The 56219-nt window shown below is 69.9% G+C and carries 51 protein-coding genes and 1 tRNA gene (1 of these 52 cut by a window edge); 14 read left to right on the top strand and 38 right to left on the bottom strand.

Translation table 11 applies throughout. The annotated features are described in order from the left end of the window. On the top strand, window positions 1–21 hold the end of the coding sequence (locus I596_RS08825; protein WP_067646590.1) for a C13 family peptidase. Its footprint begins 1404 nt before the window's first position; only the last 21 of its 1425 coding nucleotides appear in the window; its start codon lies off the left edge, out of view; the stop codon is at window positions 19–21. Window positions 22–54: 33 nt separating this feature from the next. On the opposite strand, the gene I596_RS18755 is transcribed toward I596_RS08825, so the two are convergent. Then, window positions 55–486 (bottom strand): carbohydrate porin, encoded by a 432-nt coding sequence (locus I596_RS18755; protein WP_190279021.1) that lies wholly within the window; start codon window positions 484–486, stop codon window positions 55–57. Between the two features lie 154 nt (window positions 487–640). On the opposite strand from I596_RS18755, the gene I596_RS08815 reads away from it, so the two are divergent. After that, on the top strand, window positions 641–2353 hold the full coding sequence (locus tag I596_RS08815; RefSeq protein ID WP_190279020.1) for a M14 family zinc carboxypeptidase: 1713 nt from the start codon (window positions 641–643) through the stop codon (window positions 2351–2353). Window positions 2354–2637: 284 nt separating this feature from the next. On the opposite strand, the gene I596_RS08810 is transcribed toward I596_RS08815, so the two are convergent. Together I596_RS08810 and hisS are read right to left on the bottom strand one after the other, a co-directional pair. Then, window positions 2638–4539 (bottom strand): HAL/PAL/TAL family ammonia-lyase, encoded by a 1902-nt coding sequence (locus tag I596_RS08810; RefSeq protein WP_223303940.1) that lies wholly within the window; start codon window positions 4537–4539, stop codon window positions 2638–2640. Between the two features lie 161 nt (window positions 4540–4700). Then, a complete protein-coding gene (gene hisS, locus I596_RS08805; RefSeq protein ID WP_190279028.1) occupies window positions 4701–6068 on the bottom strand; it encodes a histidine--tRNA ligase in 1368 nt (455 codons plus the stop codon). Window positions 6069–6271: 203 nt separating this feature from the next. Here hisS and I596_RS08800 point away from each other — a divergent pair. From I596_RS08800 to I596_RS08785, 4 genes are all read left to right on the top strand, one after another. Continuing rightward, window positions 6272–6348, top strand: a tRNA-Pro gene (locus I596_RS08800). Between the two features lie 536 nt (window positions 6349–6884). Beyond that, on the top strand, window positions 6885–8252 hold the full coding sequence (locus tag I596_RS08795; RefSeq protein WP_067646573.1) for a sensor histidine kinase: 1368 nt from the start codon (window positions 6885–6887) through the stop codon (window positions 8250–8252). A gap of 386 nt (window positions 8253–8638) precedes the next feature. Beyond that, complete coding sequence (locus tag I596_RS08790) at window positions 8639–9565, top strand: class I SAM-dependent methyltransferase (RefSeq protein ID WP_083965470.1); 927 nt, start codon at window positions 8639–8641, stop codon at window positions 9563–9565. A gap of 204 nt (window positions 9566–9769) precedes the next feature. Next, window positions 9770–10087: a hypothetical protein gene (locus I596_RS08785; protein WP_150132085.1), complete on the top strand. Its 318-nt coding sequence runs from the start codon at window positions 9770–9772 to the stop codon at window positions 10085–10087. A gap of 120 nt (window positions 10088–10207) precedes the next feature. On the opposite strand, the gene I596_RS08780 is transcribed toward I596_RS08785, so the two are convergent. Then, on the bottom strand, window positions 10208–10522 hold the full coding sequence (locus I596_RS08780) for an EF-hand domain-containing protein (RefSeq protein WP_067646564.1): 315 nt from the start codon (window positions 10520–10522) through the stop codon (window positions 10208–10210). Between the two features lie 463 nt (window positions 10523–10985). Here I596_RS08780 and I596_RS08775 point away from each other — a divergent pair, with 463 nt between their 5' ends. Beyond that, on the top strand, window positions 10986–11543 hold the full coding sequence (locus I596_RS08775; RefSeq protein WP_067646561.1) for a superoxide dismutase family protein: 558 nt from the start codon (window positions 10986–10988) through the stop codon (window positions 11541–11543). Window positions 11544–11573: 30 nt separating this feature from the next. On the opposite strand, the gene I596_RS08770 is transcribed toward I596_RS08775, so the two are convergent. The 6 genes from I596_RS08770 to I596_RS08745 are packed head-to-tail and all read right to left on the bottom strand — an operon-like array spanning window position 11574 to window position 15295. Continuing rightward, window positions 11574–12020, bottom strand: a complete 447-nt coding sequence (locus I596_RS08770) for a molybdenum cofactor biosynthesis protein MoaE (RefSeq protein ID WP_067646558.1) — start codon at window positions 12018–12020, stop codon at window positions 11574–11576. Beyond that, window positions 12017–12256 carry a MoaD/ThiS family protein gene (locus tag I596_RS08765; RefSeq protein ID WP_067646554.1) on the bottom strand — a complete coding sequence of 80 codons (240 nt, stop codon included), beginning with the start codon at window positions 12254–12256 and terminating at the stop codon, window positions 12017–12019. Before I596_RS08765 ends, I596_RS08770 begins: the two co-directional genes overlap by 4 nt. Continuing rightward, complete coding sequence (moaC, locus tag I596_RS08760) at window positions 12253–12741, bottom strand: cyclic pyranopterin monophosphate synthase MoaC (RefSeq protein ID WP_067646551.1); 489 nt, start codon at window positions 12739–12741, stop codon at window positions 12253–12255. Before moaC ends, I596_RS08765 begins: the two co-directional genes overlap by 4 nt. A 3-nt stretch (window positions 12742–12744) precedes the next feature. Continuing rightward, window positions 12745–13788, bottom strand: a complete 1044-nt coding sequence (gene moaA / locus I596_RS08755) for a GTP 3',8-cyclase MoaA (RefSeq protein WP_067646548.1) — start codon at window positions 13786–13788, stop codon at window positions 12745–12747. Further along, window positions 13788–14549: an MBL fold metallo-hydrolase gene (locus I596_RS08750; protein ID WP_067646545.1), complete on the bottom strand. Its 762-nt coding sequence runs from the start codon at window positions 14547–14549 to the stop codon at window positions 13788–13790. Before I596_RS08750 ends, moaA begins: the two co-directional genes overlap by 1 nt. Continuing rightward, complete coding sequence (locus I596_RS08745; protein ID WP_067646542.1) at window positions 14549–15295, bottom strand: 3-deoxy-D-manno-octulosonic acid kinase; 747 nt, start codon at window positions 15293–15295, stop codon at window positions 14549–14551. Before I596_RS08745 ends, I596_RS08750 begins: the two co-directional genes overlap by 1 nt. A 63-nt stretch (window positions 15296–15358) precedes the next feature. Here I596_RS08745 and I596_RS08740 point away from each other — a divergent pair, with 63 nt between their 5' ends. Next, on the top strand, window positions 15359–16429 hold the full coding sequence (locus I596_RS08740) for a glycosyltransferase family 9 protein (protein ID WP_067646539.1): 1071 nt from the start codon (window positions 15359–15361) through the stop codon (window positions 16427–16429). Window positions 16430–16436: 7 nt separating this feature from the next. Here I596_RS08740 and I596_RS08735 read toward each other — a convergent pair whose 3' ends face one another. From I596_RS08735 to I596_RS08715, 5 genes are all read right to left on the bottom strand, one after another. Next, window positions 16437–16907: a DUF1249 domain-containing protein gene (locus tag I596_RS08735; protein WP_067646537.1), complete on the bottom strand. Its 471-nt coding sequence runs from the start codon at window positions 16905–16907 to the stop codon at window positions 16437–16439. 100 nt (window positions 16908–17007) lie between these two features. Beyond that, window positions 17008–17823, bottom strand: a complete 816-nt coding sequence (gene ppsR, locus I596_RS08730; protein WP_067646534.1) for a posphoenolpyruvate synthetase regulatory kinase/phosphorylase PpsR — start codon at window positions 17821–17823, stop codon at window positions 17008–17010. Between the two features lie 130 nt (window positions 17824–17953). Beyond that, on the bottom strand, window positions 17954–18919 hold the full coding sequence (locus I596_RS08725) for a hypothetical protein (RefSeq protein WP_150132084.1): 966 nt from the start codon (window positions 18917–18919) through the stop codon (window positions 17954–17956). A 119-nt stretch (window positions 18920–19038) separates the two neighbouring features. Then, window positions 19039–21636, bottom strand: coding sequence for an LVIVD repeat-containing protein (locus I596_RS08720; protein WP_083965469.1), 2598 nt, complete (start codon window positions 21634–21636; stop codon window positions 19039–19041). Between the two features lie 220 nt (window positions 21637–21856). Beyond that, window positions 21857–24250, bottom strand: a complete 2394-nt coding sequence (locus I596_RS08715; RefSeq protein ID WP_190279019.1) for a winged helix-turn-helix domain-containing protein — start codon at window positions 24248–24250, stop codon at window positions 21857–21859. Between the two features lie 206 nt (window positions 24251–24456). Here I596_RS08715 and ppsA point away from each other — a divergent pair, with 206 nt between their 5' ends. After that, complete coding sequence (gene ppsA / locus I596_RS08710) at window positions 24457–26829, top strand: phosphoenolpyruvate synthase (protein ID WP_067646522.1); 2373 nt, start codon at window positions 24457–24459, stop codon at window positions 26827–26829. Between the two features lie 169 nt (window positions 26830–26998). Then, window positions 26999–28210 carry a hypothetical protein gene (locus I596_RS08705; RefSeq protein ID WP_067646519.1) on the top strand — a complete coding sequence of 404 codons (1212 nt, stop codon included), beginning with the start codon at window positions 26999–27001 and terminating at the stop codon, window positions 28208–28210. Between the two features lie 12 nt (window positions 28211–28222). On the opposite strand, the gene I596_RS08700 is transcribed toward I596_RS08705, so the two are convergent. The 17 genes from I596_RS08700 to I596_RS08620 form a co-directional block, all read right to left on the bottom strand. Next, window positions 28223–28537, bottom strand: a complete 315-nt coding sequence (locus tag I596_RS08700) for a Rieske (2Fe-2S) protein (protein WP_067651654.1) — start codon at window positions 28535–28537, stop codon at window positions 28223–28225. A 45-nt stretch (window positions 28538–28582) separates the two neighbouring features. Beyond that, window positions 28583–29284: a tetratricopeptide repeat protein gene (locus I596_RS08695; protein WP_067646516.1), complete on the bottom strand. Its 702-nt coding sequence runs from the start codon at window positions 29282–29284 to the stop codon at window positions 28583–28585. After that, window positions 29277–29963 carry a Fe2+-dependent dioxygenase gene (locus I596_RS08690; RefSeq protein WP_067646512.1) on the bottom strand — a complete coding sequence of 229 codons (687 nt, stop codon included), beginning with the start codon at window positions 29961–29963 and terminating at the stop codon, window positions 29277–29279. Before I596_RS08690 ends, I596_RS08695 begins: the two co-directional genes overlap by 8 nt. An 80-nt stretch (window positions 29964–30043) precedes the next feature. After that, window positions 30044–32422 carry a TonB-dependent receptor gene (locus I596_RS08685; protein ID WP_067646509.1) on the bottom strand — a complete coding sequence of 793 codons (2379 nt, stop codon included), beginning with the start codon at window positions 32420–32422 and terminating at the stop codon, window positions 30044–30046. Window positions 32423–32576: 154 nt separating this feature from the next. Further along, entirely contained in the window at window positions 32577–34217 is a 1641-nt protein-coding gene (locus tag I596_RS08680) for a flavodoxin domain-containing protein (protein ID WP_083965467.1), read from the bottom strand. 8 nt (window positions 34218–34225) lie between these two features. Continuing rightward, entirely contained in the window at window positions 34226–35257 is a 1032-nt protein-coding gene (locus tag I596_RS08675; RefSeq protein ID WP_067646508.1) for an FAD:protein FMN transferase, read from the bottom strand. 71 nt (window positions 35258–35328) lie between these two features. Beyond that, window positions 35329–36138 (bottom strand): DUF4198 domain-containing protein, encoded by an 810-nt coding sequence (locus I596_RS08670; protein WP_067646506.1) that lies wholly within the window; start codon window positions 36136–36138, stop codon window positions 35329–35331. Window positions 36139–36196: 58 nt separating this feature from the next. Next, window positions 36197–36712, bottom strand: coding sequence for a DUF2271 domain-containing protein (locus I596_RS08665; RefSeq protein ID WP_067646504.1), 516 nt, complete (start codon window positions 36710–36712; stop codon window positions 36197–36199). A 13-nt stretch (window positions 36713–36725) separates the two neighbouring features. Continuing rightward, window positions 36726–37367, bottom strand: coding sequence for a PepSY-associated TM helix domain-containing protein (locus tag I596_RS08660; protein ID WP_067646501.1), 642 nt, complete (start codon window positions 37365–37367; stop codon window positions 36726–36728). Between the two features lie 177 nt (window positions 37368–37544). Continuing rightward, window positions 37545–37979, bottom strand: a complete 435-nt coding sequence (locus I596_RS08655; RefSeq protein ID WP_067646498.1) for a transcriptional repressor — start codon at window positions 37977–37979, stop codon at window positions 37545–37547. A gap of 29 nt (window positions 37980–38008) precedes the next feature. Then, on the bottom strand, window positions 38009–38566 hold the full coding sequence (locus I596_RS08650) for a GNAT family N-acetyltransferase (RefSeq protein WP_067646496.1): 558 nt from the start codon (window positions 38564–38566) through the stop codon (window positions 38009–38011). Continuing rightward, window positions 38563–39798: a cysteine desulfurase gene (locus I596_RS08645; protein ID WP_067646493.1), complete on the bottom strand. Its 1236-nt coding sequence runs from the start codon at window positions 39796–39798 to the stop codon at window positions 38563–38565. The genes I596_RS08650 and I596_RS08645 overlap by 4 nt, the downstream gene beginning before the upstream one ends. Beyond that, entirely contained in the window at window positions 39795–41093 is a 1299-nt protein-coding gene (gene sufD / locus I596_RS08640) for a Fe-S cluster assembly protein SufD (RefSeq protein WP_067646491.1), read from the bottom strand. Before sufD ends, I596_RS08645 begins: the two co-directional genes overlap by 4 nt. Next, complete coding sequence (gene sufC / locus I596_RS08635) at window positions 41093–41854, bottom strand: Fe-S cluster assembly ATPase SufC (RefSeq protein WP_067646488.1); 762 nt, start codon at window positions 41852–41854, stop codon at window positions 41093–41095. The genes sufD and sufC overlap by 1 nt, the downstream gene beginning before the upstream one ends. 53 nt (window positions 41855–41907) lie before the next feature. Beyond that, window positions 41908–42357 carry a lysozyme inhibitor LprI family protein gene (locus tag I596_RS08630; protein ID WP_150132083.1) on the bottom strand — a complete coding sequence of 150 codons (450 nt, stop codon included), beginning with the start codon at window positions 42355–42357 and terminating at the stop codon, window positions 41908–41910. Continuing rightward, window positions 42354–43832, bottom strand: a complete 1479-nt coding sequence (gene sufB, locus I596_RS08625; protein WP_067646485.1) for a Fe-S cluster assembly protein SufB — start codon at window positions 43830–43832, stop codon at window positions 42354–42356. The genes I596_RS08630 and sufB overlap by 4 nt, the downstream gene beginning before the upstream one ends. 20 nt (window positions 43833–43852) lie before the next feature. Then, a complete protein-coding gene (locus tag I596_RS08620) occupies window positions 43853–44302 on the bottom strand; it encodes an SUF system Fe-S cluster assembly regulator (RefSeq protein ID WP_067646482.1) in 450 nt (149 codons plus the stop codon). Between the two features lie 114 nt (window positions 44303–44416). On the opposite strand from I596_RS08620, the gene I596_RS08615 reads away from it, so the two are divergent. Both I596_RS08615 and murU read left to right on the top strand, forming a co-directional pair. Continuing rightward, the gene (locus tag I596_RS08615; RefSeq protein ID WP_067646479.1) at window positions 44417–45418 is read left to right on the top strand and encodes an aminoglycoside phosphotransferase family protein; all 1002 of its coding nucleotides are present in this window, start codon (window positions 44417–44419) and stop codon (window positions 45416–45418) included. A 14-nt stretch (window positions 45419–45432) separates the two neighbouring features. Next, window positions 45433–46122 carry an N-acetylmuramate alpha-1-phosphate uridylyltransferase MurU gene (gene murU / locus I596_RS08610; RefSeq protein ID WP_067651646.1) on the top strand — a complete coding sequence of 230 codons (690 nt, stop codon included), beginning with the start codon at window positions 45433–45435 and terminating at the stop codon, window positions 46120–46122. Between the two features lie 3 nt (window positions 46123–46125). On the opposite strand, the gene hda is transcribed toward murU, so the two are convergent. From hda to I596_RS08590, 4 genes are all read right to left on the bottom strand, one after another. After that, entirely contained in the window at window positions 46126–46827 is a 702-nt protein-coding gene (hda, locus tag I596_RS08605; RefSeq protein ID WP_067646477.1) for a DnaA regulatory inactivator Hda, read from the bottom strand. Further along, entirely contained in the window at window positions 46824–48008 is a 1185-nt protein-coding gene (locus I596_RS08600) for an AI-2E family transporter (RefSeq protein ID WP_067646474.1), read from the bottom strand. The genes hda and I596_RS08600 overlap by 4 nt, the downstream gene beginning before the upstream one ends. A gap of 109 nt (window positions 48009–48117) precedes the next feature. Next, a complete protein-coding gene (locus I596_RS08595) occupies window positions 48118–48675 on the bottom strand; it encodes a CDP-alcohol phosphatidyltransferase family protein (RefSeq protein WP_067646471.1) in 558 nt (185 codons plus the stop codon). 9 nt (window positions 48676–48684) lie between these two features. Next, window positions 48685–49314, bottom strand: a complete 630-nt coding sequence (locus tag I596_RS08590; RefSeq protein WP_067646468.1) for a DUF2066 domain-containing protein — start codon at window positions 49312–49314, stop codon at window positions 48685–48687. Between the two features lie 204 nt (window positions 49315–49518). Here I596_RS08590 and purM point away from each other — a divergent pair, with 204 nt between their 5' ends. Continuing rightward, window positions 49519–50586, top strand: coding sequence for a phosphoribosylformylglycinamidine cyclo-ligase (gene purM / locus I596_RS08585; protein WP_223303939.1), 1068 nt, complete (start codon window positions 49519–49521; stop codon window positions 50584–50586). Beyond that, complete coding sequence (purN, locus tag I596_RS08580) at window positions 50570–51244, top strand: phosphoribosylglycinamide formyltransferase (RefSeq protein ID WP_067646462.1); 675 nt, start codon at window positions 50570–50572, stop codon at window positions 51242–51244. Before purM ends, purN begins: the two co-directional genes overlap by 17 nt. Before the next feature lie 159 nt (window positions 51245–51403). On the opposite strand, the gene I596_RS08575 is transcribed toward purN, so the two are convergent. Continuing rightward, window positions 51404–55297, bottom strand: a complete 3894-nt coding sequence (locus tag I596_RS08575; protein ID WP_067646459.1) for a beta strand repeat-containing protein — start codon at window positions 55295–55297, stop codon at window positions 51404–51406. 11 nt (window positions 55298–55308) lie between these two features. After that, on the bottom strand, window positions 55309–55965 hold the full coding sequence (locus tag I596_RS08570; protein WP_150132081.1) for a hypothetical protein: 657 nt from the start codon (window positions 55963–55965) through the stop codon (window positions 55309–55311). Window positions 55966–56219: the final 254 nt, after the last annotated feature.

Genomic DNA, 56219 nt, shown 5'->3' with positions numbered 1-56219 from the left:
GCCGTCCGCGACCACGACTAGGCGCTGCGGGCGGCGGCCTGCCGCCCGCAGCGCCTAGCGTCCCGGCGCGTTCCAGCCCGAGACGCGGCCGTCGCGATCGAATTCGACGCTGCCGCCATCGGCATCCGGATAGAACCAGATCTCGGACATCACGCCGATCCGCTTCTTGCCGGGCTTGCCGAGCACCGCCGACACCTGGCTCCAGGTCATGCCCTTGCGCAGGGCCTGCCAATCGGCCGGCGCCGGTGGCGCGACCGGCGCGGCGGCCGGTGGCCGGGATGCGGCCGCCGCCGGCGGAGCCGTGGGGGCCGGCGCCGCCACCGGGGCTGCCGGAGCTGCCGGAGCCGCGTCGAGCCGGCGCTCCAGCTCGATCACCCGTTGCTCGAGCGCCTTGAGCCGCTGCTCGACCGTCGGCTCGCCATCGGCCACGGCAAGCCCGCCGATACCCAACATCACGATCGCCACCAAGCCCATACGAAACCGCATGTCGCGCCCTCCCGCACCGTGCTGGTGGCGGCAGCCTATCAGGTTGCCGGGCCGGATCGCCGCGCGCCCCTGCACGCGGTCCCCCCGGCTGTCCAGTTGACCGGGCCCCAAGGCCGTACGATGCTGTGGAATGCAACGGCCACCGGGTACCACGATGATCAGATACTGGGCAGCGGCCTGCGTGCTGCTGGGTTTGCACGGCAATCCTGCCGCCGCCGAAGACTGGTTCGTCGAAGCGTACTTCAGTGACCGTGCAGCGATCGACCGCCTCGGCGCGTCGTTCCAGCACCTGCAGATCGACGAGGCGCGCGGCGTCGTCCGCGTCGACACCGACGAGAACGGCATCCGCCTGCTCGAGCAGGCCGGGCTGGACGTGCGGATCGACATGGTCTCCTCCGCGAAGCTGCGCGCGTTCTACGCGCCGGCCGACGTGCCGCAGAGCATTCCCGGCTTCGCCTGCTACCGGACAGTCGAGGAGGCTCGCGATTCGCTCGACGCGCTGGTCGCCGCGCATCCGGACCTGGCCAGCCTCCAGGACATCGGGCCGACCTGGGAGAAGGAGAAGAACCCGGCCGCCGGCTACGAGATGCGCGCGCTGCGCATCACCAATCTGGCGACGGTCGCGCAGGATCCGGACCGGCCCCGCATGGTCATGTACGGCTCGATCCACGCACGCGAGTACACGCCGGCGGAACTGCTCAATCGCATGGCCGAAGGCCTGGTCGCCGGCTACGGCGTCGATCCGCTGAGCACCTGGCTCGTGGACCATGTCGATTTCCGCTTCATCGTCCACGCCAACCCGGATGGGCGCAAGCGCGCCGAGACCGGCATCGGCTGGCGCAAGAACACCAACGTCGACGATGCCTTCTGCCCGGGAACACCGACCAGCTTCAGCCAGCCGGGCGTGGACCTCAACCGCAACTTCCCGTTCCACTGGAGCGGCAGCGGCGGCTCCAGCACGCAGGCCTGCGAGCAGACCTTCCGCGGGCCGGCGGCCGGCTCCGAGCCGGAAACCCGCAACCTGCTGGCCTATACGGTCGGCACCTGCGACGGCAGCGGCAACTGCAGCGGCGGTGCCCTGCCCGACCGCCGTGCCGAGAGTCTCTCGTCACCGGCCCCGGAGGACTATTCGGGGTTGTTCTTCGATGTCCACAGCTATTCGCAACTGGTGCTGTGGCCGTGGGGCGACGTGTCCACCGAAGCGCCGAACGGCCCGTCGCTGCGCCGGCTCGGCCGCCGCCTGGCCTGGTTCAACGACTACTGGCCGATGCCCTCGATTGGTCTCTATCCGACCCGTGGCTCGACCGTCGACACGATCTACGGCTACGTCGGCGCCGCCGCCTACACGATCGAGCTCGGCGTCGATTTCTTCGAGGACTGCAGCGAGTTCGAGACCGCCACGCTGCCGCACAACCTGTCCGCCCTGCTCTATGCCGCGCGTGCCGCCCGGCGGCCGTACCAGTGGCCTCAGGGGCCCGACGCCCGCGGCATCACGGCCGACACGGCACGCGTCCCGGCCGGGAGCGCGGTGACGCTGCGTGCCACGATCGACGACACGCGCTACAACCACGACAACGGCAACGAGACCACGTATGCGATCACCGGCGCGCTGGCCTATGTCGACCTGCCGCCCTGGCATCCCGACGCGGCCGGCCTGCCGATGACGGCCAGCGATGGCAGCTTCAATGCGATGACCGAAGCCGTCGAGGTGACGATTCCGACTGCGGGCCTCGCGCCAGGCAAGCACCTGGTCTGGGTGCAGGGCAAGAACGCGCGCAACGGCGGCACGATCGGCACGCCCGATGCGGTCTTCGTCGAGATCCTCGCCGACGACACGCTGTTCGCCGACGACTTCGAGACGCAATGACCCACAGGGCGGCAGCCGCCGCCCTGCTCCAGCGGTGATCGCAGGGCGGCGATTCGACGCTTCGCCCTCCGCTGGTGGCGCTACCGCGGCCATTCTTTTCCGCCCTGCCCGTGGCAAGCGCGGGGGCTACGGCGAAGCCGGATCGAGCATCGGCTGCCACCCGAGGCCGGACGTGCGGACGGCGCCGATCGGCGGGTGCTCATCGCGCACTCACCGTGGCGGCACGGTCCTGCAGCGGGCATGCCGCGTCGCGCCGTCCCGTGACGCCCGGACGCCGCGGCCGTTCATACGAGCCGGCCGCGGTCGACCAGGCCACCTTCGGCCACCAGTTCGCAGATCCGGCTCACGTCGCCGTCCATCGCACGGTCGCGCTGCATGAAGTCGATCCGCTCGCGGATCTTCGCGAGCGCGGCGCGAACCTGCGTTCCGGCATGGAAGTCGCTGCTGGCGGCCAGCGCATCGCGGAGCGCCTTCACTTCTGCCTCGAACATGGCACGCCCCGCCTCGCCCTCGCGGGGGGCGTTGGCCACCTTGGCGGCCAATGCCTCCCAGCCGCCGCGTTGCGCCAGGCCGCGTGCGGCATTGAGCATGTCCTGCCGGTACTCCAGCGCCTGCGCCGCCGTATAGAGCTCCAGCGCGAGCACGTGGCCCAGGTCCTCGGTCATCTCCAGCACGTGGCGCGCCTCGTTGGTGCCCATCGACACGTGGTCTTCGGCGTTGGCGCTGGTCGGCACCGAATAGACGCTGGCCGGATGCGCACGGGTCGCCAGGTCGTTGACCAGGGCCGCGGCCGTGTACTGGACGATCATGAAACCCGAGTCGGTCGCATCCTCGTTGCCGATCAGGAACGCCGGCAGGCCGTCGTTGGTGGCCGGATCGACCAGCTTGGCCAGGCGCCGCTCGGAAATCGAGGCGAGCACCGGCAGCGCCGCCTTGACGTAGCTCATCGCCAACGCCAGCGGCATGCCGTGGAAGTGGCCGGCCGATACCACCTGGTCCTCGATGTGCTGCGGGCGCCCCGCCGCCTTGCCCTCGGCGAACACCGGGTCGTCGGCATCCGGGAAGATCAGCGGATTGTCGGTGACGGCATTGAGTTCGATGTCGATGATGCGGCTGGCCTGCATCCAGGCGTCGCGCACCGCGCCGTGCACCTGCGGCATGCAGCGCAGGCAGTAGGCGTCCTGTGGCTGGTGCTTCTTGCCGCCGCGGAAGGGCATGAAGCGCGTGTAGAACGCCTCGCGTCCGTGCCGCTGGCTGCTCGGCACCCAGTCCCAGGCGATGTCGAAGCGCCGGGCCTGGTCCTCGGGCTCGCGCCAGGCGTCGGCGGCCCAGGTGCGGAAGCGCGGGACCAGGTGATAGGGGATGTCGACCAGCGTCGAGCCTTCGATCAGCGTGCGCAGGCGGCGGGCCGTTTCGACCTGGCCCGGGTGCGGACGCAGCGCATGCACTTCCGGCCGCAGCGCGCCGCTGCGGCCGGCGAACGCGTCCAGCGTCATCGCCGCCGCCAGGTCCGCGGTCGCCAGCAAAGTCTCGATGCGATCGAGCGCCAGCACCGCCGTGGCCAGCATCTGCGCGGTGCCGTTGTTGAGCGCCAGCCCTTCCTTGAACGAGAGGCGCTGCGGTACCAGCCCGACGCGCGCCAGCGCCTGTGCACCCGGCATGCGCTCGCCGTCGACGAAGGCCTCGCCGCCGCCGAGCAGGACGATTGCCAGGTGCGACAGCGGCGCCAGGTCGCCACTGGCGCCGACGGAGCCCTTCTGCGGAACCACCGGTACCACACCGCGATTGAGCAGCTCCGCCAGCGCCTGCAAGGTGTCCACGCGGATGCCCGAATGGCCGCGCATCAGCGTATTGACGCGGATCGCCAGCATGGCGCGGACGACCTCCACGGCCAGCGGCTTGCCGACGCAGACCGCGTGCGTGACGATGAGGTTGTGCTGGAGCTCTTCCAGCAGCGTACCTTTCTGCCGCTCCGGGTTGCCGCCGGGCAGCTCGTCGCGCAGCCGGTGCGCGCCCAGCAGCTTGTCGGCATTGCTGCCGAAGCCGGTGGTGACGCCGTAGACCGGCTCGCCGCAATGGACCTTGTCGGCCAGGAACTCCGCCGCACGCCGGACCCGCGTGAGCTGCACCTCGTCGAGGACGACACAACGGCCGCGCGCGATGGCGACCAGGTCCGCACGCGTCATGCAAGTGCCATCGAGACGAATCGGGGAAGCTGGCATCGGATCGGGGCTCTGGAGGAAACCGGCATTCTCGCCGATCGCGCCGCCTGCGGACAGGCGTCGCACGCCGACGCGACCGGCCCCGCCGGTCGCTGTGGATGCCCGATCAGGCGGTCAAGCGACGCTCAGCGCACCGCCGCAGCCTGCGCCAGCTCGACCTGCAGCGTCGCCGCCAGGTCGGCACGTGCCACCTCGAACTGGTCCTCGCGGCGCAGGTCCTTCACGGTCACGACACCCTTGGCGATCTCGTCCTCGCCGAGCACGAGCACGAAACGGATGCCGGCGCGGTCGGCGTACTTGAACTGCTTGCCGAGCTTGGACGGGTCCATCACGACCTCGGTGGCGACCCCGGCGTCGCGCAGCTCGCCGGCCAGCGCGAGATAGTCGGCCAGGCGGGCCGGGTCCATCTGCGTGACCAGCGCCTGCACCGAACTGGTCGCCGTGCCGACCAGGCCGGCCTCGCGCAGCTGCCAGTACAGGCGCGTCAGGCCGATCGAGATGCCGACGCCCGGCAGGTGCGACTTGGTGTAGTTGCCGGCCAGGTTCTCGTAGCGGCCGCCGGAGCAGATGGAGCCGATCTGGGGATGGTCGTTGAGCGTGGTCTCGTAGACCGTGCCGGTGTAGTAGTCCAGGCCCCGCGCAATCGACAGGTTCAGCGCGAAATGCGTCTGCGGCACGCCGAATGCCGCGATCAGGTCCAGCACCTCGCGCAGCTCGCGGCGGCCCTGCTCGAAGGTCTCGCTGCCGCTGCCGAGCGCATCGAGCTGCGCATGGGCATCGGCGAGCGAAGTCGAGCGCACCTGGACGAAATCCAGGATGCGCCCGGCCGTCTCGGCGGACAGGCCGAACCCGTCGCCGGTCAGGGTCTGGCGCACGTAGTCCGGGCCGCGCTTGTCGAGCTTGTCGACCTCGCGCAGCACCAGCATCTGGCGCTCGCCGTCGGCGATGCCCAGGCCCTCGAACCAGCCGCGCATCAGCCGCCGGTTGTTGAGCTGGATCGTGAACGGCCCGATCGCCAGATCGCGGAAGACGCTGTAGATCACCGCCGGGATCTCCGCGTCGTAGCGCACCGACAGCGCGTCCTTGCCGATGACGTCGACGTCGCACTGGTAGAACTCGCGGAAACGCCCGCGCTGCGCGCGCTCGCCGCGGTAGACACGCTGCATCTGATAGCGGCGGAACGGGAAGTTCAGGTCGTGCTCGTGCTCGGCCACGTAGCGCGCCAGCGGGACGGTCAGGTCGAAGCGCAGGGCCAGGTCCGGCCGCTCGGCCTTCTCCAGCGCGCCGGTGGACTGCACGAAGTAGACCTGGCGCTCGGTCTCGCCGCCCGACTTGGTCAGGAGCACATCGGCATACTCCATGACCGGCGTCTCCACCGGCAGGAAGCCGAACAGTTCGTAGTTGCGCCGGATCGTGTCGAGCATGCCCTGGAAGGCGATCTGGTCGAGCGGCAGCAGTTCGAGCACGCCGGGCGGCGTGCGGGCTTGGGTCAAGGCCATCGGATTCCTCGGGGTCTGGCGGACGCAGGCCGGGCCGCACCGCCGTATGCAGCCGGAAAGACTACCAGATGCACCGCCGCCGGCGTTCGGTACCTCCCGGCGGCACCCTTCCACCCGATCCGGATCGGCCGGGAAGGCTTGCACGCCCCTGCGACAGTCGTTAACATTCGCGCCCCTGCTCAACGGGCAGGTGTCCTCGGGGTGTAGCTCAGCCTGGTAGAGCGCTACGTTCGGGACGTAGAAGTCGCAGGTTCAAATCCTGTCTCCCCGACCAAACAGGCAAAACGACGAAGCCGGCCTAGCGCCGGCTTTTTCGTGTTTGCTCCCTGTCTGCAAAATGCGGCGCATCTGCTGCGCACGCAGCGTCCGCCGGTCAGCGCAAGAGCGCCCGCAGCTTGCAGGTTCCAGCGTGGATTTCGCTGCATCCGTACCGGGCAACTATCGCATCTGCCGGCGGGCCAGCGGCTGCGCGTACTCGTCCGGCTCGGTGCCGGCGCAGAAGCGGCCGTTCGATCACGCAAGACCCGTTCGGACGCACCTGCGTGATCGGATCTCCGAGACGAGGATTCCAGCGACAAGACGGCACGGTGTCCAACGCAGTCGACAAGGAGGATGGCGAAACGCCGCCCTGGTGATGCGCCGATCGCAGCGGTCATCGCAGGCATCGGCTCCGTTCGCGTCGCATACAATCACTCACTCTTCAAACAAGAGCAGACAGATGCAGGAATCGCCGCGAGCATCGTCCATCAGTGAACGCATGACCTGGGTTGCGCCCGCCGAAGGCCCCGCAAGCGCAACGGACGACTCGCCGTGAATCCTTTGACGCGCTGGCTGAGAAGCGTTCCGGCAGCGAACCCGGTCGATCGGCGCAACGCGCCGTTCCTCCAGGTGCTCCTGCTGTTCTTCGGCATCTTCGTTCCGATCAACAAGTCCATCTTCCTTTACGCGATCCGTTCGGGGCAGGTCCCGCACCCGGGAATCCTGCAGCTATCCGCGGACCTCGCCACCGATGCCCTGCTCGTCGCCTCGGCGTGGATCGCCCTGTGGCTCATCCGTACAGACCGCTTTCGTCTGGGCGTGGCGCTGTTCCTCTCCGTTGCGTGCGTTTGCGTCGGCATCGCCTATGCCAGCGTCGGACTGTCACGTATTGGTCTGGATCCGATTCCGTTGGTGCTGCTGTCGCTTGCCGGCCTGGTGATGGGCCGGCGCACCCTGTGGATCATGCTGGGATCGCTGGCGATGATGCTGCTTGCCTGCGTGGCACTGGACATGGTCCGCACCGGGCCCGCCGCGCCATCCGCCACGATCGGCAAGGCCGTCTCCATCGCCGGGGTCTGGCTGATCATCGCGCTGGTTCTGGATCGCACCGTGGCTGCGCTGCGCAACAGCCTGGAGGAGTCCGAGCAGCGGGGGCAGGCGCTGGAGCAAACCTATGCGCACCTGCAGAAGGAAACCGCCGAGCGCGAGCGCACGCGTGAGCAACTGATCCATTCGCAGAAAATGGACCTGGCCGGAAGGCTGGCCAGCGGCCTCGCACACGACTTCAACAACGTTCTCGCGGTCATCCTGGGATACGCCCAGCAACGAAACCGGCTCGCCGCCAGCGGCGGCGAACCGGCGCTCGTATCGGCTCTGGAAGGCGTGGAACTGGCAGCGCGCCGCGCCATGGCCGTCAGCAGAAAGCTGCTGAACTTCAGCCGCCTGGATATCTCCCATCCGGAGACATTCGATGCCGGCGCCGCCCTGCAAGAGCTGCGGCCGATGCTCCGCCAACTGCTCGGCCCAGGGATCCACTTGCAGCTGGAACGGCCGGAGGTTCCTCTCCCCGTCCATATGGACAGGGGCAACTTCGAGCTGACGATTCTCAACATCGCCGGAAATTCCAGGGATGCGCTCCCTGAAAACGGAACGTTCCGACTCGCCGCTTCGCGGGAAGACACGACCGGCTCGCTCATGCTGACCCTCAGCGACGACGGCCCGGGGATTCCCGAGCCGGTGAGGACACGCATATTCACGCCTTTCTTTACGACGAAATCCAGCGGAGAAGGCACCGGGCTGGGGCTTTCCGTGGTGCGCGACATCGTGATGGGAGCGGGCGGCGAGATCGGCATCGAATGCCCGCCCGCGGGCGGAACCTCGGTCCGGATCAGGCTTCCCTTGGCGTCGCCCGCCGGGTGACGGCCAGGTATCCGATCGACATCGACTTGGGCTTCCGCTGCGTGACTGGACCGGGGCCTGCGCCACGAGTGCTGCCCGGCATGCCGGCGCCCCATCGGGTCGCCTGTCCGCCGGAGACGGCGATCACCGAGACGTTCGAGCCCATGGCCGAGTCCGGCCTGGATCAGCGCGCATGCCGGAGGCCTGCGGCGCGCCGGAACGCGACTGCCCCCGGACCGCATGCGTGACCTGCGGCCCAGGAGGGCACCGCTCAACGTGGACCCGGCTCGGCAGACGAGGCGAGCCGCAGATCCACGATCCTCGGTTCATCGCCGCGCAATACCGCCTTAATTATCCGATACCGGAATCGATGCTAGTATCCAGCCGACTTCGCTGAAGGTGCCCCCATGGTGCGTCTCAGAGGATTGCTTTGGGAGCTTTCCAGGCGCCGCCCGCTCGATTTCAGGTTTCGTGGCCTCGAAATCCCGACCGGCGAGACACGGGCCGCGATACTCGCCGAACTGGCGACCATTTCGATCGACGACGTTCCACCTTCGACAGAGCTCGAAGGCTATCTCAACGCCGATCTCGATCGTTTTCTCTATACGCTGGCGCTGGTGCCAGCGGACATCCACGGTACGGCACTGGAAATCGGCGCGAATCCCTATTTCATGTCGGTGCTGTTGAACCAGCATCGACCGAATCTGAAGTTCGACTACGTCAACTATTTCCACCCCCTCGGCGCACGGGGTCTCCAACGCGTCCGGTGGAACGGCAGCAACGGCGGCACCCATGGAATCGACGTCGACTTCATGAACGTCAATCTCGAGGAAACGCCGCTACCGGTGGAGGACGAGCGCTATGCGGTGATCCTCTTCTGTGAGGTGCTCGAGCACTTCATCCTGCACCCGTACCACGCGGTGACCGAGCTGTGGCGCAAGCTCAAGCCGGGCGGGACGATGGTGCTGACCACACCGAATGTCGCTCGCTACGAGTCGGCCGTTGCGCTGCTCGAAGGCCGCAACGTCTACGACCAGTATTCCGGCTACGGGCCACACGGGCGTCACAACCGCGAGTACGCCCGCCACGAGCTGCACATGCTGATGCGGCACTGCGGTTTCACGTGCGATGCCGATTTCACCTCGGACGTGCATCCGCATTACATTCCGCAGACGATCGCCCATCGGCACGCCATGTGGGCGCTGAATCTGACGAAGCATCGGGAGCATGACCTCGGCCAGTACCTGTTCTCCCGCTGGCGCAAGACCCATGCACCCAATCCGCGTTATCCGCACTGGCTTTATCGAAGCTACCCCGAAGGCACGATCGAGTAGTCCGCCGCATGGCCCCGCAGGCAATTGCGTGAACGGCGCCGCAGATCAGAAGAGCGGCGCAAAAAGCGTAACGGAAATTTACGCAGGGCCAGCGCAAGCTATTCGGACGTGATCGCGTAATTCTGCCGGCACTGACGCACTGGCTCTTTCCGGTCGTCGGCAGCTGCACTACTCCTTCGACAACCCGTGCTGCGGAAGACCGACATGACAACTTCCGATGCCACGCCACACTGGCGTTTCATGGCCATCGTCGAGGTCGACGAGGCGCACGACAACCTGGCCGAACTCGCTCCCCGGGAGGGGCCCCGCTTCCGGCTGGCGCCCTGCGAACGCTCGCCGAAGGGCTACGTCTGGTACGAGCTGGCGGTGGACGGCTCGCACGGCGAATCGACCGCCGTCCGCGACGCCCACATCGTGCTGCGAGCCCTGGAACGACTGGCGCTCGACATGCTGCGGACCGAAATGCGGATCGTGTCGGGCAGCGAATGGCTCGCCCTGGCGAGAAACCTCAGGCGAGCCTAGCCGCGAAAGCGCCTGTCACCTGGTCGGTTCCTCGGCGAGCCGAGGCACCGTCCTGCGGCTGGCCGGCTGCGTGTGCCACTTCGATCAAGTAACCCGCGCGCCAGCCGCCGACGGCCCGATTCAAGGCCTGGGCTGGCAGGCGTCGTATTCCTTCTCGGTCAGCCGGCCGTCCTTGTCCTGATCGCACTTGGCGAAACTGCCGGCGAGCCAGCTGTTGGCTTCCACGTCTTTCAGCGTCAGGTAGCCTTTTTCGTGACCCTTGAGCTGGTCGAACTTGTGCGGGCCGGAACCCTGCACGGCATAGGGGTCCTGCTTGGCTTTTTCCTTCTCCTGCTGTGCCGCGGCTGCCGCCGAGCGCTCCACCGGTGTCGCCGCCACGGCGGCGAACGATGAGCAGGCGAGCAGCGCACAGGTGATGAGCATGGAAGTCTTCATGGGAGGTTCCTCTCGAAAGCGGGTGCCCAGCTGAGCACCCGGGCATGGCACCGGCCCTGAATGCCGGATGCTGCGACGCTTCCATACCGATGGGCATTGCACGGGCATCCAGCAAGGTGAATGCCGGCGCGCGATTAGTGGTGCATTCGCGTGTCACGGCCGCGGCCCGGGCGGGGTTTCTCGACTTCGGAGCCTGGCTCCGCAGCTGGCCGTCAAACGCTTCGGCCGGCTGTACTTGCCCGACGCCTGAACGAGAACCGTCGGCGCGCAAAGAGAAAGAGCGTGCCGTGCCATTCAAGGGCGCGCTGCAGGCCTGCTGGACTGTGGACCTTCGCGCGGAAGCCATGCGAAGCAGCAGGCGGCCGCCCTACCCGCCCCGTGCCTGCCCGCCGCCAAGTTCAGCGCCGGTATCGACGTTGCGTGGACACTGAAAAACCGTTTCCGCAGCGATCGAGGTGACGCCATGCGCACGACCATCAGCCTGGGTTCCCTGGCCCTGGGAACCGCCCTCGCAATGACCGCCTGCTCGCCACAGGGCCAGGCCCCTGGCGGGCCCGGCAGCACCGCCTCCGGGGAATCGCGCGTCGTCCTGGCGCCGACCGCCGGAAACCGCGCAAAGGGCGAATTGACGCTGGTCACGTCGGCGGACGGAGTCCGCATCACCGGAACGATCGATGGCCTCGAGCCCGGCACCGAGCACGGCTTCCACATCCATGAGCACGGCGACTGCGGGACGGCCGATGCCAGCAGCGCCGGCGAGCATTTCAATCCCGGCGGCGATCCCCACGGCAACCCGGCCATCGGTGCGCACCATGCGGGCGACATCCACAACCTGAAATCGGATGCCCGTGGTGTCGCCCAGGTCGATACGACGGTCGACGGCGTTTCGCTGGGCGGTCCGAACGACATCCGCGGCAAGGCGATCATCGTTCACGCGTCTGCGGACGACTACGCCACCCAGCCCTCCGGCAACTCCGGCGCGCGCATCGCCTGCGGCGTGATCCCGTCTGCCGGGTCCTGAGCACGGCCTGACGGTCGCGCGTCCCTGGCTTCAGCCGGCGCCGGCCGTCGCCACGGCCGATCCGTCGGGGTGCAGCCATCCCGACTGGCCGTCGGCGTAGTGCTCGTTCTTCCAGATCGGCACCCGGCGCTTGACCTCGTCGATGATCCAGTGGCACGCCTCGAAGGCGGCACCCCGATGATCGGCGCTGACGCCGACCCAGACCGCGAGGTCGCCGATCTCCAGCGGCCCTACCCGGTGCACGCAGCGCGCGGCGCGGATCGGGAAGCGCCGCATCGCCTCGGCGAGGACCGCCTGCCCTTCGTGCTCGGCCAGTGCGCCATAGGCCTGGTAGTCCAGGCGCAGGACCGCCTTGCCGTCGTTGTGGTCGCGGACCCAGCCTTCGAAGCTCACGCAGGCACCGGCCGAAGGGTGGTCCAGGTGCCGGCGCTGCACCTGCGGATCGATCCGCGCCGTATCGAGCGTGAAGACCTTCATCCGCCGGACACCGGCGGGATGAAGGCGATCTCGTCGCCGTCCGCCAGCGTGTCGTTCCAGCCGCCGAATGCGCCGTTGATGGCGACGCGCAGGCGCGTGGCATCGAACACGAAGCCGTGGCGCGCGCGCAGCTCGGCGTAGAGCGCGCGAGGGTCATGCGTGTCGCTGGCAACGCTTTCCTCGGCGCAGCCGGCCGCATCGGCCAGGCTGGCGAAATAGAGCAGACGGTAGTTCATGGCGTGTCGCTTCCTGGTCCCACCTCGCGCTTGCCGCCGGTCTTGCCGACCAGCCGCACCTCGCCGATCACGATCGCATGGCTGAGCGCCTTGCACATGTCGTAGACCGTCAATGCCGCGACGGTGGCGCCGGTGAGTGCTTCCATCTCGACGCCGGTCTTGTGGTCCACGGCGACCTCGCAGCGGATCAGCAGCCGGGTCGGGTCGATGAAGTCCGCGGTGATCCGGCAGCGCTCGACCGGCAGCGGGTGACAGAACGGGATCAGCTCATGCGTGCGCTTGACCGCCATGGTGCCGGCGATGATCGCGGTGTCGATGACCGGCCCCTTGGCCGAGCGCAGGCCGCTACGGTGCAGCTCGTCGGCGACCTCGGGCGGAAAGCGCACGCAGGCCTCGGCGGTCGCCGAGCGCCGCGTCGACGGCTTGTCGCCGACGTCGACCATGGCCGGACGCCCTTCGGCGTCGATGTGCGTGAATCCGCCCACGCGTCAGCCTCCGATCTCGTACATCTCGACGCGTTCGCCCGGCTGCGGCGTCCGGAGGCCGCGCAGTTCGCTGTAGCGATCGCCGCGCGCACACCAGACGGCGCGGATCAGGCGAGACAGCTCGGCATCGTCGGCGCCGGCACGCAGCGCGCCGCGCAGGTCGTGGCCGCTGCGGCCGAACAGGCAGGTATAGAGGCGGCCGTCGGCCGACAGGCGTGCCCGCGAGCAATCGCCGCAGAACGGTTCGCTGACCGAGCTGATGAAGCCGATCTCGCCGGCCCCGTCGGCAAACCGGTAGCGCGAGGCGACCTCGCCGTTGTAGTTGGCCGGCAGTGCGACCAGGGGCCAGCGCGCGGCAATGCGATCGCGCAGCTCGGCACTGGGCACCACACGGTCCAGCTTCCAGCCGTTGCAGGTGCCCACGTCCATGTATTCGATGAAGCGCACGACATGGCCGCTGCCGCGGAAGCGCTCGACCAGCGCGGGAACCTGGTGGTCGTTGACGCCGCGCATGACGACGCAGTTGATCTTCATCTGCGTGTAGCCCGCGCGTTCGGCCGCCGCGATCGCATCGAGCACGACCGCCAGATCCCCCTGTCCGCCCGACATCTGGCGGAAGGTCTCCGGATCGACCGTGTCCAGACTGAGCGTGATCCGTCCGAGTCCGGCGTCGCGCAGCGCCTGGACACGCGATGCCAGCAGGCTGCCGTTGGTGGTGAGCGCGATGTCCTCGATGCCCGGCAGGGCGGCCAGCATGCCGACCAGGGCCGGAAGGTCGCGGCGCAGCAGCGGCTCGCCGCCGGTCAGGCGCAGCTTGCGCACGCCCAGGCCCGCGAACAGCCCGGCCAGGCGCGTGATTTCCTCGAACCGCAACCGCTCGGCCTTGCCGAGGAAGCGGTGGTCGCGCGGATAGTCTTCTTCCGGCATGCAGTACGGGCAGCGGAAGTTGCAGCGGTCCAGCACCGATATGCGCAGGTCGTGCAGGGGGCGATCCAGGCGGTCGCGCGGTCCCGTATCGAGCAGCTTGAGGGGTATCGGACGGGACATCATGACGCTCCCACGCACACCGAGGGGTCGGGCTCGCGCAGCGCCAGGACCTCGCCGCGATGTGCCACATGATAGCCCTCGGCAGCCAGGACGGCGGCGTCCTCCACCGATCCGTAGTGATAGAGCACCAGCCGCGCGCGCAACTCGTCCGTGTACTCGCGCCGCAGGTCGTCCAGGCCGGTGTGCGACGGGTTGCCGACGACGCCGCAGTCATGCGCGACGCGCTCGCCGTGCGCCGCGTGGTGGGCGAGCATCTCCGGGATCGGCCGCGTATCGCCGGTCCAGACGAAGCTGCCGCGCAGGGCCAGGCCGAACGAGGTGTCCGGCGCATGGTGGCGGGTCGGGAAGACCTCGAAGCACAAGCCGGCATGCCAGAACCGGCGCGAGACCGGAACCAGGTGGAAGCCGTCCCAGAAGTTGGCGCCGCCTTCGGCCAGCACCTCCGGATAGTCGGCCACGCGCGACTGGAGCACCGGCACCAGGGCCGCCTGCGCATAGATCTTCACGCGTCCGCGCAGGGTGTCGTCGAAGTAGCTGCGATAGAACACCCGCTCCAGGCCGCCGACATGGTCCATGTGCGCATGCGTGATGTAGATCGCCGGCGGCACGCTGCCGTAGCGCTCGAGGTAGGCGGTCAGCGCTTCCGGCCCGCAATCGATCAGCAGCACCGGCATGCCGTCGCGTTCGACGACGGCGGACGCCGAACCCAGTTCCACCGCCTGGGCACTGCCGACGCCTAGGAAACGGAGCGACAACGCCATCAGGCGGCCTGCACCGGCGGCTGCGCCGAGAGCTCGGCGTGATAGGCCGCCAGCAGCGGATGCCAGAAGCCGGCCTCGAAGCCGTTCAGGCGGCGCGGTACGCCGAGTTTCTCGAACGAGCGGCGCAGGCGGGCCAGGTTCTGCTGCTGCCAACCCAGCGCCGACGGGCGCAGGCGGCTGCGGTCGAAATCGATCAGCCAGACCGTGTCGGCCGCATCGAACAGGATGTTGTGGGCGTTCAGGTCCGCATGCCAGCAGCCGATGCGATGCAGGCGGGCGATCGCGCGCCCGACGCGCACGGCCTGCGGCTCGCCGACCTCGCCGGCGGCAGCCCGCTCGGCCAGCGTGCGTGCATCGGCGATGCGCCGGGTGATGATGTCGGCGCGGTAGCGCAGGCCGTCGCGGACGACGCGCGCGGCCAGCGGCGGCGGTACCGGCAACCCCGCGGCGACCAGCCGGGCCAGCAGCCGGAATTCGCGGAATGCACGCGTGCGCTCCGCACCCAGCCACAGATAGCGATCCGCGCTGAAGCGCGCCGCCAGCCCGCCGCGGCGGTAGTGACGCAGGATGCCGCTGCCGGCCGGCGTCTGGATGACGCTCACGCGCCCCCGGCCGCCGGCGGGCGCCGCGGTTCCGGCAGCATCGGCCCCTGCAGGATCGAACCACGCCGCGTCCGGGCGGAGGCCCAAGGCAGCGTCGTAGAGGATCGCCCCGCCGGGGATCGGGTGGACTTGCGCATCGATCATGGCTCTGCCAAGGTGCGGGCGCTTTCGCGGCACATCAACATCTCGCAAACGCCAGTCTAGCGCATGTCCCAGGTGTCACCCGCGGCGCCGCCCGCCCGTCTCTGCATCCTGCGCACGTCGGCGATCGGCGACGTGACGCACGTCGTGCCGCTGGTCCGCACGGTCCAGCAGCACTGGCCGGCGACGGAGCTGACCTGGCTCGTCGGCAAGCTGGAGCAACGCGTGGTCGGCGACCTGCCCGGCGTCGAGTTCGTGACGTTCGACAAGGGCGCCGGCCTGGCCGGTTTCCGCGCCGTCCGCCGCGCGCTGGCCGGACGCCGTTTCGACGCACTGCTGCATCTGCAGGTGGCGCTGCGTGCGAATCTGCTGAGCCTGCTGGTCGCCGCGCCGGTACGCATCGGCTACGACCGCGCGCGTGCCAAGGACCTGCACGGCCTTACCATCAATCGCCGGATCGCCGCGCGCACCGGCGAACACGTGCTCGACGCGATGGGCAGCTTCCTCGAACCGCTCGGCCTGCGGCAGACCGAGGTCCGCTGGGACCTGCCGGTTCCCGCCGAAGCGAGCGCATTCGCCGAGCGGCATCTTCCCGGCGACCAGCCGATCCTGCTGGTCAGCCCCTGCTCCAGCCACCGCGTGCGCAACTGGCGCCCGGAGCGCTATGCCGCGGTCATGGACCATGCCGCCGCGCAGCTCGGCTGGCGCGTCGCGCTGTGCGGCGGTCCCAGCGCCTACGAGCGCAGCTTCGGCGATGCGATTCTCTCGGCCATGCGGACCCGGCCGATCGACCTGATCGGCAAGGACACGCTCAAGCAGCTGCTGGCGCTGCTGCGGCGTGCCACGCTGGTCCTGGCCCCGGACTCCGGCCCCATGCACATGGCCAACGCCGTCGGCACGCCGGTGCTCGGCTTGCACGCCGCCAGCAATCCAAACCGCTCGGGACCGTACTCGGACCGGCGCTGGTGCGTCGACCGCTACGATGCCGCGGCGCGCAAGTTCCGCGGCAAGCCGGCCGAGGCGCTGCCGTGGGGCACCAAGCTGGAGCATACCGGTGTCATGGACCTGATCGCGGTCGACGATGCGCTCGAGCGCCTGGAAGCCTTCGTCGACTACCGGCGGGCCGCGTCGGCCTGAAACCGTCTCAGGCCGGTGCCGTCGCCGGTTCGAGCGTGCCGATCGAATGCCCCTGCTCGGCCAGGTATTCCAGCCAGCGGTTGAGGAACGAACTCATGCGCAGGCGTTGCTGGAACTCCGAGCGCGCCGGCGGCAGCGGGCCGATGATGCGGTTCAGCCGCCGGTCCGTATGGCAGTGCAGGACTTCGGCCACGTGGGCGTCGGCGTACATGCGAAGGTGCGCGGACGGCGCCAGCCCGCCGGTATGGTCGTCGACGAAGCAGTAGGTCAGCCGCAGGTCGACCGTGTAGCGATGTCGCTCCAGGACGTCCAGGCGCAGGTCCAGGCCGTCGTCGACGCTCGACGCGTAGATGCCCTCGTCCAGCCGCAGCGGCGCGAACAGGCGCACGAGCCGATGGTAGTTCTCGGCGTACAGGCCCATCAGGTACGCGAACCGGCTGGGCAGGACGGTCGGGATCGATTCGATGACGGCGGACATCGGCCGATCATAGTGGCCATGGCCGGCCGAGGGCAGTCTGCTGCGCCGGCCGATTCCCGGCTAGAATGAGCGCTCGCACGCCGTTCGCGCGCCGCCCGCGTCAGAACAGGTGCTTCTCGATGCCGAGCCGCGACAGGATCTTGCTCGCCATCTCCTCGATCGAGGTCGCCGTGGTGTTCTGCACCGGCAGGCCTTCACGGCGGAACAGCTTGTCGGCCAGGTCCAGCTCGTAGCGGCACTGCTCGAGCTTGGCGTAGCGGCTGCCCGGCCGGCGCGCCTCGCGCACCTGGGCCAGGCGCGTGGCGTCGATCGTCAGGCCGTAGAGGCGGTCGCGGAACGGCCGCAGCCGGGCCGGCAGCTCGATCTTCTCCAGGTCGTCCTCGGTCAGCGGGTAGTTCGCCGCCTTCACGCCGTAGTGCAGCGCCATGTAGAGGCAGGTCGGGGTCTTGCCGACGCGCGACACGCCGACCAGGATCACTTCGGCATCGTCGTACTTGACGTCGATGCCGTCGTCGTGGGTCAGCGCGTAGTTGGTCGCGTTGATGCGCGCCTCGTACTCGGCGAAGTCGGTCAGGCCGTGCGCGCGGTTGACGCGCGGCGAGCGCGGCGTACCCAGCTCCGCTTCCAGCGGGCCGATGAACGGCGCGAACACGTCGAGCATCAGTGCGCCGCTTTCGCCGAGCAGGGCGCTCAAGTCCGGATCGATGACGGTATTGACGACGATCGGCCGCAACCCGCTCGTCGCATAGGCGCGATTGATGCGGTCGGTCGCCAGCCTGGCCTTGTCGATATCGTCGACGAAGGGCAGCCGGTAGGTATCGAACTGGACGTTCTCGAACTGGGTCAGCACGCTGTGCCCGATGGTTTCGGCGGTGATGCCGGTGCCATCGGACACGAAGAATACGGTGCGGCGCATGGGATCTCCCGGGGGCGGCTGCGCACAGTCTATGCAATCGCGCGCGCCCGTGCGTCCCGTGGCGGATCCCGCCCCGAAGCCGGGCGCCTCGCCCGTAGCGGCGGCGAGGCGCTCCGACCCGGGCTGCGGATTACTGCAGGCCCGGTGGCGACTCCGGACAGCTCAGCGACGGCGGGAAGATGTAGCGTTCGACGCCGACGTCGATCTGCGCCCGGAACGCGATGTTCTGCGGCCCCGACACCAGGTTCGCCTCGATGTCCGCGCGAACGCGTCCGTCGCTCAGATCGCCGAAGCTGATCGACGCCTGGCCGAGCAGGCCGAGGATGTAGCTGCCGTTGACCGGGCCCAGCAGGGAGATCTGGACGATGCTGCCCTGCCCGGTCGCGGCGTTGACGGCCAGATCCAGACGCAGGTACTCGAATTGGCCGTTGGGCAGATCGTTCATCGCGGTGACGAGGATCTGCCGGCCGCCGTCGGGACGGTCCTGGTAGATCGCATAGTTGTTGCCGGGCGTGTCGATGTCGTAGGCCGTGTCGATGCCGTCCGCGACCGCCGTGATCGTGCCGTCGCCGAGACCCTGCGTGGAATCGGGCAGCGGCCCGACGAAGCGGAACGCGCCGAACGTGCCGAGCCCGCCGAAGTACTGCAGCAGGCCGCCCTGGCTCTGACCGCAGGCCTCGATCAGCAGGAAGCCGCCTTCGGACGGGACGTCCACCGCCAGGCCGCCGCGACGACCGTCCACGCGCGGCACGCGCACGATCGCCGGCGGGTTCAGCGCTAGGGTGTCGGGCGTGAAACGGAACGCCGGGCCCGCCGGCTCCATGTCGAACGGCGCCGGCGGGGCGGACTCGAGTCGTTCGATGCCGAACGTGGTCGGTGCGCCGACCGAACCGGGCGGTACCGTCAGCTGCGCGCCGCACAGGCGCAATTCGCCGCCTTCGGGTCCGATCGTGCTCTGCACCGGTGCACAGCCGTCGAAACCGTCGAACATGACGACCGGATCGCTTTGGGCGAAGGCCACCGTCGAAGCCGACGCAAGGCCGACGAGAAGCGCTGCCGCGCCGCCGCGGCGGCCATACGGGAAGGAAACAGACATGAGATCTCCAGATGGGAGGTGCGGGACGGCGGCGCCCGCGCGGCGAATGCACGCGCGGACGCCGCCGGGGGCCACGCGCGCCGTCATCGGGGCGACGACGCGCGGGACGGCCCCGGCGCTCAGCGAACGGGCGCGGTCAGCCGCAGGTCGTCGACCATCACGCGCGGTGCCGTGTACTCGCCGTCGAGCTGCGAGTACAGGTGGAGCGAATCGAACTCCACGCCGGTGACCGACAGCGAATTGGTGGTCACGTTGTCGCGGCCGTTCGGATCGGTGCTGGTGATCGACAGCTGCGTGCCGCCGACCTTGACGCCGTCCTTGTACGCGTCGAGATGGATGCTGATGCCGCCCCAGGGGCCGTTCTCGTAGTAGGCCAGCTGCATGCTCGCCGACGAGGCGACCTCGTCCAGATCGAGCCACGCGCTGGCCAGCGGACCGATGTTGAGGTTGCCGCCTGCGATGACCAGCTCACCCGCACCGAACGTCATCATGTTCGGCGAGCTGCCGAACGCCGGGAAGTCGTTGAACAGGTAGCTCGAGTCCTCGATCAGGAACTCGTTGCCGAGGCCGCCGTCCAGCCACGAGCCGGGCGTGAACGGCTCGTGCTCCGGGCCGGGCCAGTAGCCGTGGACTTCGTTGACTTCGCGATAGGTCACGCCGTTGTAGCGGAAGCTCGTGCCCTGCGTGCCTTCGACCAGGTCGTCGTAGGTGCTGACGGCACCGGCCGGCGGCGCCACATCGAAGCCGTCGGCGAACAGCCGGTCGGCCGGTGGCTCGGTCGGCTCGATCTGGCCGAACACGTGCATGCCGGTGGTGGTGCCGAACGCGACCACGCGGCCGTCGCCGGTGGCGCGCAGCCGGCGCGGCGCGAAGCCGACCAGGCTGGTCTCGCCGACCAGCGCCGGGGCGCTCGGCGTGGTGATGTCGAACGCCCGGAGGCCGTTGGCGTCGGCGTACCAGGCACGGTCACCACGGATGTCCACGCGCGCGTTGGCCCATTCGGCCGCATAGCCGCCGACTCGCGTCGGGCTGGCCGGACGGCTGAGGTCGAGCAGGTGCAGGCCGGTCGGGCAGCCGACGGCGGCCAGCGTGCCGGTCTCGTTGAGTGCGATGTCGCGGGCGGTGTAGCCACCGAGATCGGCGCAGCCATCGTTCCACAGCTGCACCTGGGTCGGCGCGTCCGGATCGCTGACGTCGAAGACGTGGATACCGGACAGCTCGTCGGCGGCATAGACGTAGTTGCCGTGCACCTGCAGGCGGTTGATCGTCGGCACCGCCAGGCTGCCGCGCAGCACCGGCTTCTCCGGCACCGACACGTCCACGACCTGCAGGAAGCCACCGTTGGTGGACGTGCCCAGGTACGCGTAGTTGCCGCTGGCGGCCACCGCCGAGGCGTACGGGAACTCCAGCCGTCCCAGTTCGAACGGCCGGTCGAACGAGAGGTCCGCGACGATGAGGCCATAGCCCCAGGCAACGAGGTAGGCGCGCTGGCCGTCGACCGCGAACTGCTCGAAGTCGCGCTGGTTGAGCGCCTCGGGCAGCGCGGCATCGAACCGCGACAGCGTTTCGAAGCTCACCGGGTCGACCTTGGTGATTCCGTAGTTCTCCTGCAGGATCAGCGCCTTGCCGTTCACCAGCGCGATGTCGCGCGCGGCCGCGCCGCCGGGCGGCGTGACCACGCTGGTCTCGATCGGGTCGAGGGGATCGGTGGCCACGTCCAGGCGGATGAAGCGGTCGGTACTGGTCAGCACCAGCGCGCCGTCGGCCAGCGGGGTGACCGCATCGGCGCCGAGCGCCCTGACCGGCGAGGAACCCACCGTCGTCGGGGCGGCCGGGTTGCTGATGTCGTGGATGTCGATCCCGTCGAAGCCCAGGCTGTAGGCGTAGTTGCCGGCCAGGAAGCCGTCGGTCGCCGGCAGCGTGTCGATGCTGCCGATCGGCCCGCCGCCGGCCGGCGTGGCCGGATCGTACAGGCTGAACTTCAGCCCGAAGGTCGCCGCGTACGGCGCCTGGATGCGGCTGCGGAAGTTCTCGATCTGGTCGCCGTGGCCGCAGTGGGTGTCCAGGAAGACCGGCGCGGACGGCGTGGCGACGTCGAGGGTCGAGCACACATGGACCGGCTCCGACGAGAACGTCGTGCCGCTGATGTAGATGCGGTCGCCGTCGACCTGGCTGCGCTCGTACGGTACCGGCGTGCGCAGCAGCCGCGTGAAGGTCGGGTGCAGCGCGTCGGCCGCCAGGTCGCCGAAGTAGATGCCGTTCTCGGCATCGAACAGGTACAGGTAGCCGTTCGCGGCCGCCAGGGTCCACAGGTTCTTGTAGGCCGGAGACGCGTAGTCGCTGAACTCGTTGACCAGTTCCGGACGCGCCGGATCGCGCAGCGAGTACACCGCCACGCCGGCGCTGTCGTCACCGGCCTGCCAGCTGGCGTAGAGGTAGTCGCCCCAGCGCGTCAGCCCGCGCAGGGTGCCGCTGGCCGGCGTCAGCCGGGTGCTCGACACCAGTACCGGGGCGGCCGGATCGGCGTAGTTCCAGGCGCTGACGATGCGCCCGCTGGGCACATACACATAGTCCCCGGCGATGACCGGGTCCTTCAGCGCGCCGCCGTAGACGCCGGCCAGCGGCAGCTCGCCGCTTCCGGCAGGCGCCTGCGCGGTCGCCGCCGCGTGGGCGGTGCCCAGGGCCATGCAAATCAGTACCGATAGAACCTTCTTCATGGGATCGAGCTACCTCGGATTCGTGTGCGGGATGCCAGGCAGAGCGGCGCGGCCGCTTATTGCAGGCCGAGTCTCCCGCGGGACGGCGCCGGTTGCATTCGGCCGCGATGCGTGAACGGTTCGGGAACGATTAGAAGCGCGCCGAATACCGATGCATCAGTCAGTTACGCGATGCGCGATCGATTATGGCGGACCGCGTACGGGCCGTCCGTTCAGACTTCTAATCGATGGTCACGGCCGGCAACGCCCGCTCGCCGGCCAGCTTCAGGACCTGTTCGGTCGCCCGGTGCCAGGCGCTGGTCCGCGCCTGGGCACGGTACAGCTGGGCCTGCGCCCAGGCCGCACGCAGGTCGTGCTCGGCCCAGGCAGCGACGCGGCCGACCACGGTGCTGGCGCGATCGACCTGCCCGATTTCGATCAGCGCCAGGGCATACGGCTCGGCCACCTCGACCAGGTCGTCGGGGATGCCCAACCGCTCGGCCTGCTCGAACGCGTCGGCGAAACGCTGCAGCGCCGCCTCGGTCCGGCTGAGCGCCCAGGCCTGCTCGGCCTCGGCCAGCGTGGCATAGGTGCGGCGCCAGAGATTGGGCCGTCCCTCGACCCAGCTGCGCAGTGCCACGGTTTCCGCCACCGCCGCGTCCACCTGCCCGCTGCGGCGCAGGCAGCGCAGCCGCACGGCCCAGGTGGTCAGGTACAGGTCGGGCTGTTCGTACTCCAGTTCGCCGGTGAGCGCCGCCTTGGCCAGGGGCGCGGCCTCCTCGAAGCGGCCGCGCGCCGCCACGACCAGCGCCGTCAGCGCCCGTCCGGCCGAATGCGCCGCGTAGTCGTCGGCGTCACCCGCGCCCTGCTCGATCTGCGAGAGCAGGGTGTCGGCCTCGTCGAGGCGGCCGGTGGCGAGCAGCACGTAGACCTTGGTCACCGTCAGGCGCCAGCGCAGGCGCGCGTTGCCGGTATGCGCCTCCGGCGGCCAGAACTGTGCGACCGTGGCCTGGGCGCCACCGTAGTCGAGCAGCTGTAGCTGGGCACCGACCATCCCATAGCGGACATAGGCCAGTTCTTCACGCGCGCCCAACACGGCGATCCGGGCCTCGGCGCCGCGCAGCATCGGCAGCGCCTGCGCCGGCCGGTAGTTCTTGATCTGGACCAGGCCGAGGTTCATGTCCACCTGCGCCAGGCCCAGGGCATCGCCGCCCGCCTCCATCTCCACCCGGGCCCGGCCGAGGTCGGCGGCAGCCTGGTCGAGTTTCTCGTCCTGCGAGGCAATGGCGGCCCGGCCGCCGTAGGCGCCGGCCAGCGCGATGGGGTCGCCGGCCCCTTCCAGGACCTCGATCGCCTCGTCGAAGGTCTGGCTGGCGGCGGCCAGCTGCCGGCGCCGGTACTGGGTCGAACCCAGGCTGATCAGGATGCGGCCCCGCAGCGCCGGGTCGAGGCTGGCCGGCACGCGGTCCAGCAGCGCCTGCAGGCGCACCTCCGCTTCGGCGTTGAGGCCGCGTCCCTGGTCGATCTGGGCCAGGCGCAGCTCCACTTCGGGTGTGGCGCGCAGCGACTCGGGGGCCTGCTCGATCAGGTGCCGGGCGAGGTCGAACTGGTCGGCCAGGATCGCCGCCTTGGTGCGCTGGACCAGTTCCTCCAGGGCCAGCGAACGCACCACCTCGCCGCCCTGCGGCGGCGCGTAACCGAGCCGGATCAGCAACACGTCGGTGGCGCTGCGCGCCGCCTTGAGCACGTCGTCGGAGGTCGCTTCCACCTCGTGCGGCGGGCCCGCATCCCGCCGCGCCTGCAACTGGACCTTCCACGCGCCATCGCGGTACTCGGCTTTCGGCACGATGCGCCAGGCGCCGGCGGCGGCCGGTGCGGCAGCCAGGTCGGCGTCGCCGAGACCGCCGAGCAGCGCCAGCACGTTCTCGCTCGGCGCGGTCGGCAGGCCGCCCTGCCGCAGCCGATTGCCGACCAGGTCCATCAGCCCGAGGCGCAGCCAGCTCCAATCGGCCGTGTCCGGCACGCTCGCGGGCAGCACCAGGGCGGGCGACGGCGAGGTCTTCCCCGCCGGAGCTTCCGACGCGGCCACCGGACCGGAGGGATCCGAACCGTGCCGGCCGGGCCAGAGCATCGCCAGGATCGCAATGCAGACCATGCCCAGCACGAGAGCCACGCCGGGCCAGAACGTCCGCCGCCGCGGCGGCGGGTCCCGGACCGCCGCCGGAGCGCCTGCGTCCTGCGTGGCCTCGCCGTCCGCCTCGTCCGGTCCGGCCGGCTCGACCGCCGGCCGCGGTGCGGCGACCGGCTCGCTGCCGTCGCCGTCGACCATCGTTTCTTCGACCCAGCGGTAACCGAACCGGGCCACCGTGCGGATCGCGCCATCGCTACCGCTGTCGCCGAGCGTGCGCCGGACCCGCAGTACGGTCTGCGCCAGCAGCGTATCGGCCACGTCCGCCCGGCCCCAGACCGCCGCGATCAGCTCGTCGCGGCCGACGGCACGTTCGCGGTGCTCGACCAGGTACACCAGGCAATCGAGCGCGCTGCCGGGAAGGACGACCAGTTCGTCGTCCTTCCACAGTTCACGGGCGGCGGGGTCGAGCCTGAAGGTGCGGAAACGGTAATGCCTTGCTGCCATCGGCATAGCGTAGCAGGACCCATGCATCCACCCTCCCGGTGCGCGGCGCGCCGGCAGCGACCCGACACCGCGGCGAGACCTTGCGGACGGAGCCGGATCGTGGCACCCGTGGGCTTTCCCTTGCCCCTGTTGCCGCAAACCCCGAAAATTGCCCATCCGGGCCGTCCGGCCCGCGCACGCCTTCCCTTCGCTTTCCGGAGACTGTCTTGAGCGATCTGGTTTTGTGGCTCGATGAATTGCGCTTGTCCGATCTGGCCAAGGTTGGCGGCAAGAACGCCTCGCTCGGCGAGATGATCGGCAACCTCGCCAAGCTCGGCGTGTCGGTGCCCGGCGGCTTCGCCACGACGGCCCATGCGTTCCAGCAGTTCATCGCGCAGAGCGGCCTGGCCGCGCGGATCCAGCAGCGGCTGGCCTCGCTCGACGTGGAGGATGTCGCCGCGCTGACGGCGGCAGGCACCGAGATCCGCGGCTGGGTCGTCGAAACGCCGCTGCTGCCCGAGTTCGACCAGGCCGTGCGCGAAGCCTATGCCACGCTCTGCACCCAGGCCGGCGCCAGCGACATCGCCGTGGCGGTGCGTTCCTCCGCCACCGCCGAGGACCTGCCCGATGCGTCGTTCGCCGGGCAGCAGGAGACCTTCCTCAACGTCAGCGGCGCCGACGACGTGATCCACAAGGTCAAGGAAGTCTTCGCCTCGCTCTACAACGACCGCGCGATCGCCTACCGCGTCCATCACGGCTTCAAGCACGAGGACGTCTTCCTCTCGGCCGGCGTCCAGCTGATGGTACGCTCGGACGTCGGCGCGTCCGGCGTGCTGTTCACGCTCGACACCGAGTCGGGTTTCCGCGACGTCGTCTTCGTCACCGGCAGCTACGGCCTCGGCGAGATGGTCGTCCAGGGTGCGGTCAATCCCGACGAGTTCTACGTCTACAAGCCCACGCTCAAGGCCGGCAAGCCGGCGATCCTGCGCCGCCAGATCGGCGCCAAGCAGCAGCGCATGGTCTATTCGGACACGCCCGGCGAGCGCGTGAGGATCGAGGCGACCCCGGCGGCCGATCGCACACGCTTCTGCATCGACGACGGCGAAGTCCAGGAACTGGCGCGGCAGAGCCTGATCATCGAGCAGCACTACGGCCGGCCGATGGACATCGAATGGGCCAAGGACGGCATCACCGGCAAGATCTATATCGTCCAGGCGCGCCCGGAGACCGTGAAGTCGCGCGGGCATGCGACCCAGGTCGAGCGCTTCCAGCTCAAGGCGCGCGGGCCGGTCCTGGTCGAGGGCCGCTCGGTCGGCCAGAAGATCGGCTCGGGCACCGCGCGGGTGATCCGCACGCTCAAGGACATGAACCGCGTGCAGCCCGGTGACGTGCTGGTCGCCGACATGACCGATCCGGACTGGGAGCCGGTCATGAAGCGGGCCGCGGCGATCGTCACCAACCGCGGCGGCCGCACCTGCCACGCGGCGATCATCGCCCGCGAGCTCGGCGTGCCGGCGATCGTCGGCTCCGGCAACGGCCTGGACGCGATCCCCGACGGCGCCGAGGTGACCGTTTCCTGCGCCGAGGGCGATACCGGCTACGTCTACGAAGGCAGGCTCGAATTCGAGCGCATCACCGCCGACCTCGGCGCCATGCCGCCGGCGCCGCTCAAGGTCATGATGAACGTCGCCAACCCCGAACGCGCCTTCGACTTCGCGATGCTGCCGCATGCCGGCGTCGGTCTGGCGCGGCTGGAGATGATCATCGCCAGCCACATCGGCGTGCACCCCAAGGCCCTGCTCGAGTACGACAAGCAGGACGCCGAGACGCGCGGCAAGATCGACGAGCGCCTGGCCGGCTACGCCGATCCGGTCAGCTTCTATGTGGACCGGCTGGCCGAGGGCATCGCGACGATCACCGCCGCGTTCGCACCGGAGCCGGTCATCGTGCGCCTGTCGGACTTCAAGTCCAACGAGTACGCCAACCTGATCGGCGGCTCGCGCTACGAGCCGCACGAGGAGAACCCGATGATCGGCTTCCGCGGCGCCAGCCGCTACGTCGATCCGAGCTTCGCCGATGCGTTCGCGCTCGAATGCCGGGCGATGAAGAAGGTCCGCGAGGAAATGGGCCTGACCAACGCCTGGGTCATGATTCCGTTCGTGCGCACGCTCGGCGAAGGCCGCAAGGTCATCGAGGTGCTGGCCCGGAACGGGCTCAAGCAGGGCGAGAACGGCCTCAAGATCATCATGATGTGCGAGGTCCCGTCCAATGCGCTGCTGGCCGACGAGTTCCTGGACATCTTCGACGGCTTCTCGATCGGCTCCAACGACCTGACCCAGCTCACGCTCGGGCTCGACCGCGACTCGAGCATCGTCGCCAGCCTGTTCGACGAACGCGATCCGGCGGTCAAGAAGCTGCTGTCGATGGCGATCCAGACCGCGCGCGCCAAGGGCAAGTATGTCGGCATCTGCGGCCAGGGTCCCAGCGACCATCCGGACCTCGCCGAATGGCTGATGGACCAGGGCATCGAGTCGGTTTCGCTGAACCCCGATACGGTCGTCGATACCTGGCTGAAGCTCGCGAAGAAGAAAGCCGGCTGATCCGATTGCCGATGCCGCCGGCAACCGGCGGCATCGCGGCCTAGCGTTCCGGTCCTCCGGATCGAGCGCAATTGGAGCATCCGGAGCGCTCCTGGCATCCGGCGCGAATGTGCGCCGGATGCCGTAACGGCAGGCTACGGTCCTTCCCGAACCGCCTGCCGAGGCCCCGATGCCCTCTTGCACGTCCCGCCGTAACGCGCAGCGCCTGCCGCGCGCCCTGCTTTCATGCCTGCTGCTCGCCGGCACTCCGCTGCTGGCACAAGGGCTCGCGTTCCGGGAACTGGTGCTGCAGCCGGGCGAGCACGCCGCCAGCCTGGCCGCCGACGGCACCGTCGTGGGCACTTCCGTCGATGACGGCGTGCTGCGCTGGCCGCCGGAGGCGTCCTCGCCCGAACCCCTGGGCGGCGGCCCGATCAGCTACACCAGCGACGTCACTCCGGCGCTGTCGAAGAACGGGAGGACCATCGCGGTGGTCCGTCGCACCATGCAGACGCCGCCGGCACCCATCTTGGCGCCGTGGTTCCGGCAGGACGAAGGCAGCTGGGCTCCCCTGCCCGGCCTGAGCCTGCACGATGCGTTCCCCTACGGCGTCTCCGCCGACGGCACGCGCATCGTCGGCGCCGGCCGCATGCAGCCGGTGCCGGGCCAGCCGGCACCGAACCGTCCCTGGATCTGGGATGCGGCCGCCGGACAGCGCACGCTGCCGGTACCGGCGGAGCTGGAAGGCGGCGAAGCCTGGGCGGTCGGCGACGACGGTCGCGTCGCGATCGGTCACTTCTACTACCGGCCCGATCCGGCGTTTCCGAACCGCTACTACTACGGCGCACGCTGGTCCGACGGCGTCGCCAGCATGCTGCGCGACGCCGAAGGGCGCCCGCTCGGCCGCGCCATGGCCTGCAATGCCGACTGCTCGATGATCGTCGGCGGCGGCCCCGGCGGCGACGTCACCCCGGACGATCCGGCCTGGGCGCTGGCCTGGTTCTGGACCGAGGCCGGCGGCGCCACCTACCTGGATCCTTCGGGACTGCCGGCGGGGGCGCAGCCGCCGTACACGGCCTGGGACCTCAGCGACGACGGCACGACGATCGTCGGCACCTACACGATCCTGGCTGAGGAACCGTTCGGCGCCCTTCCGGCCCGGCGGCCGTTCCTGTGGACCGCCGCCTCGGGCATGCGCGACCTCGGCACCCTGCTGGCCAGCCAGGGCATCGCCTTCGGCGGCGAAGGCTGGGAACTGGTCGCCAGCGCGGTCAGTCCGGACGGCCGCCAAGTGCTGTTGAACGGCCGCGATACGGACTCCATGCCGCGCGCCGCCGTGGTCACGCTGCCCGGCGACAGGCTCTTCGGCGACGGCTTCGACCCTGGCCTGCCGGATCGGTGACGGTACGGGCGCTCAGCGGTCGTCGCGCGTCCAGACGATGCCGTGCTCGACCTTGACGGGGAAGCTGGCCACCGGCTCGTACGCCGGCGGGCACAGCACGTCGCCGGTGCGCAGGTCGAAGCGCGCGCCGTGGCGCGGGCACTCCACCTGGAAGCCCTCGACGACACCGCCGGCCAGCTCGCCGCCATCATGCGGGCAGACGTCCTCGATCGCGTAGAACTGGCCGTCGACGTTGAACACGGCGATGGCCGTGTCGCCGTCCCAGGCCACGCGAAACTCGCCCGGCAGCAACTCGAAGGTCGTGCAGACCTCGACCCAATCCCCCATCACGCACTCCTGCGGCATGGCGGCCGCGCAAAGTGCACGATGGTATCAGCCGACGGCCGCCGCGCCGTCCGGCAGCGTCGCGCCGAGCGCCCGCAGCGACGCGATCGGCGACCCGGCGAGGCTGGCCTTGAGCTGGTCGAGGAAGGCCGGCGTCGCGGTTTGTGCCGCCTTGCGCAGCCAGGCCACGGCCTCGTCGATCTCGCCGGCCAGGGCCAGCACCGAGGCATAGCTGCATTGGCCGCGGAAGTCGCCGCCCTCGGCGGCGCGCCGGTACCAGTCGCGCGCCGCCGCCGGATCGCGCTCGACCAGCCAGCCCTCGTCGTAGTGGCGGCCGACCAGGTTCATCGACTTGGCATGCCCCTGTCCGGCCGCCAGGCGATACAGCGCCAGGGCACGCGCCCGATCCTCGGGCACGCCGCGTCCTTTCGCCAGCAGCTGCGCGTAGTTGTACTGGCCCCAGTCCAGGCCGCACTCGGCGGCGCGGCGATACCAGGCGGCGGCCAGCTCCAGGTTGACCGGCGTGCCGCGACCCAGCTCGTGGCAGCGCCCGACCATGTTCATCGCCAGCGCGTGCCCGGCACTGGCGGCCAGCTGATACCAGTGCAGGCCTTCCTGCGGATCGAGCGCCACGCCACGCCCCTCCAGGTGCATCTGGCCGAGCAGGTACTGCGCGGCGACGTCGCCGTCGCGTGCCGCCTCCCGCAAGCGCCGCGCGACGGCGGCGGCATCGGCCGGCGCCTCAGACATCGGTCCACTGCCGCAGCAGGTTGTGGTAGATGCCGGTCAGCTGGATCAGCTCCGGCGCATCCGGAATGCGTGCGGTCAGTTGCTGGATCGACACGTCCAGCTCGAACAGCAGCCGGCGCCGCGCATCCTCGCGGATCATGCTCTGGATCCAGAAGAACGAGGCCAGGCGGGTACCGCGCGTCACCGGCTGCACCTGATGCAGGCTGGTGCCCGGGTACAGGACGAGATCGCCGGCCGGCAACTTGACGCTGTGCGTGCCGTAGGTGTCCTCGATCACGAGGTCGCCGCCGTCGTAGGCATCCGGATCGCAGAGGAACAGCGTGGCCGAAAGGTCGGTCCGCACCGGGCGCGGCGGCTGCACGGTCCGGTCGTAGCGGACCGCGTTGTCCACGTGGTAGCCGAACGACTGGCCGCCGGCATAGGCGTTGAACAGCGGCGGGTAGATCTTGAGCGGCAGTGCGCCGGCGAAGAACGTCGGGTTCTTCGCCAATGCGTCGAGCACGATGCCGCCGAGCTCGCGCGCCGCCGGATCGGTTTCGGCCAGTTGCAGGTTGTGCTTGGCCTTGGCCGACTGGTAGCCGGCCGTGATCCGCCCATCGCTCCAGTTCGCCTCCTGGAGCCGTTGCCGGAAATGATCGACCTGGTCGGCGTCGAGCACGCCGGGAATGTGCAGCAGCATCGCGATGCCCCCGACTCGAAGAAAAAACCCCGCCGCTCACGCGGCGGGGTCGGACTTTACGCCGTTCCGCAGCCGGCGGGTCAGAACCCGTAGGTCGCCGTCAGTACATAGGAGCGTCCATCGCCCGGGGTCGCCCAGCCGTTGTTGCGGATCCGGGTGTAGTACTCCTTGTCGGTCAGGTTGTTGACGTTGAGCTGGAGATTGAAGTTGCGGTTGACGCGCCAGGCCACCATCGCGCGGTGCACCCAGTAGTCCGGCGCCGTCACCAGCGGACCGTCCGGATTGGCGGCGCTGTGCTGGGTCAGCCAGATCTTGCCCTGGTAGGTGGCGCCATAGCCGAACTGCCAGTCGGCGACCTGGTAGGTCGTCCACAGGCTCAGCGAGTTCTCCGGCGTATTGGTCAGGCGGTCGCCGCGCGTCCAGTCCTGGCCCTCGCCGGCCGAGAAGTCCGACACGCCCTGCAGCACCTCGCTGTCCAGGCGCGCGTAGTTGGCGTAGACCGACCACGCATCGGTGATCTTGCCGCTGATGCCGAGCAGGATGCCGTCCACGCGCGCCTGGCCGTCGAGCGCCTGCTCGCCGGTCGGGTTGAGCGGATCGGGATCGTTGACGCGGTAGTTCTTGCGGTCGTTGCGGAACACCGAGCCGGTCAGCGACAGCGCGCCGTCGAGGAAGTCCCACTTGGTACCGAGCTCGTAGTTGACCGCGGTCTCCGGATCGACGTTGCAGTTGCCGGCGCCGGTGGCGCCGCCGACCGTGCACGAGCCGTTGACCGACGCCTTCGACGGCGTCTTGGAGTTGGAGTAGGCCAGGTACACGGTACCGTTCTCGACCGGCTTGTAGACCAGGCCACCGCGGAACGAGAACAGGTTGTCGTCGTTGTCCAGCGGCGCGGCGGCACCGGTGATCTGGCCGATGCTGCCCGGCGTCGTGGAGACCGTATAGGCCGTTGAGGTGCCCTCGTTGCGCTCGTAGCGGGCGCCGAGGCTGAGCTGCCACTGTTCGTTGAACTTGATCGTGTCGAACGCGTAGACGGCGCGGTTGTCCAGCTCGCCGCGGGTCTTGCCGGTACGGAAGTAGTTGTACGGCCCGGTGTAGAACGAGTCGGGGTTGTACAGATCCATGAACGGCAGGTGTTCCGGCGCGACGAAAGGATTGCTGCCGTCGGCGTTGCGGAAGACCGAGCCGGTATCGAGGTCGAACTTCTCGTGCAGGAACGAGACGCCCGCGACCAGTGTGTGGGCGACCGGACCGGTGGCGAAATCGAAGGTGAAATCGGTCTGGTTGTAGAGCGTGTCGTTGGTGGTGTCGCGCACGTAGCCGCGCGGGCCGCTCGGCAGGTATCCGCCGATCGGCACGACGATCTGGCTGGCGCCGGTGCCGGACGTGCACGGCGTGCCGGTCGGGGTCAGGTTGTTGGGCATGCACCACACGCCCTGCACGGCGTCGACGATCGTCTTCTGGTCGACCTGCTGCACGCGCGAGAGGTTGCGCAGCGCCAGGTTCTCGCTGAAGCGGTGATCGATGATCGCGGTGAACGCGTCGGTGGTGATGTCCTGCTTGTCGACGTTGTGGTAGCCGTAGTAGTTCGACGAGTCCACACCCGGCAGCGGACCGCCGTTGTAGTACGGCACGCCGTACTGCGGGATGTTGTCGTCCTTCTGGTGCAGGTAGCTCAGCGTGACCTGGGTGTCGGTGCCCAGGCCGAAGGCGATCGACGGCGCGAAGCCCCAGCGCTCGAACTTCTCGTGGTCGCGACCCGGGACGTCGTTGTGGTGACCCATGAGGTTGAGGCGGAACGCGGTCGTCTCGCCGAACTGGTGGTTCGTGTCCAGCGTCAGGCGGCGGTAGCTGTCGCTGCCGAGGCCACCGGCGATCGTCGTCGAATCACCTTCGCGGGCGGCCTTGCTGACCAGGTTGATCGAGCCGCCGACCGAGCCCGCGCCGGCATAGGCCGAATTGGCACCGTTGACCAGCTCGACCGCCTCCAGATTGAACGGATCCGAGCGCGTGTACTGCGCGCTGTCGCGCACGCCGTCGACGGTGATGTCGTTGCCGCCGGTGAAGCCGCGCAGGTTGATGCTGTCACCGTAGCCGCCGCCGCCCTCGCCGGCGCCGAAGGTGATGCCCGGCAGGGTGCTCAGGATGTCGCGCAGCGTCAGCAGGTTCTGCTCGGCGATGATCTTCTGCGGCACCACGGTGATGCTCTGCGGCGTGTCGCGCACCAGCTCGGTGTACTTGGACGAGGACGGCTTCTTGAGCGCCTCGCCGCGCACGTTGACGGTATCGAGCTGCTCGGCGTCCGCACTGCTGGATGCATCCGCATCGCCTTCGGCCGGCTGCGCCTCGGATGCCGCCAGTGCACCGAAGGCGGTGGACGCAAAGGCCACGCCGATCGCGGTGGTCAGCAGGCGTCTCGGGGAATTCGAGCTCGAGCGTATGTACGGATGACTGCGCATCGCGGGTTCTCTTCTCTAAGTGGACGGAAAGGGAAAAACGGCCCGACAGCGGGCGTTAAACAAATGCTACTTGCAATGCGAATGATTCGCAACAATTCTTCGAGTCCGACTCACGCGTGACACAGAGTGTGCCGCCGTCCGGCGGCACGGCGCCTCAGTAGACGTCGCGGCGGTAGCGGCCTTCGATGCCGATGCGATCGAACAGCGCGCTGCCGAGCACCTCGAGCAGGGCCGCATCGACACCCGGCGCCATGCCGTCCAGGCTGCCGCAGACGTAGACGGCAGCGCCCTGCTCCACCCAGCGGCGCAGTTCCCCGGCGGCCTCGCGCAGGCGCTGCTGCACGTAGACGCGCTCGGCCTGGTCGCGCGAGAACGCCAGGTCCAGGCGCTCGATCCAGCCATCGGCCTGCCAGGCACGGATCTCGTCCTGGTAATACCAGTCGTGCGCCGCGTTGCGCTCGCCGAACACCAGCCAGTTGCGGCGATGGCCGGCGGCGATGCGTTCCTTGAGCAGGGCCCGCAGGCCGGCCAGGCCGGTCCCGTTGCCGACCAGGATCAGCGGCCGTGCATCGGCTGGCGCGTGAAAGTTGGTGTTGCTGCGCGTGCGCAGCGCGATCGGCGCACCGATCGGGGCATGTGCGGTCAGCCAGCCGGTACCGATACCGAACGAGCCATCCGGGCGCCGCATCTGCCGGATCAGCAGGTGCACCTGGCCATCGGCCGGCAGCGACGCGATCGAGTACTCGCGATGCGGCAGCGGCTGCAAGCGATCGGCGAGTGCCTGCGGATCGAGGTCGGTCACCTCGGCGGCTTCCGGCAACCGGCTGGCCGCCAGGACGTCGCCGAGCGTGGTGCCGGTATCCGACCGGACCGGGGCCTGCCCGTCCAGGCCCAGAGCGGCCAGCAGCCGCGCGACATCACCGGGGGCATTGCGCGGGCCGATCTCGGCGATGTCACCGGCCTGCCATGCGGCGGCGCCGTCGACCGGCGCCAGCGCGAGGTGGAAGCACGGATCGCCGGCACTGCCGGGATTGAGCAAGCGGCGTTCGGCCAGGCGCCAGCGGCCGTACTCCGGCGCGCTCCAGTCCGGCAGGTCGCCGCGCCCGGTGAGCAGGCCCAGGTGATGCTGCCAATGACGCAGGGCGCCCTCGTCGCCGTTGTCGACCTCGACCCCATCGAACAGCGGCGCAGCGCCGCACCGCCTGAGCCAGGCGTCGAGCTGGCGGCCGAAGCCGCAGTAGTTGACGTACTCGCTGTCGCCGAGCGCGAGCAGGCCGTAGCGCACGCCTTCGAGCGGGAGCTCGCGGTCCATCACCTCGCTCACGAAGGCGATCGCACCGTCGGGCGGATCGCCCTCGCCGGTCGTGCTGGCGACGAACAGCACGCGGCCGGCAGCGGCCAGCGTGGCCGCATCGAGCTGCGCCAGCGGCAGCAGCCGCGCCGCGGCACCGGCCGCGACCAGCGACTGCAAGGTCTGGCCGGCCAGTTGCTCGGCGAAACCGGTCTGGCTCGCATACGCGACCAGGATCGGGGGGCCGGCGACCGGCGCCGACGCGGGCACCACGGCCGCCTCGGCCGCGGCTTCCCGCCGGCGCCGCGTGCGCCAGGCGACGGCGGCGCACAGCATCAGCCAGGCGACGACGACCGCCAGCGCCGCCAGCAAGCGCCGCGGCGGCGGATCGCGCCAGAAGGTCGCGTCGCCCTGCAGCGAGAACAGCCATCCGGCGAGCAGCGCCAGCGCCGCCAGGATGGCGGTCGTCGCCAGCGCGGTTGCGGACGGGCGGCGCAGCTTCATCGCATCAATCACGGTGTCTTCGTTCCAGTTCCGAGCAAGGTCGCGAATGCCGGCGACATGCGCTCCTCGAAGCCTGCGTCGGTGCGCAGGATGAACAGCACCGCCACGTCGTGCGCGACCGCGTAGGCCATGCCCTCTTCCGGCCCCAGCACCATCATCGTGGTGCCGAGCGGGTCGGCGTCGACGGCCTGCCGCGCCGCCACGGTGACCGACGCGATGCGATGCGGCACCGGGCGACCGCTGCGCGGGTCGATGTGGTGCGAATAGATCGCGCCGTCATCCTCGAACGCATGGCGGTAGTCGCCCGAGGTCGCTACTGCGCGATCGTCCAGCGAAAGCACGCGTTCCACCTCGTCGAGTCGGCCGACCGCTCCGGCTGCCGCTCCGGGCCGTTCGATCGCCACCTGCCAGGGCTGGCCGTCGGGCCGCCGGCCGCGGCCGCGCAGTTCGCCGCCGACCTCGACGAGATAATCCGATACGCCGGCGGCATCGAGATGGCGCGCGACCTGGTCGACACCGAAGCCCTTGGCGATCGACGAAAGATCCACGTACACGCCGCCCGGCTGCCAGGCACTGCGCCGCTCGGGGTCCAGCCGGACCTGCTGCCAGCCCACGCGCGCGCGCGCGGCGGCGATCGCCTCGGCCGGCGGTGGTTCGCGATCGCGGCGCACCGGACCGAAGCCCCACAGCTCCACCAGCGGCCCGACGGTGGGGTCGTAGGCACCGTCGGTATCGCGCGCGAGCGCGAGCGCATGCTCGAGCACGGCATAGAACTCGGCCGGCAACGGTTGCCAGGTGCCGGCGGGGGCGCGGTTGAAGCGGCTGAGGTCCGAGTCGGCTTCCCAGGTACTCATCTGCGCGACGACCGCATCGAGCTGACGCTGGATGCCCGCCGCCAGTGCCTGCGGATCCACCGTGTCGGGCCGCACCAGCGTGACCGACCAGGTGGTCCCCATCGTCCGGCCCTGCAGGCGCTCCACGCGCGGCGCAGCCGCGCAGCCCGCGAGCAGAAGCAGGATCGATAGGATCGGGAATTTCATGGCGGCGCAGGACCGGGCCGGGCCGGCTCGCGAAAACGGGCGGACCGGCCGGACGCTCGTGACTTCGAGGCTTACTGCGGCAGGACTTCCAGCGTGGCCACGTACGAGGCGCGGCGTTCCTTGGCCTGCGGGACGGAGGTGTTGGTGTCCGACAGCGAGGCCTCCAGCCAGTACATGCCCGGCTGCGGCCAGGTCACCGAGAAGCGCCCCTGCGCATCGGTGGTCACCTTGATCTCGTCCTGGCGGTCGCGGTAGCGGCTGCCGCCCGGGACGATCTCGACCTCCAGGCCCGCCGCCGGCTTGCCGTCGATGTGCAGCGCGAAGGTGGCCGCTTCGCCGGCGAACAGGTCGTTGGGGTGCGTGACCGGCACCAGCTCGAGGCCCTTGCCGGTCGCCTTCAGCGCGACATCGTTGGGCTTGCCCAGCGTGACGAAGGTCTCGATGCGGCCCGAGGACTGGGTGACCTTGAGTTCCTTGGCATCGGCCGGGACCTCCTTGGCGAAGGTCTCGGCGGTGCCGCGCCAGCGCTTGCGCTCGCCCTTCTCGTCGACCCAGCCGGCGAACAGGCCGCTGTTGACGGTGGCGATGCGATAGGTGCCGTCCTTGACCAGGTCGAGGTCGAACGTCGTGCGGTACTTGCCGGTGTGGCTGTTCTGCGCCTCGACGGCGGCACCGTCGGGGCCGGTGACGACGAGGCCCTCGACGCGCAGCGGCACGTGGTTGAAATAGAACAGGTCGTTGGAAACGGCGGCGTCGACGGTGATCCAGCCGGCCTTGGACAACACGGTCTGCGACGGCAGGATCCAGGCCTTGTGGGCCTGGGCCGACAGCGGCAGGACGACGGCGAGGCCCAGGGCCGCCCATTTCAGTACAGATTTCATCGAGGTTCTCCGGTGATGCGCGTGCGGGACCGGCCGAGGCCGGGCCGTCGGCGGGTCTTCAAGGATTGAGGTCGAGCGCCAACGCGCCGAGTTCGTGTTTGCCCTGCGCGGACAGGTGCTGGCTGGCGCTGGGCGGCCAGTCGAACGGGATGTTCAGCAGCTCGCGGCCACCGACCTCGCGCGCGGCCTCGACGACCAGCCGGTACGGGCCGGCAGCCAGCTCGCCGAGCGGCGCCTTGCCGCCGGTGAAGTGCAGCGTGTGCTGGCCGACCGGGCGCGTCGCGCCGGTGACCCCGTCGATCGGGAAGCTCTGCTCGCGGCCGCTGCGGCGCCACCACTGGCGCAGGTCGGCCAGCCACTTGGTGCCGGCGCCTTCGCTGGTGTCCTTCTGCTGGTACCAGACCGCGAGATTGGCGGCGACGCTGTTGTCGGGGCGCTCGATCCAGATCGCCACGTACGGACGGTGGTACTCGGAGACGTCCAGGCTCGGGATCTGGACGGTGATGTCCATGTCCGCCGCCATCGACGATGCCGATGCCAGGCCGCCCAGGATCAACGCAAGCCATGTACGCATGGAACTACCTCGCTCAATGGATGAAAACGATCATGATCACCAGCATCACCACCAGGCCGAGTCCGACCACCGGCCAGGTGCCGGGCCGCTGCCGCGCGTGCAGCTGCAGCAGGAACAGCCCGGTCAGGCAGAAAATCACGCAGGCGACCGCGAACACATCGATGAACCAGCTCCAGGCCGGCCCGGTATTGCGTCCCTTGTGCAGATCGTTGAACCAGGAAACCCAGCCCCGATCGGTCTTCTCGTACTCCACCGCCCCGCCGGCGCGATCGATGTTGAGCCAGGCATCGCCGCCCGGGCGCGGCAGCGACAGGTAGACCTCCCCGTCGGACCACTCCGCCACGCGGTCGCCGACGCGCAGCGACAGCTCGGTGCTCAGCCATTCACGCACGTCCGCCGGCAACGGCGCCTTGTCCGTGTCGCCCGCCTCGGCCAGCTGTGCCAGCAGGGGCGCCGGCAACTGGCCGTGGCGCTGTGTCACCTGCGGCCGCGCCTCGATCTTGGAGGCATGGTTGAGCGTGACGCCGGTGACGCTGAACAACAGCATCGCCACCAGACACAGCGCCGAACTGATCCAATGCCATTGATGCAGATGCTTCAGCCAGAACGCACGGCGCTTGGGATCCGGCCGCTTCTCGGCCCGCAGCTCAGTCATTGCCCACCATCGAACGATGCGGCGGCGCATCGATGCCCGCCGCAGGCCGGCAATTCCATCACGAATGAGAATAAATCTCAATTCCGGATTGCGTAAAGAACCGTTCGGGCGTTCGTGCCGCAAGCCGGGACTGCCGCGCGATCGTGCCCGACGCGCAGCCGCGTCAGTCGCTGCGCCTCAGCTGCGCAGCCGGAACAGCGGCCGGTCGCCGCCGCACCGTACGCGCTCCACGAGGCCTGCCGATTCCAGCTGCGCCAGCACGCGATGCACGGTCACCTGGCTGACCGCATAGTCCAGGCCCCGATAGATCGTGCGGCCGCACATCGGGGCGTGCTCGCGTTCGCTCAGCAGGGCCAGCACCTGCTGGCGCGGCACGGTCGCCGCCAGCCCGGCCGAGTGCAGCCGTTGGCGCAGCGGCGCGGACGAAGCACCCGTCGGCCGGGAGGGCCTGCGCCGGACGGCCGCGACAACCGCTGCCCGGCGACCGCCGCGCAGCACCGTCTCCTCGCTCGCACCGGTGCGCATATCGCTCTTCGCTGCGGCATCCAGCGGCAGCGCGTGGCCGCCGAGCGTCGCGATCGCCAGCAGCCAGGCGACGGCGCGAAACCGCATCGGGCGCCGGTGCGCCCGTTCCGGCGGAATCACCGGGCAGCCGTGCCGGACGGCAGCGCCTTCTCGAGTACCTCGAAGCGCAGGTCGGCCCGCCGCGGGATGCCGAACCGCGCATCGCCGTAGGGAAACGGCTGGTGGATTCCGGTGCGGTGGTAGCCGCGGCGTTCGTACCAGGCGATCAGCTCGGCGCGCAGGTCGATCACGGTCATGCGTATCCGGTCGCAGCCCCAGTCGTCGCGCGCGATGCGCTCGGCCTGCGCGATCACCTGCCGGCCGATGCCTTCGCCCTGCGCATCCGGGCGAACCGAGAACATGCCGAAGTAGGCCGCCGGCGGCTGCCGCCGCAGCTCGCAGCACGCCAGCAGGCCGTCCGCACGCTCGACCAGCAGCACGCCCGACGCGGCGCCGTCGATCAGCGCGGCAACGCCTTCGGGATCGATGCGCTGCCCGTCGAGCAGGTCGGCCTCGGTGGTCCATCCGGCCCGGCTGGCATCGCCCCGATAGGCCGACTCGACCAGGGCGACGATCGCGGCGATGTCGCCGGCCCCGGCCCAACGGAAACCCAGCGCCTGCGATGCCGTGCTCATGCCAGCAGCCTGCGGACGCGGCTGATCGCCTCGACGAAGCGATCGATCTCCTCGTGCGTGTTGTAGAACGACAGCGACGCGCGCAACGTCGCCGGCACGCCGTAGAACTGCATCAGCGGATGCGCGCAGTGGTGGCCGGAACGCACGGCGATGCCTTCGTGGTCGAGCAAGGTGCCGAGGTCGTGCGCATGCACGCCGTCGATCAGGAACGCGATCACGGCCGCCTTGTCCGGTGCCGTGCCGAAGATGCGCAGGCCCGGCACCGCCTGCAGCGCCGAGGTCGCGTGCTCCAGCAGCTCGCGCTCGATCGCGCCGATCCGCTCCAGGCCGATGCCCTGGACATAGTCGATCGCCGCACCCAGGCCGACGAAGCCGGCGATGTTGGGCGTTCCGGCTTCGAAGCGGTGCGGCGGGTCGGCGAACGTGGTCCCCTCGAAGCGGACTTCGCGGATCATCTCCCCGCCGCCGAAGAACGGCGGCATCGCCTCCAGCAGCGCACGACGCGCCCACAGCGCGCCGGTACCGGTCGGGCCGAACAGCTTGTGGCCGGTGAACGCGTAGAAGTCGCAACCGATCGCGCGCACGTCGATCGGAAGATGCGGCGCCGCCTGCGAGCCGTCGACCAGCAACGGGATGCCGCGCCGCCGCGCCTCGCGCGCGAGCCGTGCGACCGGATTGATGGTGCCGAGCACGTTCGAGACATGCGTGACGGCGGCCAGCTTGACCTCCGGCGTCAGCATCTGGATGAAGGCCTCGGCATCGAGCTCGCCGTTGGCGTGGATCGGCGCCGCCTTGACGGTGGCGCCGCTGCGCGCGCACACCAGCTGCCAGGGGACGATGTTGGCGTGGTGCTCCATCCGCGTCGTCAGGATCACGTCGCCGGGCCCCAGCCGCGGCAGGGCGTAGCTGTAGGCGACCAGGTTGATCGCCTGCGTCGTGCCGCTGGTCAGGATCACCTCGTCGCGCGCGTCGGCGTTGATGAACCGCGCCAGCGTGTCGCGCGCACCCTCGTAGAGCGAGGTCGCTTCCTCGCCGAGCGCGTGGACCGCGCGTGCGACGTTCGCGTTGCTGTGCCGGTAGAAGCGATCCACCGTCTCGATGACCGCCCGCGGCTTCTGGGCCGTGTTGGCGTTGTCGAAGTAGACCAGCGGCTTGCCGTGGACCGTGCGGTCGAGCAGCGGGAAGTCCGCGCGGATGCGCTGCGAATCGGCTGGTGTGAGCGTACGGCTCATGCGGCCTCCGCCGGCAGGGCCGCGGCCAGCCGCGCCATCACCTGCTCGCGCAGCGGCGCCGAGCCGACATCGGCGAAGACCGCCGCGCAGAACGCCTGCGTCAGCAGCGACCGCGCGGCCTCGGCCGGCAGGCCGCGCGAGCGCAGGTAGAACAAGGCCTGCTCGTCGAGCTGGCCGACCGTGGCGCCGTGTGCCGCCTTGACCTCGTCGGCGTGGATCTCCAGGACCGGCTGGGTGTCGATCTCGGCCTGGGCCGACAGCAGCAGGTTCTTGTTGCTGAGCATGGCGTCGCTGCCATCGGCGCCCGGGGCGATCGTGATCGCGCCGTGGAAGACGCCGCGCGCGCGCGCATCGGCCACGCCGCGCCAGACCAGGTCGCAGGCCGTGTCGCGTGCGACGTGGCGGACGTCCAGGTGGGTGTCGGCATGCTGGCGACCGCGCAGCGCGAAGACGCCGCGCGAGACCAGGCGCGAGCGATCGCCGGCCAGTTCCACCACCAGGTCGTGGCGCAGCAGCTGCGCACCGGCTTCCAGCGTGTGCAGCGTCAGCACCGCGTCGGCAGCGAGCCGGGCCTCGCTGCGGCGGATCAGGCTCGAACCGGCAGCGGCATCCTGCAGCTGCAGCAGGTCGAGCCGCGCACCGGCGCCGAGCGTGAACTGGCCGACCAGGTTGCCCAGGTGGGCATGCGGCGCGGCCGCCGCCTGCCGCTCGATCAGCGTCAATGCCGAGCCCGCGCCCAGCTCGACCAGCATGCGCGCGTTCCAGGCCAGGTCCGCCTCGGCCGGTGCGCCGATCCAGACCAGTTCCACCGGCGCCGCGATGCGTGCGCCGTCCGCCACCCGCAGCACGACACCGTCGCCGGCGGTCGCGGTATTGAGCCGCGCAAAGGCCTCGGCGCGCGCCTCGTAGTGGCGCCCCAGGCCGGCGCGGACCATCTCGGCGGCATCGGCCAGCGCGGCGTCGAGCGGCACCAGGTGCAGCCCGTCGATGTCGGGCAGGTGCGACAGCTCGCTGCGGAACCGTCCGTTGACGAAGACCATGCGCGGCCCGGCCGGCACCGCGTCGCCGAGCAGGTGCGGATCGATGGGACGCGTCGCCGCGCCGGCGTCGCCGCGCAGCAGGCGGCGCTGGCCCAGCGCACGCAGGTTGGTGTACTTCCAGGCCTCCTCGCGCGCATCGGGCAATCCGTCGCGGCGCAGGGCGGCCAGCGCCGCCTCGCGCGCCTCGCCCAGCCAGGCCGCCGCCGACGCGGGCGGCGGATCGGCCGTCAGGCCGTCGATCAGCGGCGCGTCCATCACGCCGCCCCGGCCAGCTTGCGGTCGGCGACCCAGGCGTAGCCGTGCTCTTCGAGCTTCAGCGCGAGACTCTTGTCGCCGCTTTCGACGATGCGCCCATCGGCCAGCACGTGGACGAAGTCCGGCACGATGTAGTCGAGCAGGCGCTGGTAGTGCGTGATGACGACGAAGGCGCGGCCGGCGTCACGCATCGCGTTGACGCCGTGCGCGACCATCTTCAGCGCATCGATGTCCAGGCCCGAGTCGGTCTCGTCCAGGATCGCCAGCTTCGGCTCGAGCAGTGCCATCTGGAAGATCTCGTTGCGCTTCTTCTCACCGCCCGAGAACCCTTCGTTGACGGCGCGGTGCAGCAGCTCGTCCTTGAGGTGGAGCACGGCCAGCTTCTCGCGCACGCGCTTCAGGAACTGCATCGAGTCGAGCTCGTCCTCGCCGCGCTGCTTGCGCTGCGCATTGAGCGCGGCGCGCAGGAAATAGGTGTTGTTGACGCCGGGAATCTCGACCGGGTACTGGAACGCCAGGAACACGCCGGCGGCGGCGCGCGCCTCCGGCTCGAGCGCGAGCAGGTCCACGCCGTCGAACGTGACCGTGCCTTCGGTGACCTCGTAGCCTTCGCGACCCGCCAGCACGTTGCCGAGCGTGGACTTGCCGGCCCCGTTGGGGCCCATGACCGCATGCACCTCGCCGGCGTTCACCGCCAGGTCCAGGCCCTTGATGATTTCCTTGCCCGCGACGCGGACGTGCAGATTCTCGATCTTCAGCATGGTCTTCCGTCGACCCGGTCGTGCCGGGTCCTCGATGAAAAAGAAATCGCCGGTCAGTCCGGGGCGCCGGCGGGCCGCACGGAACCCGCGCAGACCTCGCCCTCGGCGGCCCCGTCGAGCCAGCGCTCGAGCTGGGTGGTGCGCGCGCGCGTCAGCTCGGCCTTCACGCCCGCCGCACAGCCCGGGTAGGCCGAGCCATAGGCCGTGGCCGGATCGGCGTCGGGGTAGCGGGCGGCCAGCTCGGCATCGCGGAACGCGATCCAGGCGCGCTGCGCGAGGCGCAGCTTGCCGAGGAAGGCCGCATCGTGCGCGTAGTCGCGTTGGACGCGGGCATAGACCGCATTGAGCTCGCGATCGGCGGCGGCGAAGTCCGAGGCCGCGCAGGCATCGATCTGGACCTGGTTCTGCGCGCGGTCGAGGCAGTCCCCGGCGTGTGCCGAGGCCATCCCCAGCCCGCCGATCCACAGCAGGCCCGCCAGCGGCAGCGAAGCGGTGGCAGTCATCCCACCGCTCCTTCCAGCGAGACCTCGAGCAGCTTCTTGGCCTCGACCGCGAACTCCATCGGCAGCTCCTTGAAGACCTGCTTGCAGAAGCCGTCGACGATCATCGAGACCGCGTCCTCCTCGCTGATGCCGCGGCTGCGGCAGTAGAACAGCTGGTCGTCGGAGATCTTCGAGGTGGTCGCCTCGTGCTCGACGATCGCGCCGGGATTCTTGACCTCGATGTACGGGAACGTGTGCGCGCCGCAGGTCTTGCCGATCAGCAGCGAATCGCACTGGGTGTGGTTGCGTGCGCCTTCGGCGCCGCGCTCGACCTTGACCAGCCCGCGATAGCTGTTCTGGCCGCGGCCGGCGCTGATGCCCTTGGAGACGATCTTCGACTTGGTGTTGCGGCCGATGTGGATCATCTTGGTGCCGGTATCGGCCTGCTGCCGGTGATGCGTCAGCGCCACCGAGTGGAACTCGCCGACCGAGTCGTCGCCGCGCAGCACGCAGCTGGGATATTTCCAGGTGATCGCCGATCCGGTCTCGACCTGGGTCCAGGAGATCTTGCTGCGCGCGCCGCGGCAGTCGCCGCGCTTGGTGACGAAGTTGTAGATGCCGCCGACGCCGTTCTCGTCGCCCGGGTACCAGTTCTGCACGGTCGAGTACTTGATGCTGGCATCGTCGAGGGCGACCAGCTCGACCACCGCCGCGTGCAGCTGGTTCTCGTCGCGCATCGGTGCCGTGCAGCCCTCCAGGTAGGACACCGATGCGCCTTCCTCGGCGATCAGCAAGGTCCGCTCGAACTGGCCGGTATCGCGCGCATTGATGCGGAAGTAGGTGCTGAGCTCCATCGGGCAGCGCACGCCCTTGGGCACGAACACGAAGCTGCCGTCGGAGAACACCGCCGAGTTCAGCGCCGCGAAATAGTTGTCGCCGACCGGCACGACCGAGCCGAGGTAGCGGCGGACCAGGTCCGGGTACTCGCGGACCGCCTCGGACATCGAGCAGAAGATCACGCCGGCGGCGGCCAGTTCCTTGCGGAACGTGGTGCCGACCGAAACCGAGTCGAACACCGCATCGACCGCCACGCCGGCCAGGCGCGCGCGCTCGTGCAGCGGCACGCCGAGCTTGTCGTAGGTCTCCAGCAGCTTCGGGTCGACCTCGTCCAGCGACTTGGGCCGGTTCTTCGGCGCCGCGAAGTAGCTGATCGCCTGGAAGTCGATCGGCGCGATCGCCAGCTTGGCCCAGTGCGGTGCCGTCATCGTCAGCCAGTGGCGATAGGCCTGCAGGCGCCACTCGGTCATCCAGGCCGGCTCGTCCTTCTTGGCCGAGATCAGGCGGACGACGTCCTCGGACAGGCCCGGCGGTACGGTTTCGGTTTCGATGTCGGTGACGAATCCGGCGCCGTAGCGGCGCCCCATCGCCTCGACGATCGCGTCGTTGGCGGCGGGCTCGCGCAGGCGCGATTCGATGTCACTGCGTTCGGTGGCCATGGATGGGCTGCCTTGCAGGTTCAGGTGACGGCCACGCGGACCGGGATCGGCACGCGCAGCGGTGGGGGGGCGGGCTTGACCATGTCGGCCAGGGTCACGCTGTCGAGCGCGTGTTCGATCGCCTGGCTGATGCGCCGCCAGTTGACGCGGACGCCGCAGTGCGCCTCGTGGCCGCACTGGCCGCTGTGCACGCTGCATTCGGTCATGCCGATCGGTCCTTCCATCGCGGTGACGATCTCGGCCACCGTGATCGCCTGCGGCGGCCGTGCCAGCCGGTAGCCGCCGTTGACGCCGCGGAACGACTCGACCAGGCCGGCGTGGCCGAGCTGCTTGAGCAGCTTGCTGACGGTGGGCGCCTCCAGATGGGCACGCTCGGCCAGCCCCTGCGCGCTCAGCACTTCGCCGTCGGCGGCGGCCAGGACCGTCATGACGACGGTGGCATAGTCGGTGAGCTTGCTGACGCGTAGCATCGCGGCGGGGAGACGATCGAATAAGTACCGAAATGGTACTGATTTTGACCGCAGCGGTCAAACCACCGCTCGGCTAGACTGGCGGGCCGTTCGACCACCCCTGCCCCGCTTCCGATGCCGCCGATCGCCGACCGCCACCAGGCGCTGCACCGCTTCGTCGCCGACCACCTTCCCGCCGGCACCTTCCGGATCGTCCCGGCCTCCGCCGACCTGGGCTACCGCAGCTACTGGCGCGTCCACGCCACGGGCCAGCCGTCGCGCATCGTCATGGACGCACCGCCCGACAAGGTCGAATGCGGCCCCTTCCTGCGGGTGGCGGGCCTGCTGCGCACCGCCGGCCTCAACGTCCCGGAGATCCTCGCCGAAGACCTGGACCAGGGCTTCCTGCTGATGTCCGACCTCGGCGAGCGCACCTGCCTCGAAACGATCCAGGCCGGGGCCGACCCGGCGCCGCACATCGCCGCGGCGATCGTCGAGCTGGTACGGCTGCAACGCATGGCGCCGCCGGACTGGCTGCCGCCGTACGGGCGAGCCTTGCTGGAGCAGGAGCTGGACCTCTTCCCGGACTGGTACCTGGCGCGCCATTGCGGCGTCACGCTGGACGGCGCGGACCGGGCGGCCTGGCAGGATGCGCGCGAACGCCTGGTATCGGCGGCGCTGGCGCAGCCGCAGGTGCTCGTGCACCGCGACTACATGCTGCGCAACCTGATGCCGCCGGTCGGCAGCGCGGACGTACCCGGCGTGCTCGACTTCCAGGACGCCTGCGTCGGCCCGATCGCCTACGACCCGCTCAGCCTGGTCAAGGACGCGTTCGCCAGCTGGCCGGCCGCCGCCGTCGAGGACTGGCTGCGCAGCTACCACGCCCAGGCACGCGCGGGCCGCCTGCCGGTGCCCGAATGGGAACCGTTCCGCCGCGACGTCGACTGGATCGGCATCCAGCGCCACCTGAAGGTGATCGGCGTCTTCACGCGCGTCAACTACCGTGACGGCAAGCCCAAGTACCTGACCGACACGCCGCGCTTCTTCCGCTACCTGTTCGAGGTCCTGCCCGTCTATCCGGAGCTGGCCGGTCTGGAGCAGCTGCTGCGCCGGTACGCTCCGGCGGACGCGGCCTAGTGTTCCGCCAAGCGATGATTTTCGCCGCCGGCCGCGGCGAGCGCCTGCGGCCGCTGACCGATACCACGCCCAAGCCGCTGCTGCCGGTCGCCGGCAAGCCCCTGATCGAGTGGCACCTGGAAAGGCTGGCCGATGCGGGAATACGCGACGTGGTCGTCAACACCTCGCACCTGGCCGACCGCTTTCCCGCCGCGCTCGGCGACGGCGCGCGCTGGGGATTGGCGATCCACTACCGCCCCGAAGGCTCGGAGCCGCTGGAAACCGGCGGCGGCATGCTCAACGCCCTGCCCCTGCTCGGCGAGGCTCCCTTCGTCCTGGTCAACGGCGACGTCTGGAGCGACTACGCCCTGTCCAGCCTGCCGGCACTGACCGATGACTGGGCCCACCTGGTCCTGGTGCCGCCGCCCGCCCACGGCGGCGACGGCGATTTCCGGCTGGAAGCCGGCCGCGTCCACGGCGATGGCGCTCCCCGGCTGACCTATGCCGGCATCGGCGTCTTCCGCGCCGCGCTGTTCGACGGCTGGCGCGAGGCGCTGGCCGGCGACGCCGGAGCCGCGCGGACACCGCCGCGCTTCCGGCTGGCGCCGCTGCTGCGCCGGGCGATGCAGCTGAACCGTATCGGCGGCGAGTGCTATACCGGGCGCTGGTTCGACATCGGCACGCCCGAGCGCCTGGCCGAAGCCGAAGCGGCGATCACGGCCTGAACCTCAGGCCGGCTCGGCCAGCAGCTGGCGCAGGAACGGGATGGTGACGCGGCGTTGCGCCGCCAGCGCCGCCCGGTCGATGCGGTCGAGCAAGTCCACCAGCGTGGCCAGGTCGCGTGCCTGGCGCGTGAACAGCCAATCCATCACGCCATCGTCGAGCTCGATGCCGCGCGCCGCGGCACGCTCGCGCAGGATGCGGCGGCGGCCGGCCTCGTCGAGCGGCTTGAGCAGGCCCTGCGTGCAGGCGGCCAGCCGCGAGCGCAGGTCCGGCAGCTGCATCGGCAATGCGGCCGGTACCGCCTGGGCGGCGAACAGCATGACCGTGCCTTCGGCGCGGCAGCGGTTGTAGAGGTCGAACAGGGCGTGCTCGGCAGCGCCGTCACCAGCCAACGCCTGCAGGTCGTCCAGGGCCAGCAGATCGCCGCCGCCGAGCGCGCGCAGGCGTTCGCCGCGCGGGGCTCCCGGCTCGGCCAGGCCGACGTACTGTGCCCGCCGCGCCTGCGCCAGGGCGGCGTGGCAGGCGGCGACCAGCAGGTGCGTCTTGCCGCTGCCGCGCGGGCCGGACAGGAACACCCACGGCGCGCCGGCATCGGCCGCGGCCGCCGCCAAGGCCGCGGGCGTGCCCTGGCTGGCTCCGTGCGGGTCGAAATGCTCCAGGCGCAGCCACGAAGGCCAGCGCAACGAAAGCGGCAACTGCCCGCTCATGGCTTGGCCGGCGGCTCCTGGGCGCGCGCGTGCCCGGTGACGATGATCGTTTCCGTGGCGACCACCGTCGTGGCGGCACGCGACAGGTCACCGGCGACGACGATCTGCGGCTCCTCGCCCACGTCCTGGTACATCTCGCTCTGCGTGTAGCGCTCGTAGGCGTAGCGCAGCAGCACCATGACGATCGCGGCGATCGGCAGCGCCAGCAGCACGCCGACGAAGCCGAACAGCTGCCCGCCGGCCAGGATCGCGAACATGACGGCGACCGGGTGCATGCCGATCCGGTCGCCGACCAGCTTGGGAACCAGCACGTAGCCCTCCAGCGTCTGGCCGATCGCGAACACCGCCAGCACCAGCAGCACGTGGAACCAGTCCTGGTACTGGACCAGCGCGGCGATGATGCCCATGCCGACGCCGACGATCGCGCCGAGGTACGGCACGAAGCTGATCAGCCCGGCGATCATGCCGATCAGCGGGCCGACGCTGATGCCGACCATCCACAGCCCGAGGCCGTAGATGATCCCGAGGACGATCATCACGCTGAGCTGGCCGCGCAGGAAGCCGCCCAGCGTCTCGTCCGACTCGCGCGCCAGCCGCACGACCACCGGCTCGATCGAACGCGGGATCAGCGCATGCACGCGATCCACGACGATGTTCCAGTCGCGCAGCAGGTAGAACGCCGCCACCGGCACGATCACCGCGTTGAGCACCCAGCCGAGCACCGCGAAGCCGGACTTGGAGACGCCCGCGACGACGGCGGCGGCGAAGCCCCCGGCCTCCTTCCAATGCGCCTGCAGCATGCCGACGATGCCCTGGCTGTCGAAGCTGCCGAGGCTGATGCCCAGGTGCGCCTCGACCCACGGCGAGGCGACGTTCTGCGCCCAGGCGGTCCAGCGCGGCAGCTGCTCGAGGAAGTTGGCGATCTGCCGCTCGATGAACGGGATCAGCACCAGCACGATCCCGACCAGGGCCAGGGTCAGCACGATGAAGACCAGGCTCACGCCCCAGGCGCGCCCCACGCCGCGGCGCTCCAGCACCTCGACCAGCGGATTGAACAGGTACGCGAACAGCGCCGCCGCGACGAACGGTGAGAGCACCGGTCCCAGCAGGTACAGCACGAAACCGATCGCGGCGACCAGGATCAGCCACTTCCAGCGCACGTCCAGACTGTTCTCGGTCATCGGGCTCACATCCTCGAAGCGGGGCCGTTCAGGTGTCCATTGTCGGCGAAGCGGGGGGCGCACCACCATGGCCGCACGGCCTGCCGGAGGTGCTCGCGTCCCGCGCCGTTCATCGGCGGCCGCGCCGCGCCAGCCAGGCGCGGCGTCCCCAGGTGAGGACGTAGTCGGCCCCGCTGGCCACGGTCAGCACCACCACGGCCAGCAGCGCGCCGTCGCGCAGCGCGCCCGGCACGGCCGTCAGGCCGGCCAGCCGCACCAGTTCCAGCACGACGAAGGCGATCTGCACCAGCGTCGTCAGCTTGGACAGCACGGTGGGCGCCGCATCGAAGCGGCCGATCAGGCGGTGATAGGCCAGCGCGCCGGCGACGATGACCACGTCGCGGCCGATCACCAGCACCGGCAGCCACGCCGGCAACGCACCAGCCAGGCCCAGGGCGACGAAGCTCGCCATCAGCATCAGCTTATCGGCGATCGGATCGAGCATGCCCCCGATCCAGCTCTGCCAGCCGAACTGCTTGGCCAGGAAGCCGTCGATCGCGTCGCTGAGCGCCGCCACCACGAGGACCGCCAGGGCCTCGCCGTAGCGCTGCTGCAGGATCAGCCAGGCCAGCGGGACGACCAGGACGATCCTGGCCACGGTGATCAGGTTGGGAAGCTGCCGAAGCACGGCGGGCGTTCAGCGCCCCAGGATCAGGGTCGCGTCGACGCCCTCGACCGGTGGCTGGCCGTTGACGACGGTCAGCGTCGCGCTGGTGTCGACGGTCGAAAGGAAATACGGCAAGCCGACCGTCAGGGCGACCCGCATCAGCACGCCGTCGCCGCGCGCCTCGAGCGTCGCCGACTGGCGCACCAGGTCCAGGCTGCCGAGATAGCGCATGATGCGCGCGAAATCCTCGGCCGAGCGGATGCCGCCGATCCACAGCCGGGCCTCGGTCGGCGCCCCGCGGTCGGCATAGGCCACGCCGACGCCCAGCCGCCCGAGCACCGCGGCCACGCTGGCGGGGTCGAACTCGGCGACCAGGACCAGCTGCGGCTGGCCGTCCAGGCCGACATCGCGGCGATACTGGTACTGCAGCATGTAGGTCGCGGCCCGCGCCGTCTCGCGGGCCACGTCGGCGCGGCCGGCCAGGCTTTCGTCGCCGGCCAGGCGCACCAGCACCTGGGTCATCGCCACCGCCAGCGCGGGGCCGCGATCGGCCTCGCCCTGCGAGGCCACCGGCGCCTCGCCGGTATGCGAGCCGGCGGCGGCCGGGACCGCCGCGCAGGAGACCATCACGATCAGGAACAGAAGACAGCGCGACAGCATCTGCGGGCATCCGGCATCGGCAGGGGCTGGAAGTCTGCCCAAACCGGGCTGCCGCGTCCAACCGCGCCGCCCGGGCGCCCGGGCGGCCAACGGCGGCAGCGGGGCCGGAAGCGCGCCCCGCGCCCGCCGCCCGTGGCGGGCCGCAACCGGCATGCGGCGCGGCTATCCGGCCGAACGTCCATAAGCGGGTCCTACGCTGCTATCATGCGCGCCCCTCGCGCCGACCCAGCGAACATGGCCAACGCGACCGAAGCCCTCACCTACCGCGCCGCCGGCGTCGACATCGATGCCGGCAATGCCGTCGTCGAACGCATCAAACCCCTGGTCAAGCGCACGTTCCGGCCGGAGGTCATGGCCGGCCTCGGCGGCTTCGGCGCGCTGTTCGAGCTGGGCGCCCGCTACCGCGACCCGGTGCTCGTCTCCGGCACCGACGGTGTCGGCACCAAGCTCAAGCTGGCGCAGACGCTCGGCCGCCACGACACCATCGGCATCGACCTGGTCGGCATGTGCGTCAACGACGTCCTGGTCCAGGGCGCCGAGCCGCTGTTCTTCCTCGACTACTTCGCCACCGGCAAGCTCGACGTCGACACCACCGTCAGCGTGATCGGCGGCATCGCCAAGGGCTGCGAGCTGGCCGGCTGCGCGCTGGTCGGCGGCGAAACCGCCGAGATGCCGGACATGTACCCGCCGGGCGAGTACGACCTGGCCGGCTTCTGCGTGGGCGCGGTCGAGAAGATCGCATTGATCGACGGCAGCCGCATCCAGGCCGGCGACGCGATCGTCGGCGTTCTCTCCAGCGGTCCGCACTCGAACGGCTACTCGCTGATCCGCCGCATCGCCGAGCGCGCCGGCAACCCGTTCGACCTCGACCTGGACGGCACGACGCTGGCCGACGCGCTGATGGCGCCGACCACCATCTACGTCAAGCCGGTGCTGAAGCTGATGCAGCAGCAAGCCGTGCACGGCATGGCCCACATCACCGGCGGCGGCCTGCAGGAGAACATCATCCGCGTCGTGCCCGGGGGCCTGGGCGTGGCGCTGGAGAGCAGCGCCTGGAAGCTCCCGCCCGTGTTCGACTGGCTGCAGCGCGAAGGCAAGGTGGAGCGCGCGGAGATGTGGCGCACGTTCAACTGCGGCATCGGCTACACGCTGATCGTCCCGCGCGCGCAGGCCGGTGCTACGGTCGATGCGCTGGAAACGCTCGGACTCCAGGCCGCGACGATCGGCGAGATCGTCGCCGCGAGCGGCGACGAGCGTGTCCGCATCGCCTGACGCGTTCGGCCTCGTCGTCTTCGCATCCGGCCGCGGCAGCAACTTCCTGGCGCTGCACGAGGCAGCGCGCGACGGCACCCTGCCGGTCCGCATCGCCGCGCTGTTCTCCGATCGCCCCGGCTGCGCGGCGGTCGCCGCCGCCCGTGAACGCGGCATCCCGACCGTGGCGTTGCGGCCGCGCGACTTCGCCGACCGGGCCGGCTTCGATCGCGCGCTGTTCGCCGAACTGGACGCGTTCTCGCCGGCATTGGTGGTGCTGGCCGGCTTTCTGCGGATCCTCGACCCGGCCGTGATCGCGCCCTGGGCCGGACGCATCATCAACATCCATCCGTCGCTGCTGCCCAAGTATCCGGGCCTGGACACGCACCGCCGCGCACTGGCATCCGGCGATGCGTTCCACGGCGCCAGCGTGCACTACGTCGGCGCCGAGCTCGACGCCGGCCCGGTGATCGCGCAGGCGGCGCTCGCGGTCGCGCCGGACGACTCGCCCGAATCGCTCGCCACGCGCCTGCTGGCCGAGGAGCACCGCCTGCTGCCGGCCGTGGTCGACCTGATCGCGCGCGGACGGATCGCGCTCGACGGTGCCAGCGTGTGCCTGGACGGCCAGCCGCTGCCGCTGCCGCTGCAGCTCGGACCGGGCGGACTCGCGCCCGGCTGACCACCACTCACGGCGGCGCAGATCGGGCAACGCGGTACATCGGCACGAAGCGCACCGGCGGCCGGCACCGAAGGCACCGGACACCCGCGCTTCCTGCCACCCGATCGTGCCGGGCGCGGCGCCGCCCGCTCGAGACCCGAGCGGACGGCGTCCTCGAACCTACTTCGTACGCAGGATCGACGTCACGACGTTCGCGTTCGGCGGCCCGCCGCCTTCCGTCAACGTCAGGTCGGCCGACTGGCCGGCCGCGATGCCGAAGCGCGTGTAACGCGTGCCGCCGCCAGGCCGCAGCCCGAACGTCAGCGTCGTGCCGTCGCTCAACGGATGGACGGTCAGCGGGTAGCCGCCCAGGCCGCCATAGACCGAACGGTAGTTCCAGGTCGGCAGCCTGTACTCGGGCTGCACGGCGGCGACAGCGTCGTCGGCATAGGCGGCGACGAGGAAATCGCGCGCCCAGTCGCGCGGCGACGCGCCGAACACCGCCTGCAGGTTGGCCAGGCCGGTCGCGTTGCTGTTGACCAGCGCAGTGAGCAGGGCCGCGTCGCCGGTGTTCCTGCGGTCGAGCATGTAGCGCAGGAACGTATAGGTCGGCGAGAAGTTCTGCGCGGCGTTGTCGTGCACGGTCGGCGACGTACCGGTCGAGGTCGGCTGGCGCAGCAGCGGGCCGACGCGGCGGTTGCTGTTCGTGCCGTTGAGCTGGAAGAACCAGGTGCGGTCGTGGCCGTACATCACGTTCTGGTAGGTGTTGAACGCGGCCACGCGCCGCGAGGCGTTGGGCCCGGTGGTCAGGTTCGCCAATGCCACGTTCATGCGCGGTGCCAGGCCCAGCGAGATGTTGAAGAAAAGCAGCTCCTGCATCTGCCAGGCGATCGCTTCGTCCAGCCACATCTCCTCGAGCGGCGCCCCGCCGTTGAGGTAGATGCGGCGCCAGGCACTGGTCAGGTGCGTGAAGTGATGCACCAGCGTCGGGACGGCATTGCCGAACGAGAACGACAGCGTGCGCACGTTGCTGTTCACGGCGCCGGTCGGGTCCGGCACCATCAGGTAGAGGATCTCGCCCTCGTTGCTGCTCGGGCAGCTCGCGGTCGAGAACATGTCGCGTGGCTGGAACATGCCCTGCGCCACGCCCGAGCTCGCAGGCGGGCTCAGCTCGTTCATCTTGGGCGTGTAGAACAGGATCACGCCGCCGTTGGCGTCGACATCGGTCACCAGGCCGAGGTTGTCGCGCGCCAGGCCCATCGCGCCGGTTCGCGGTAGCGCGCCCAGCAGGCCGCTGGCGGCGGACGTGTCGCCGGGCGGCTCCATCACGAATGCATCGATGATCGCGCGGAAATCGGCCAGCGCGTAGCCACCGACGACCGGCGGATGCCAGTCGCCCGCGCCGGGCGTGGTCTCGACGACTTCCTGCACCGCATACAGCAGCGGCTGGCCGGGCCATTGTTCCGTGGTGACCGCCTCGACGCGCCCCTTGCGCATGTCCGGCGCGGCAGTGCAGCCGCCGACGGCGGCGTTGATGTCGATCAGCTGCCCCGGTACCAGCGGCGTGACGGTGCCGCGTGGCAGCGGCAGCAGATCGGACGGGCCGTGCGGGCGGTCCGGGAACGCCGGCGGCTGCTCGATGCCGTGCATGTCCGCCGCCTTGGCGTCGAGCAGCGGCGCGAGCGGCAGCCCCTCGTTGGCCGGCCGCGGCGTCGGCGGGCCGGTCACGGCCTGGATGCCGGTGGCGGTCAGGCTCAACGCCACCTCGCCGGTGTCGCTGAAATTGATCGGCAGGAACGTGTACTCGGCATCGATGCCGTCCGGATTGAACACGCACGGTGCGGTACCCGCCGCCAGGTGCCGCACCTCGCCGACATCCAGCGCGATGCACGCCACCACGCTGAAGCTCTGCTGCACCTGTGGCGCCGGGCCCCAGTTCGCATCGCCGGCCTGGTTGGCATTGACGACGCAGGTGCCGGCACCGGTGAACGATACGGCCGCACCGCTGATCGTGCAGACCGCACCGGCACTCGCGTCGATCGAGAATGCGACCGGCAGGCCCGAGGTCGCCGTCGCCGTGACCGTATAGCTGCCGCCGATGAAGGCACTCGACGGTGGCGTCGAGGTGAAGCTGATCGTCTGCGATCCTTGCCCGACCGCGAAGCTCTGCTGGAGCCGTGGCGCCGGGTTCCAGTCCGCATCGCCGGCCTGGTCGGCATTGACGATGCAGGTCCCTGCCCCCTGGAAGCTGACCGTCGAACCGCTGATCGAGCAGACCGCCGTAGCGGCAGCGTCGATCGTGAACGTCACCGGCAGGCCCGAGGTCGCGTTCGCGGCGACCTCATAGGTCGCGCCGGCGACCACGGCGGCGCTCGGCGCCGTCGACGCGAACGCGATGGTCTGGTTGCCGCGGCCGACCGCGAAACTCTGCTGCGCCTGGGGCGCCGGGTTCCAATGGGCGCTGCCGGCCTGGTTGGCGTTGACGACGCAGGTGCCGGCGCTCTGGAAGCTGACGGCCGCACCACTGATCGAACAGACCGCCGCCGCGGCGGCGTCGATCGTGAACACCACCGGCAGACCCGAGGTCGCGCTCGCGGCCACCGCATAGGTCGCTCCGGCCACGACGGCGGTGGTCGGCGCCGGCGTCGTGAACGTGATCGTCTGGGTGCCGGGTCCGACCGCGAAACCCTGCTGCGCCTGCGGCGCCGGCAGGTAGTTGGCGTTGCCGGGCTGGTTCGCGTTGATGACGCAGGTCCCGCTGCCCTGGAACGAGACGACTGCGCCGGCGATCGAACAGACCGCGCTGGCCGACGCGTCGATCGACAGCGTCACCGGCAGGCCCGAGGAAGCGGTCGCCGACACCGTATAGGCCGCACCGCCGACGACGGCGCCGGCCGGCGCCGACGACGTGAACACGATGGTCTGTGCACCGGGGCCGACCGCGAACGACTGCTGCACCTGCGGCGCCGGCGCATGGGTGGCGTCGCCGGCCTGGTTGGCGTTGACGAGGCAGGTACCGGCGCCCTGGAACGAGACGACCGCGCCGGCGATCGAACAGACCGTGCTGGCCGACGCGTCGATCGACAGCGCCACCGGCAGGCCCGACGAGGCGGTCGCCGACGCGGTATAGGACGGACCGCCGACGCTGGCATCGGCCGGCGCCGTCGAGGTGAACGTGATCGTCTGGCTGGCCTGGACCACCGCGAACGACTGCTGCACCTGCGGTGCCGGCGCGTGGGTGGCGTCACCGGCCTGGTCGGCATTGACGACACAGGTGCCGACGCCCTGGAACGAGACGACCGCGCCGGCGATCGAACAGACCGTGCTGGCCGACGCGTCGATCGACAGCGTCACCGGCAGGCCCGACGAGGCGGTCGCCGACGCGGTATAGGACGGACCGCCGACGCTGGCATCGGCCGGCGCCGTCGAGGTGAACGTGATCGTCTGGCTGGCCTGGACCACCGCGAACGACTGCTGCACCTGCGGTGCCGGCGCGTAGTTCGCATCGCCCGCCTGGTTCGCATTGATCACGCAGGTACCGGCGCCCTGGAACGTCACGCTGGACCCGGCGAGCGAACACACGACGCTCGCTGCCGGATCGATCGAAAGGGCCACCGCCAGTCCCGACGTCGCGCTGGCCGACACCGTGTACGGCGCGCCGCCGATCGTCGCATCGGTTGGTGCGGTGGAGGTGAAGCCGATCGTCTGCGTACCCTGCGCGACGTCGAACGCGTAGGTCCGGCCGCCGCTGCAGCCGGAGGTGTCGGTCGCGGTCACGGTCAGGACATAGCTGCCGACCTGGGTCGGCGTACCGCTCAGGTCCGCGGAAGCGGCGCCGGTCGACGTGAGACCGAGGCCGGTACCGGCCGGCAGACCGCTGGTGATCGAGAACACGAACGGCAGGCTGGTGCTGCTGGTCGCAGTGAACGACTGCGTGTAGTTCGCGCCGACCGCCGCATCGGGCAGCGAGGCCGCCGGCGCGATCGTGGTGATGGGACAAGGGGCCGCAACGGCGCCGAACGCGGCCATGGCGAGGAGCGCAAGCGTCGTGCTGCGCAGGATTCGATGGATCACGGCGGCTCTCCTTAGTCGACTTGGAAGCGGATCAGCTCGACCGGCGTCGTGCTGTTCAGCACGAGCACGAAATGGTCGAGGTTGATCGCGTAGTCCGGTTGCGCCGGCTGCCCGCCGGTCTGGCGCAGGTAACCCCGCACCTGTGCGCTGGCCGCCATCACCGGCGCATCGTTCGGCACGAAGCCGTTGTCGGCGATGCGGTACCAGGTTTCCGCCGGCGGCGAGCCGGCGACCAGCGTCTGGCCTTGCGTGCCACCACTGAGGAAACCGGTGCATCCGGGGTCGGAATACAGGCGAATCTCCACGACGGCGCTCATGCTGCCGTCGAGCGTGGCGGCGGTCGGTGCCCGGAACGCCATGCCGTAGTTGAGGAACGAGACGCTGGTCGGCGTCGCGAAATCGAGGCACTGCGCGATGCCGGAGGCTGCGTCCTGCACGGACGGCGTGAGGCGGATGCGTGCCGAGCCGGACGTCGGGCTGCCGTCGACATCAGGCGGGGACTGCCAGAGCGGCGCTTCGCCGGTACCGACCGGATCGGGCGCGCCCGACTGGAACGTCGTCCACGGCGGAAGCCCGGTATGCAGGTAAGCATTCGGAACGATCGTCTGCGCGTGGAGCGCAGGCGCAGCGGCAATGGCGAAGATCGCCGCGATCGAGCGCACCGGCACGCACACTCGCGCGGACGATACGGCACGGCGCGCAGGCGCACGAAAAAGACGATGCATGGCAGATTCCCCCGTAGCGAGCCCGCTGTCTCGATCAGCACCGGGCGGCCCTCCCCTCCATGCGCTGACGCGCGGAGTCTAATGGAGCGGCCGTGACTGTGCGATGGGGAATTTCGCACTTCTTATAGTTTTGATCTATTTATATTCATTCATTTTCTTCGGCGCTCGCTGATCCGCAGCCGTCACCCCGGCCCGCT

It is taken from the genome of Dokdonella koreensis DS-123, from assembly GCF_001632775.1.
In the GTDB taxonomy this organism is placed as follows: Bacteria; Pseudomonadota; Gammaproteobacteria; order Xanthomonadales; family Rhodanobacteraceae; genus Dokdonella; species Dokdonella koreensis.
This window is presented reverse-complemented; position numbering and strand designations above follow the sequence as displayed.

What these genes read in the sequence shown, in the direction of transcription:
- I596_RS18755 (WP_190279021.1), bottom strand. Translation starts at nt 486, where the DNA reads ATGCGGTTTCGTATGGGCTTGGTGGCGATCGTGATGTTGGGTATCGGC.
- I596_RS08815 (WP_190279020.1), top strand. Translation starts at nt 641, where the DNA reads ATGATCAGATACTGGGCAGCGGCCTGCGTGCTGCTGGGTTTGCACGGC.
- I596_RS08810 (WP_223303940.1), bottom strand. Translation starts at nt 4,539, where the DNA reads ATGACGCGTGCGGACCTGGTCGCCATCGCGCGCGGCCGTTGTGTCGTC.
- I596_RS08790 (WP_083965470.1), top strand. Translation starts at nt 8,639, where the DNA reads ATGGTGCGTCTCAGAGGATTGCTTTGGGAGCTTTCCAGGCGCCGCCCG.
- I596_RS08785 (WP_150132085.1), top strand. Translation starts at nt 9,770, where the DNA reads ATGACAACTTCCGATGCCACGCCACACTGGCGTTTCATGGCCATCGTC.
- I596_RS08780 (WP_067646564.1), bottom strand. Translation starts at nt 10,522, where the DNA reads ATGAAGACTTCCATGCTCATCACCTGTGCGCTGCTCGCCTGCTCATCG.
- I596_RS08775 (WP_067646561.1), top strand. Translation starts at nt 10,986, where the DNA reads ATGCGCACGACCATCAGCCTGGGTTCCCTGGCCCTGGGAACCGCCCTC.
- I596_RS08770 (WP_067646558.1), bottom strand. Translation starts at nt 12,020, where the DNA reads ATGAAGGTCTTCACGCTCGATACGGCGCGGATCGATCCGCAGGTGCAG.
- I596_RS08765 (WP_067646554.1), bottom strand. Translation starts at nt 12,256, where the DNA reads ATGAACTACCGTCTGCTCTATTTCGCCAGCCTGGCCGATGCGGCCGGC.
- moaA (WP_067646548.1), bottom strand. Translation starts at nt 13,788, where the DNA reads ATGTCCCGTCCGATACCCCTCAAGCTGCTCGATACGGGACCGCGCGAC.
- I596_RS08750 (WP_067646545.1), bottom strand. Translation starts at nt 14,549, where the DNA reads ATGGCGTTGTCGCTCCGTTTCCTAGGCGTCGGCAGTGCCCAGGCGGTG.
- I596_RS08745 (WP_067646542.1), bottom strand. Translation starts at nt 15,295, where the DNA reads ATGATCGATGCGCAAGTCCACCCGATCCCCGGCGGGGCGATCCTCTAC.
- I596_RS08740 (WP_067646539.1), top strand. Translation starts at nt 15,359, where the DNA reads ATGTCCCAGGTGTCACCCGCGGCGCCGCCCGCCCGTCTCTGCATCCTG.
- I596_RS08735 (WP_067646537.1), bottom strand. Translation starts at nt 16,907, where the DNA reads ATGTCCGCCGTCATCGAATCGATCCCGACCGTCCTGCCCAGCCGGTTC.
- ppsR (WP_067646534.1), bottom strand. Translation starts at nt 17,823, where the DNA reads ATGCGCCGCACCGTATTCTTCGTGTCCGATGGCACCGGCATCACCGCC.
- I596_RS08725 (WP_150132084.1), bottom strand. Translation starts at nt 18,919, where the DNA reads ATGTCTGTTTCCTTCCCGTATGGCCGCCGCGGCGGCGCGGCAGCGCTT.
- I596_RS08720 (WP_083965469.1), bottom strand. Translation starts at nt 21,636, where the DNA reads ATGAAGAAGGTTCTATCGGTACTGATTTGCATGGCCCTGGGCACCGCC.
- I596_RS08715 (WP_190279019.1), bottom strand. Translation starts at nt 24,250, where the DNA reads ATGGCAGCAAGGCATTACCGTTTCCGCACCTTCAGGCTCGACCCCGCC.
- I596_RS08705 (WP_067646519.1), top strand. Translation starts at nt 26,999, where the DNA reads ATGCCCTCTTGCACGTCCCGCCGTAACGCGCAGCGCCTGCCGCGCGCC.
- I596_RS08700 (WP_067651654.1), bottom strand. Translation starts at nt 28,537, where the DNA reads ATGGGGGATTGGGTCGAGGTCTGCACGACCTTCGAGTTGCTGCCGGGC.
- I596_RS08695 (WP_067646516.1), bottom strand. Translation starts at nt 29,284, where the DNA reads ATGTCTGAGGCGCCGGCCGATGCCGCCGCCGTCGCGCGGCGCTTGCGG.
- I596_RS08690 (WP_067646512.1), bottom strand. Translation starts at nt 29,963, where the DNA reads ATGCTGCTGCACATTCCCGGCGTGCTCGACGCCGACCAGGTCGATCAT.
- I596_RS08685 (WP_067646509.1), bottom strand. Translation starts at nt 32,422, where the DNA reads ATGCGCAGTCATCCGTACATACGCTCGAGCTCGAATTCCCCGAGACGC.
- I596_RS08680 (WP_083965467.1), bottom strand. Translation starts at nt 34,217, where the DNA reads ATGAAGCTGCGCCGCCCGTCCGCAACCGCGCTGGCGACGACCGCCATC.
- I596_RS08675 (WP_067646508.1), bottom strand. Translation starts at nt 35,257, where the DNA reads ATGAAATTCCCGATCCTATCGATCCTGCTTCTGCTCGCGGGCTGCGCG.
- I596_RS08670 (WP_067646506.1), bottom strand. Translation starts at nt 36,138, where the DNA reads ATGAAATCTGTACTGAAATGGGCGGCCCTGGGCCTCGCCGTCGTCCTG.
- I596_RS08665 (WP_067646504.1), bottom strand. Translation starts at nt 36,712, where the DNA reads ATGCGTACATGGCTTGCGTTGATCCTGGGCGGCCTGGCATCGGCATCG.
- I596_RS08660 (WP_067646501.1), bottom strand. Translation starts at nt 37,367, where the DNA reads ATGACTGAGCTGCGGGCCGAGAAGCGGCCGGATCCCAAGCGCCGTGCG.
- I596_RS08655 (WP_067646498.1), bottom strand. Translation starts at nt 37,979, where the DNA reads ATGCGGTTTCGCGCCGTCGCCTGGCTGCTGGCGATCGCGACGCTCGGC.
- I596_RS08650 (WP_067646496.1), bottom strand. Translation starts at nt 38,566, where the DNA reads ATGAGCACGGCATCGCAGGCGCTGGGTTTCCGTTGGGCCGGGGCCGGC.
- I596_RS08645 (WP_067646493.1), bottom strand. Translation starts at nt 39,798, where the DNA reads ATGAGCCGTACGCTCACACCAGCCGATTCGCAGCGCATCCGCGCGGAC.
- sufD (WP_067646491.1), bottom strand. Translation starts at nt 41,093, where the DNA reads ATGGACGCGCCGCTGATCGACGGCCTGACGGCCGATCCGCCGCCCGCG.
- sufC (WP_067646488.1), bottom strand. Translation starts at nt 41,854, where the DNA reads ATGCTGAAGATCGAGAATCTGCACGTCCGCGTCGCGGGCAAGGAAATC.
- I596_RS08630 (WP_150132083.1), bottom strand. Translation starts at nt 42,357, where the DNA reads ATGACTGCCACCGCTTCGCTGCCGCTGGCGGGCCTGCTGTGGATCGGC.
- sufB (WP_067646485.1), bottom strand. Translation starts at nt 43,832, where the DNA reads ATGGCCACCGAACGCAGTGACATCGAATCGCGCCTGCGCGAGCCCGCC.
- I596_RS08620 (WP_067646482.1), bottom strand. Translation starts at nt 44,302, where the DNA reads ATGCTACGCGTCAGCAAGCTCACCGACTATGCCACCGTCGTCATGACG.
- I596_RS08615 (WP_067646479.1), top strand. Translation starts at nt 44,417, where the DNA reads ATGCCGCCGATCGCCGACCGCCACCAGGCGCTGCACCGCTTCGTCGCC.
- murU (WP_067651646.1), top strand. Translation starts at nt 45,433, where the DNA reads ATGATTTTCGCCGCCGGCCGCGGCGAGCGCCTGCGGCCGCTGACCGAT.
- hda (WP_067646477.1), bottom strand. Translation starts at nt 46,827, where the DNA reads ATGAGCGGGCAGTTGCCGCTTTCGTTGCGCTGGCCTTCGTGGCTGCGC.
- I596_RS08600 (WP_067646474.1), bottom strand. Translation starts at nt 48,008, where the DNA reads ATGACCGAGAACAGTCTGGACGTGCGCTGGAAGTGGCTGATCCTGGTC.
- I596_RS08590 (WP_067646468.1), bottom strand. Translation starts at nt 49,314, where the DNA reads ATGCTGTCGCGCTGTCTTCTGTTCCTGATCGTGATGGTCTCCTGCGCG.
- purM (WP_223303939.1), top strand. Translation starts at nt 49,519, where the DNA reads ATGCGCGCCCCTCGCGCCGACCCAGCGAACATGGCCAACGCGACCGAA.